Annotated in this window: 47 protein-coding genes; 24 read left to right on the top strand and 23 right to left on the bottom strand. The window is 65.8% G+C overall.

Annotated elements, in window-relative coordinates; translation table 11 throughout:
- Window positions 1-429 (bottom strand): TetR/AcrR family transcriptional regulator (locus KHY18_RS14105; RefSeq protein ID WP_213300848.1); only part of this gene is annotated, 429 nt, incomplete at its 3' end.
- An 89-nt stretch (window positions 430-518) separates the two neighbouring features.
- A complete protein-coding gene (locus KHY18_RS14100) occupies window positions 519-980 on the bottom strand; it encodes a CBS domain-containing protein (RefSeq protein ID WP_213300845.1) in 462 nt (153 codons plus the stop codon).
- Window positions 981-1,283: 303 nt separating this feature from the next.
- Between KHY18_RS14100 and egtD the strand changes: the two genes are divergently transcribed.
- Both egtD and egtB read left to right on the top strand, forming a co-directional pair.
- Window positions 1,284-2,225, top strand: coding sequence for an L-histidine N(alpha)-methyltransferase (egtD, locus tag KHY18_RS14095; protein ID WP_249729130.1), 942 nt, complete (start codon window positions 1,284-1,286; stop codon window positions 2,223-2,225).
- Between the two features lie 116 nt (window positions 2,226-2,341).
- Entirely contained in the window at window positions 2,342-3,589 is a 1,248-nt protein-coding gene (gene egtB / locus KHY18_RS14090; RefSeq protein ID WP_213300838.1) for an ergothioneine biosynthesis protein EgtB, read from the top strand.
- 6 nt (window positions 3,590-3,595) lie between these two features.
- On the opposite strand, the gene KHY18_RS14085 is transcribed toward egtB, so the two are convergent.
- Genes KHY18_RS14085 through KHY18_RS14075 form a run of 3 tightly spaced genes read right to left on the bottom strand, consistent with a single transcriptional unit; the run spans window position 3,596 to window position 7,278 of the window.
- Window positions 3,596-4,600 carry an ABC transporter ATP-binding protein gene (locus KHY18_RS14085; protein WP_213300836.1) on the bottom strand — a complete coding sequence of 335 codons (1,005 nt, stop codon included), beginning with the start codon at window positions 4,598-4,600 and terminating at the stop codon, window positions 3,596-3,598.
- Window positions 4,601-4,602: 2 nt separating this feature from the next.
- A complete protein-coding gene (locus KHY18_RS14080; protein WP_213300833.1) occupies window positions 4,603-6,234 on the bottom strand; it encodes an ABC transporter permease in 1,632 nt (543 codons plus the stop codon).
- A gap of 24 nt (window positions 6,235-6,258) precedes the next feature.
- Window positions 6,259-7,278, bottom strand: a complete 1,020-nt coding sequence (locus KHY18_RS14075) for an extracellular solute-binding protein (protein WP_213300830.1) — start codon at window positions 7,276-7,278, stop codon at window positions 6,259-6,261.
- 438 nt (window positions 7,279-7,716) lie between these two features.
- On the opposite strand from KHY18_RS14075, the gene KHY18_RS14070 reads away from it, so the two are divergent.
- The 3 genes from KHY18_RS14070 to KHY18_RS14060 all read left to right on the top strand — a co-directional run bounded on the left by KHY18_RS14070 (window position 7,717) and on the right by KHY18_RS14060 (window position 12,471).
- Window positions 7,717-9,864, top strand: a complete 2,148-nt coding sequence (locus tag KHY18_RS14070) for a TonB-dependent receptor domain-containing protein (RefSeq protein WP_213300827.1) — start codon at window positions 7,717-7,719, stop codon at window positions 9,862-9,864.
- A gap of 354 nt (window positions 9,865-10,218) precedes the next feature.
- On the top strand, window positions 10,219-11,361 hold the full coding sequence (gene tadA / locus KHY18_RS14065) for a tRNA adenosine(34) deaminase TadA (RefSeq protein ID WP_213300824.1): 1,143 nt from the start codon (window positions 10,219-10,221) through the stop codon (window positions 11,359-11,361).
- An 84-nt stretch (window positions 11,362-11,445) separates the two neighbouring features.
- Window positions 11,446-12,471, top strand: a complete 1,026-nt coding sequence (locus KHY18_RS14060; protein ID WP_213300820.1) for an LD-carboxypeptidase — start codon at window positions 11,446-11,448, stop codon at window positions 12,469-12,471.
- A gap of 52 nt (window positions 12,472-12,523) precedes the next feature.
- On the opposite strand, the gene KHY18_RS14055 is transcribed toward KHY18_RS14060, so the two are convergent.
- Both KHY18_RS14055 and KHY18_RS14050 read right to left on the bottom strand, forming a co-directional pair.
- Window positions 12,524-13,489: an ankyrin repeat domain-containing protein gene (locus KHY18_RS14055; RefSeq protein WP_213300816.1), complete on the bottom strand. Its 966-nt coding sequence runs from the start codon at window positions 13,487-13,489 to the stop codon at window positions 12,524-12,526.
- Window positions 13,490-13,708: 219 nt separating this feature from the next.
- Window positions 13,709-14,089: a hypothetical protein gene (locus tag KHY18_RS14050; protein WP_213300813.1), complete on the bottom strand. Its 381-nt coding sequence runs from the start codon at window positions 14,087-14,089 to the stop codon at window positions 13,709-13,711.
- A gap of 144 nt (window positions 14,090-14,233) precedes the next feature.
- Here KHY18_RS14050 and KHY18_RS14045 point away from each other — a divergent pair, with 144 nt between their 5' ends.
- On the top strand, window positions 14,234-16,771 hold the full coding sequence (locus KHY18_RS14045; RefSeq protein ID WP_213300810.1) for a penicillin acylase family protein: 2,538 nt from the start codon (window positions 14,234-14,236) through the stop codon (window positions 16,769-16,771).
- Between the two features lie 3 nt (window positions 16,772-16,774).
- Here the strand turns inward: KHY18_RS14045 and KHY18_RS14040 are convergent, their stop codons facing one another.
- The 5 genes from KHY18_RS14040 to KHY18_RS14020 form a co-directional block, all read right to left on the bottom strand.
- Complete coding sequence (locus tag KHY18_RS14040) at window positions 16,775-18,124, bottom strand: TolC family outer membrane protein (protein ID WP_213300807.1); 1,350 nt, start codon at window positions 18,122-18,124, stop codon at window positions 16,775-16,777.
- A 4-nt stretch (window positions 18,125-18,128) separates the two neighbouring features.
- The gene (locus KHY18_RS14035; protein ID WP_213300804.1) at window positions 18,129-19,493 is read right to left on the bottom strand and encodes an HlyD family type I secretion periplasmic adaptor subunit; all 1,365 of its coding nucleotides are present in this window, start codon (window positions 19,491-19,493) and stop codon (window positions 18,129-18,131) included.
- Window positions 19,494-19,546: 53 nt separating this feature from the next.
- The gene (locus KHY18_RS14030; RefSeq protein ID WP_213300801.1) at window positions 19,547-21,271 is read right to left on the bottom strand and encodes a type I secretion system permease/ATPase; all 1,725 of its coding nucleotides are present in this window, start codon (window positions 21,269-21,271) and stop codon (window positions 19,547-19,549) included.
- A 37-nt stretch (window positions 21,272-21,308) separates the two neighbouring features.
- Window positions 21,309-23,051 (bottom strand): type I secretion system permease/ATPase, encoded by a 1,743-nt coding sequence (locus KHY18_RS14025; RefSeq protein WP_213300799.1) that lies wholly within the window; start codon window positions 23,049-23,051, stop codon window positions 21,309-21,311.
- A gap of 351 nt (window positions 23,052-23,402) precedes the next feature.
- Window positions 23,403-24,260, bottom strand: coding sequence for an IclR family transcriptional regulator domain-containing protein (locus tag KHY18_RS14020; RefSeq protein WP_213300797.1), 858 nt, complete (start codon window positions 24,258-24,260; stop codon window positions 23,403-23,405).
- A 570-nt stretch (window positions 24,261-24,830) separates the two neighbouring features.
- Here KHY18_RS14020 and KHY18_RS14015 point away from each other — a divergent pair.
- Window positions 24,831-26,231, top strand: coding sequence for a serralysin family metalloprotease (locus KHY18_RS14015; RefSeq protein WP_213300795.1), 1,401 nt, complete (start codon window positions 24,831-24,833; stop codon window positions 26,229-26,231).
- A gap of 113 nt (window positions 26,232-26,344) precedes the next feature.
- Entirely contained in the window at window positions 26,345-26,719 is a 375-nt protein-coding gene (locus KHY18_RS14010) for an AprI/Inh family metalloprotease inhibitor (protein ID WP_213300793.1), read from the top strand.
- A gap of 15 nt (window positions 26,720-26,734) precedes the next feature.
- Here the strand turns inward: KHY18_RS14010 and KHY18_RS14005 are convergent, their stop codons facing one another.
- Entirely contained in the window at window positions 26,735-27,664 is a 930-nt protein-coding gene (locus KHY18_RS14005) for an alpha/beta fold hydrolase (protein WP_213300791.1), read from the bottom strand.
- Between the two features lie 126 nt (window positions 27,665-27,790).
- Between KHY18_RS14005 and KHY18_RS14000 the strand changes: the two genes are divergently transcribed.
- The 3 genes from KHY18_RS14000 (at window position 27,791) to plsY (ending at window position 30,082) form a co-directional block, all read left to right on the top strand.
- Window positions 27,791-28,849: an aldo/keto reductase gene (locus KHY18_RS14000; RefSeq protein WP_213300788.1), complete on the top strand. Its 1,059-nt coding sequence runs from the start codon at window positions 27,791-27,793 to the stop codon at window positions 28,847-28,849.
- Window positions 28,846-29,340: a Cys-tRNA(Pro) deacylase gene (ybaK, locus tag KHY18_RS13995; RefSeq protein ID WP_213300785.1), complete on the top strand. Its 495-nt coding sequence runs from the start codon at window positions 28,846-28,848 to the stop codon at window positions 29,338-29,340. Before KHY18_RS14000 ends, ybaK begins: the two co-directional genes overlap by 4 nt.
- A gap of 79 nt (window positions 29,341-29,419) precedes the next feature.
- The gene (gene plsY / locus KHY18_RS13990) at window positions 29,420-30,082 is read left to right on the top strand and encodes a glycerol-3-phosphate 1-O-acyltransferase PlsY (protein ID WP_213300783.1); all 663 of its coding nucleotides are present in this window, start codon (window positions 29,420-29,422) and stop codon (window positions 30,080-30,082) included.
- Window positions 30,083-30,105: 23 nt separating this feature from the next.
- Here plsY and KHY18_RS13985 read toward each other — a convergent pair whose 3' ends face one another.
- On the bottom strand, window positions 30,106-30,783 hold the full coding sequence (locus tag KHY18_RS13985; protein ID WP_213300781.1) for a retropepsin-like aspartic protease family protein: 678 nt from the start codon (window positions 30,781-30,783) through the stop codon (window positions 30,106-30,108).
- Between the two features lie 10 nt (window positions 30,784-30,793).
- Complete coding sequence (locus tag KHY18_RS13980) at window positions 30,794-31,279, bottom strand: YajQ family cyclic di-GMP-binding protein (RefSeq protein ID WP_213300780.1); 486 nt, start codon at window positions 31,277-31,279, stop codon at window positions 30,794-30,796.
- A gap of 110 nt (window positions 31,280-31,389) precedes the next feature.
- Between KHY18_RS13980 and murB the strand changes: the two genes are divergently transcribed.
- The 3 genes from murB (at window position 31,390) to KHY18_RS13965 (ending at window position 33,856) form a co-directional block, all read left to right on the top strand.
- A complete protein-coding gene (gene murB, locus KHY18_RS13975; RefSeq protein WP_213300778.1) occupies window positions 31,390-32,475 on the top strand; it encodes a UDP-N-acetylmuramate dehydrogenase in 1,086 nt (361 codons plus the stop codon).
- A gap of 173 nt (window positions 32,476-32,648) precedes the next feature.
- Complete coding sequence (locus KHY18_RS13970; protein WP_213300776.1) at window positions 32,649-33,287, top strand: DUF6806 family protein; 639 nt, start codon at window positions 32,649-32,651, stop codon at window positions 33,285-33,287.
- Window positions 33,287-33,856: a M48 metallopeptidase family protein gene (locus KHY18_RS13965; RefSeq protein WP_249729127.1), complete on the top strand. Its 570-nt coding sequence runs from the start codon at window positions 33,287-33,289 to the stop codon at window positions 33,854-33,856. Before KHY18_RS13970 ends, KHY18_RS13965 begins: the two co-directional genes overlap by 1 nt.
- 196 nt (window positions 33,857-34,052) lie before the next feature.
- Here the strand turns inward: KHY18_RS13965 and murI are convergent, their stop codons facing one another.
- Both murI and KHY18_RS13955 read right to left on the bottom strand, forming a co-directional pair.
- Complete coding sequence (gene murI / locus KHY18_RS13960) at window positions 34,053-34,901, bottom strand: glutamate racemase (RefSeq protein ID WP_213300774.1); 849 nt, start codon at window positions 34,899-34,901, stop codon at window positions 34,053-34,055.
- Window positions 34,902-35,017: 116 nt separating this feature from the next.
- A complete protein-coding gene (locus tag KHY18_RS13955) occupies window positions 35,018-36,571 on the bottom strand; it encodes a fumarate hydratase (protein ID WP_213300772.1) in 1,554 nt (517 codons plus the stop codon).
- 225 nt (window positions 36,572-36,796) lie between these two features.
- On the opposite strand from KHY18_RS13955, the gene fumC reads away from it, so the two are divergent.
- Both fumC and KHY18_RS13945 read left to right on the top strand, forming a co-directional pair.
- The gene (fumC, locus tag KHY18_RS13950; protein WP_213300770.1) at window positions 36,797-38,194 is read left to right on the top strand and encodes a class II fumarate hydratase; all 1,398 of its coding nucleotides are present in this window, start codon (window positions 36,797-36,799) and stop codon (window positions 38,192-38,194) included.
- 353 nt (window positions 38,195-38,547) lie between these two features.
- Window positions 38,548-39,018 (top strand): hypothetical protein, encoded by a 471-nt coding sequence (locus KHY18_RS13945; RefSeq protein WP_213300768.1) that lies wholly within the window; start codon window positions 38,548-38,550, stop codon window positions 39,016-39,018.
- A gap of 11 nt (window positions 39,019-39,029) precedes the next feature.
- On the opposite strand, the gene KHY18_RS13940 is transcribed toward KHY18_RS13945, so the two are convergent.
- The 5 genes from KHY18_RS13940 to KHY18_RS13920 form a co-directional block, all read right to left on the bottom strand.
- On the bottom strand, window positions 39,030-40,559 hold the full coding sequence (locus KHY18_RS13940) for an FAD-dependent oxidoreductase (RefSeq protein ID WP_213300766.1): 1,530 nt from the start codon (window positions 40,557-40,559) through the stop codon (window positions 39,030-39,032).
- A gap of 113 nt (window positions 40,560-40,672) precedes the next feature.
- A complete protein-coding gene (gene proX / locus KHY18_RS13935) occupies window positions 40,673-41,686 on the bottom strand; it encodes a glycine betaine/L-proline ABC transporter substrate-binding protein ProX (protein ID WP_213300764.1) in 1,014 nt (337 codons plus the stop codon).
- A gap of 84 nt (window positions 41,687-41,770) precedes the next feature.
- The gene (gene proW / locus KHY18_RS13930) at window positions 41,771-43,063 is read right to left on the bottom strand and encodes a glycine betaine/L-proline ABC transporter permease ProW (protein WP_213300762.1); all 1,293 of its coding nucleotides are present in this window, start codon (window positions 43,061-43,063) and stop codon (window positions 41,771-41,773) included.
- Window positions 43,060-44,313 carry a glycine betaine/L-proline ABC transporter ATP-binding protein ProV gene (gene proV, locus KHY18_RS13925; RefSeq protein ID WP_213300760.1) on the bottom strand — a complete coding sequence of 418 codons (1,254 nt, stop codon included), beginning with the start codon at window positions 44,311-44,313 and terminating at the stop codon, window positions 43,060-43,062. Before proV ends, proW begins: the two co-directional genes overlap by 4 nt.
- Before the next feature lie 576 nt (window positions 44,314-44,889).
- The gene (locus KHY18_RS13920) at window positions 44,890-45,498 is read right to left on the bottom strand and encodes a TIGR00645 family protein (protein ID WP_213300758.1); all 609 of its coding nucleotides are present in this window, start codon (window positions 45,496-45,498) and stop codon (window positions 44,890-44,892) included.
- A 188-nt stretch (window positions 45,499-45,686) separates the two neighbouring features.
- Between KHY18_RS13920 and acs the strand changes: the two genes are divergently transcribed.
- Together acs and KHY18_RS13910 are read left to right on the top strand one after the other, a co-directional pair.
- A complete protein-coding gene (gene acs, locus KHY18_RS13915) occupies window positions 45,687-47,681 on the top strand; it encodes an acetate--CoA ligase (RefSeq protein WP_213300755.1) in 1,995 nt (664 codons plus the stop codon).
- Between the two features lie 164 nt (window positions 47,682-47,845).
- Window positions 47,846-48,340, top strand: coding sequence for a LapA family protein (locus KHY18_RS13910; protein WP_213300752.1), 495 nt, complete (start codon window positions 47,846-47,848; stop codon window positions 48,338-48,340).
- Window positions 48,341-48,402: 62 nt separating this feature from the next.
- Here KHY18_RS13910 and KHY18_RS13905 read toward each other — a convergent pair whose 3' ends face one another.
- A complete protein-coding gene (locus tag KHY18_RS13905; RefSeq protein ID WP_213300749.1) occupies window positions 48,403-48,708 on the bottom strand; it encodes a c-type cytochrome in 306 nt (101 codons plus the stop codon).
- Between the two features lie 96 nt (window positions 48,709-48,804).
- On the opposite strand from KHY18_RS13905, the gene KHY18_RS13900 reads away from it, so the two are divergent.
- The 6 genes from KHY18_RS13900 to KHY18_RS13875 form a co-directional block, all read left to right on the top strand.
- Window positions 48,805-49,044, top strand: coding sequence for a TIGR04438 family Trp-rich protein (locus tag KHY18_RS13900; RefSeq protein ID WP_213300746.1), 240 nt, complete (start codon window positions 48,805-48,807; stop codon window positions 49,042-49,044).
- Between the two features lie 101 nt (window positions 49,045-49,145).
- Window positions 49,146-51,002, top strand: a complete 1,857-nt coding sequence (gene ilvD, locus KHY18_RS13895) for a dihydroxy-acid dehydratase (protein WP_213300743.1) — start codon at window positions 49,146-49,148, stop codon at window positions 51,000-51,002.
- A gap of 272 nt (window positions 51,003-51,274) precedes the next feature.
- On the top strand, window positions 51,275-52,096 hold the full coding sequence (gene lgt, locus KHY18_RS13890) for a prolipoprotein diacylglyceryl transferase (RefSeq protein ID WP_213300740.1): 822 nt from the start codon (window positions 51,275-51,277) through the stop codon (window positions 52,094-52,096).
- Window positions 52,097-52,221: 125 nt separating this feature from the next.
- A complete protein-coding gene (locus tag KHY18_RS13885) occupies window positions 52,222-53,694 on the top strand; it encodes a malonyl-CoA decarboxylase (protein ID WP_213300737.1) in 1,473 nt (490 codons plus the stop codon).
- 80 nt (window positions 53,695-53,774) lie between these two features.
- The gene (locus KHY18_RS13880; protein ID WP_213300734.1) at window positions 53,775-54,767 is read left to right on the top strand and encodes a Bug family tripartite tricarboxylate transporter substrate binding protein; all 993 of its coding nucleotides are present in this window, start codon (window positions 53,775-53,777) and stop codon (window positions 54,765-54,767) included.
- 4 nt (window positions 54,768-54,771) lie between these two features.
- Window positions 54,772-55,391, top strand: a 620-nt coding sequence (locus KHY18_RS13875) for an enoyl-CoA hydratase/isomerase family protein (RefSeq protein ID WP_213300732.1), incomplete at its 3' end; no start/stop codon positions are given.

Raw genomic sequence — 55,391 nt, 5'->3', positions numbered from 1 at the left:
GTCGGCGCGCACCAGACCCTGCGCCTGGGCGCGTTCGAGCGCGGGCGCGAACGCGTCCCAGGCGCGCTGGCGCACGGCCTTGAAGCGTGGATCGTTGAGGCTGGCGCTGCGCCAGTAATCGGACAGCGTGGGCGAGCTCACGATGCGTTCGGACAGATAGGCCATCAGTTCAAAGAAGGCATCGGGGCCGTCCTGCAGCTTGAGCGCCTGGTCGTGCAGACGCTGGGTAGAGCGTTCGAGCAGGCCCAGCAGGATGGCGTCGCGGTCGGGAAACTGGCGGTACAGCGTGGCGCGGCCCACGCCCGCATGTTCGACCACGAGTTCCAGCGGTGCATTGACGCCGTGGACGGTGAAGACGGCGTCGGCCGCGTCCAGCAGTTGCGCGCGGCGCAGCGCCGCATCGGGGCGCTTGGCAATGGGGGAATTCATGGGTTTAATTATCGGACAGTTTTGTCCGTTATGGCGCCGGTGCGACAAATGGCCCTGGTGGCTGCCGGCTTTTGACCCACCGGCTGTTCTCAGGTGCGCTGGGCGCGCTCGCGCTGAATGCCGCGGCCAATGGTCGCGGCGAGCATGCCCAGCTCCTGGGCCAGCACTTCAAGAATGTCGTCGAGCGCGACCAGGCCTATCAACACCTGCTGCGCAGTGACCACGGGAATGCGGCGCACGCCATGCGCGCGCATGCTGCGCAGCACGTCGATCAGCGAAGCGTCTTCGGCCGCGGTCACGGGCTTGGCGGTCATCACTTCGCCTACCGTGAGGTCGTCGGGAGCAAGCTCGGGCGCGATCACGGAAATCACGATGTCGCGGTCGGTCAGCACGCCCGCGACGGTGCGCAGGCCCTGGGTTTCATCGACCACGACCAGCGCTCCCACATGGTGTTCGCGCATCAGCCGGGCCGCGGTCACGAGGTCGGTGTGGCGATAGGCAATGGCGACTTCACGCGTGCAGATTTCGCCGGCAGTCAAACGTTCGCTCATGGCAATCTCCCGTAAGGAATGCGATGTCGGCGCCCGCTGCCAGACGCCGATGCCTGGTGTCGATGATGGCTCCAACACCGCAGCGGGTCAATGCGGCGCGCGGACCCGCGCCTGCGTCACGTGCCTGTTACACGCGTTCCTGTCCTACCCGAGGCGCGCGCGCGCGTGGCTAGGCTGGAGTCAGGGTCTGCGCGCCCGCCTGTGAACGGCGGGCCGTGCAGGCGTTCTTGCCGCTTTTTCGGGAAGGGTCCGCGCACCATGTTGCTTTCCGTTGTTCCCGCCGATGCCCAGGCACCGCCATCCATGTCCACACTGCCTGGCGATGCCGCGGCGCAGCATGCGCGCAAGGTGCTGGCACGTGATTTGATGCGCACGCCGGCGCATATTTCCGCGAAGTATTTCTACGACCAGCGCGGCTGCGAGCTGTTCGAGGCCATCACCCGCCTGCCCGAGTACTACCCGACACGCACCGAGAAAGCGCTGCTGCAGGCGCGCGGCGCCGATATAGCGCGCAGCGTGGGGCCTTGCACCAGTCTGATCGAACTGGGCGCGGGCAACTGCGAGAAAGTGCGTCTGCTGCTGCCTGCCTTGCAGCCCCGGTGCTTTGTCGGCGTCGATGTGGCGGGCGACTTCGTGCAGGCCGCGGTCGAGCGCCTGGCCCAGGATTTTCCCGGTCTTGAAGTCTGTGCCGTGGAGGCCGACATCACCGCGCCCGTGACCCTGCCCGCGCGCATCGGCGAACAGGGACGGCTGGTGTTCTACCCGGGCTCGTCGATAGGCAATTTCGACCCCGACCAGTCGATGACGCTGCTGCGCCAGATGCGCGCGCTTGCAGGCGAAGGCGGCGGGCTGCTGATAGGCATAGACCTGCCCAAGGAGAGGCTGGTGCTCGAAGCCGCGTACAACGATGCGGCCGGTGTCACGGCCGAGTTCAATCGCAATGCGCTGGCGCATGTGAACCAGTGCCTGGGCAGCGACTTCGATCCCGCGCAATGGGAGCATGTGGCGTTCTTCAACGCCGCGCATTCGCGCATCGAGATGCATCTGCAGGCGCGCGAAGCCGTGCAGCTGCGCTGGCCCGGCGGCGCGCGTGCGTTCGCACAGGGCGAGCGCATCCATACCGAAAACAGCTACAAGTACCCGTTGCCGCTGTTTCTGCAGATGCTGACCCAGGCCGGCTTCAAGGCCTGCAAGGCCTGGACCGATGAAAAAGATTGGTTTGCGGTGATCCATGCAAAGACGTGAATCCCCCCTGAGGCGCCTGCGCGCCTTCCCCCCAGGGGGACGGCACCATCGCTGCGGGGCGGCCCTTGCTCGGTGCCCCTGGCCTGGGACATGCCAGGTCTTGCGCAGCGTAATCAATGACCGGAAGGAGCATGATGTCGGCGCCGGGAAATGATTTGGCTGCTGCCTATGTCCGAGTGCGTCAAGCCAGCCACGCGCTGGCCGCGCCGCTGTCGGCCGAAGACTGCTGCGTGCAGTCCATGCCCGATGCGAGTCCCGTCAAATGGCATCTGGCGCACACCACCTGGTTCTTCGAGACTTTTGTGCTCGAACCCCATGAACGCGGCTTTGCGCCGTTCCACCCCGCGTTTCGCGTGCTGTTCAACTCGTACTATCAGGGCGTGGGCGCGCGCCATCCGCGCGCCGAGCGCGGGCTGATCACGCGGCCCGGGCTGGCGCAGGTACTGGCCTACCGCGCCCATGTCGATGCGCGCATGCATGCGCTGCTGGTCGGTGGCGTCGACGCATCGTTGCATGCGCTGATCGAACTGGGACTGCAGCACGAGCAGCAGCACCAGGAACTGCTGCTGACCGATATCAAGCACCTGCTGTCGTGCAACCCGCTGCTGCCGGCCTATGCGAATGCTGAAACCGCGCGCGCGCCAGCAGAGCCCGCGCCGCTGCGCTGGTTGCCGCAGGACGCGGGCCTGCACGAGATCGGCCATGCGGGCCAGGGCTTTGCGTTCGACAATGAATCGCCGCGGCACAGGGTCTACCTGAATGCGTTCGCGCTGGCTTCGCTCCCGGTCAGCAATGCCGAGTACCAGGCCTTTGTCGATGGCGGCGGCTATGCCGATGCGGGCCATTGGCTGTCGGAAGGCTGGGACTGGCTGCAGACCAAGGGCCGCGCGGCGCCGCTGTATTGGCAGTGCCGTGACGACGGCGGCTGGGCCGAGTTCACGTTGCAAGGACTGCAGCCGCTGGCGCCCGCCCAGCCCGTGGTGCATCTGAGCTATTACGAAGCCGATGCCTATGCGCGCTGGGCCGGCGCGCGCCTGCCGACCGAAGCCGAATGGGAATGCGCGGCGCCGCAGATGAGGGGCCAGGCAGCGCCTGCGCCCGCCCAGCGCCTGCATCCCGCGGCGCATGCCGCGCCCGGCGAAGTCTGGGAATGGACCCAGTCGAGCTATGCGCCTTACCCGGGGTTTCGCTGCGCCGAAGGCGCGGTGGGCGAGTACAACGGCAAGTTCATGGTCAACCAGTATGTGCTGCGCGGCGGCTCCTGCGCGTCGCCGCCGGGCCATGTACGGCCCACTTATCGCAACTTCTTTCCGGCCGGCGCCTGCTGGCAGTTCACGGGCCTGCGCCTGGCGCGCGATCTTTGAAAAGGTCTATACGGCCAGCTGCACGAACACCGCTTCGTCAGGCGCATGCACCTGCGTGAGCGGAGACTGCGCCATGAGCTTTTGCCCGCCCTGCAATTGCAGGCTGTAGATCAGATGGCTGCCGCGGAACTTGCATTCGAGCACCGTGGCGGGCAGGCCGGTCGCGCCCAGGCCCAGGTGTTCGGGTCGCAGCAGCACCTGCACGTCGTCGCCCCGCGCGTAGTTCGGCTGTGAGGCCGGCAGGCGGCCCAGCACCGTGTCCCAGCCGCCTTCGGCGCGCGCGGTCGCGGCCAGCCATACGCCTTCGCCGACGAACTGCGCGACTTCGCGCGTCGCGGGCGTGCAGTAGACCTGGGTCGCCGAGCCCCATTGCATCAGCTGGCCTTGCGCCATCACGCCGATATTGTCGGCCATGGCAAATGCTTCGTTCTGGTCGTGCGTGACCATCAGCGCCGTCGCCTGGGCCTGCTTGAGAATCGCGCGCACTTCGCGCGCAATGCTTTCGCGCAGGCTCGCGTCGAGGCTGGAAAAAGGTTCGTCCATGAGCAGCAGGCGCGGGCGCGGCGCGAGCGCGCGCGCCAGCGCCACGCGCTGCTGCTGGCCGCCCGACAGTTCATGCGGCCAGCGGCTTCCCATGCCCTGCAGACCCACGAGTTCGAGCATTTCGGCGATGCGCGCCGGGCGCTGGGCCGCGGGCAGGCGGTGCAGGCCGAAGCCCACGTTGCCCGCGACATCGTGGTGCGGGAACAGCGCGTGCTCCTGGAACACCATGCCGATGTCGCGGCGCTGCGGCGGCAGACAGTGTCCGGGCGTGGACACCTGCTCGCCCTGCAGCGCGATCGCGCCTGCGCGCACCGGCTCGAAGCCCGCTACCGCGCGCAGCAAGGTGGTCTTGCCGCAGCCCGAGGCGCCCAGCAGACAGCCGATTTCGCCCTGGGCGAGTTGCAGGCTCACCTGGTGCACCACGGTGGTGTCGCCATAGCCCAGGGAAACGTTGTTGACTTCAAGCATCACTATTTCTCGGTTTTCTCGGTCTGCCGCATCAGCAGCACCACGGGAATCACGCCCACCAGCACGATGGCCAGCGCGGGCAGCGCGGCCTGGTCCCACAGCGATTCGGAGGTGAGCTGGAATACGCGCACGGCCAGCGTGTCCCAGCCGAACTGGCGCGTCATCAGCGTGATCGGCATTTCCTTCATCACGTCGACCATCACCATCAGGAAAGCCGACAGCAGGCCGGTGCGCAGCAGCGGCAGGTGCAGGCGGCGCAGCGTCTGCCAGGGGCCCAGGCCCAGCGAGGCGCAGGCATCTTCCTGGCTGCGCGTGATGCGCTGCATCGCGCTGTCGGTCGCGTGATAGGCCACGGCCAGAAAGCGCGCGGCCAGCGCCAGCAGCATGGCCGCAAGACTGCCCTTGAGAATGCCCAGCGTCTCTATGCCGAACGGCGCGAGCCAGGCCATCAGCTGCGCGTCCAGCCAGGCAATCGGCACGAACACGCCCACGGCCAGCACCACGCCGGGCAGCGCGTAGCCGAGAACGGCGATGCGCACGGTCCAGCGCGTGAGCGGGTCGGCGTGGCGTCTGCGCACCCAGGCCAGCAGCAGCGCCAGCACCGTGGTCACGGCGGCGGTGACCAGGCCCAGATAAAGCGTGTTCCAGGCATAGCCCCAGTAGTCGGCGTTGAGATCCGTGCGCCAGACCGACAGCGCCCATACAACGATCTGCAGCATGGGCACGGCGAACGCCGCGCCGAACACCAGCAGGCAGGCGGCGCTGGCGAGCCAGCGCGCGCCGCCGTGCAGTGCGATGCGCTGGTGGCGCGAAGGCGAGGCGTGAAAGCGCTGGGCGCTGCGCGAACGCTGCTCGGCGGCGACCAGCAGCAGCACGACCAGCACCAGCAGGCTCGCGAGCTGGGCCGCGGCCGCCATGTTGTGCATGTCGAACCACGACTTGTAGAGTGCGGTGGTGAAGGTGTCGAAGTTGAACACGGCGATCGCGCCGAAGTCGGCCAGCACCTCCATCAGCGCCAGCGCCAGGCCCGCGCCTATCCAGGGCCGGGCCAGCGGCAGCGCGACCTGGAAGAACGCCGCGAGCGGGCTCAGGCCCAGCGCCTGGGCGGCTTCCATGCAGCGCCGGCCCTGGGTCAGAAAGGCGCTGCGCGCGAGCAGATAGACATAGGGATAGAACGCCATGGTCAGCACCATCACCAGCCCCCAGAGGCTGGCGCGGATGTCGGGAAACCAGCGGCTGCTGCCGAACAGTTCGCGCAGCGCCGACTGCACCGGGCCCGCGTACTCGAACAGCCCCATCTGCACGAAGGCCAGCACATAGGCGGGAATCGCCAGCGGCAGCACCAGCGCCCACGAAAAGAAGCGGCGCCCGGGAAAGTCGCACATGGCCGTGAGCCAGGCGAGCGGCACGCCCACGGCCAGCACGGCCAGGGCCACGAGCACCAGCAGCAAGGCGGTGTTGCCGAGCACGCGCGGCAGCACGTACTGCCACAGGTGCTGCCAGATTTCGGCCTGGGGCGCGAGCGCCAGGCCGACGACGGCCAGCAGCGGAATCAGGGTGAGCAGCGCGATAGGCGCTGCCAAAGCGAAACCGCGCCAGCCGGAGGCGGGCGCGGTGCGGTCTACGAAAGACAAGAGACGGTTACCTCAGTGGCGCGATCAGCGGTAGCCCACGCGGTCGAGCAGGCGAATGGCTTCGGCCTGGTGCGAGCCGATGGCGGCGGCGTTGAGCGGGCTGGGCGTGAACTTGCCCCAGGCCTGCACGATGGGGTCGGCCTTGGCCTTGGTGTTGATCGGGCTCTCGAACGTGCCATGGGTGTAGGCGGTCTGCACGCCTTCGGATGCCAGCCACTCGAGCAGCTTGCGCGCACCTTCGGGGTTCTTGGCGTTGGTGGTCACGCCCGCGCCCGACAGGTTCACGTGGGCGCCGCCCTGGTTCGCGCCCTGGTTGGCCCAGAACAGCTTCACGCCGTTGCCGAACTCGGGTTCCTTGGACAGGATGCGGCCGTAGTAGTAGGTGTTGGCGATGCCGACATCGCACGGGCCCGCGGCGATCGCCTTGAGCAGGCTGTTGTCGTTGGTGAACACGTCGCCGGCCAGGTTGTTGACCCAGCCCTTGGTGATGGCCTCGGCCTTTTGCACGCCGTGCTTGGCGATCATCATGGCGACCAGCGACTGGGTGTAGGTCTGCTTGCCGGTGCGCAAGCACAGCTTGCCTTTCCACTTGGGATCGGCCAGATCCTCATAGGTGCTCAGCTGCGCGGGCTGCACGCGGCCGGGCGCGTAGAAGATCGTGCGTTCGCGCTGCGACAGGCCGTACCAGCGGCCTTGCGGGTCGCGGAAGTTGGCGGGCACGTTGGCGTTGAGCATGGGCGAGTCGATCTTGCGCAGCAGGCCGCGTTCGGCCGCATTGTGCAGATTTCCCATGTCGACGGTGATCAGCACGTCGGCCGGCGAGCTCTTGCCTTCGGCCGCCAGGCGCTCGGAGAGCGAGCCGCCGCGGTCGGTCAGCAGATTGATCTTGACGCCGGTCTGCTGGGTGTACTGGTCCAGCGTGGGCTTGAGCAGGTTCTCGATGCGCGACGAGTAGACGGTGACTGCCGCGGGCGCGGGCTGGGCCTGTGCCAGGGTGGCGAAGCCGGCCGCGCCGACGCACAGAACTGTTTTCCAGATTTTCATGGTGTATTTCGAGTCAGGAAGGGTGGAGCCCCGCTGCCAGGGGAGGGCAGCGATCCAATGAAAGTTGGGGGGAGGGCAGGAAGCCGGACGATTTTTGTATTGGTTGTGCGTCCGACTTGGGAATAAGAACAATTCCCGCCGGCAAATTCTAAACAGGTTGCGGAATGGGGGGCGTTCGAATTTCCGCAGTGCGGCGCGGGAGTTCCCTGTGACGCGCTGTGCTGGACGTAGGTTTCCAACAACATTCAACCGGTGCTTCAGGGGTTTGAGAATAAATCTCATTGCTATCGCCTATGATCGGCGCGCAAGCCCTTACATAAAGACACATGACATCGAGGGCTGTCCAAGCCGCGGACCCGTGCTTCACCGGGACCGTTTCGGCACACCCAACCCTTTCCTCGTAAAAAAATCGCCGGCCTGCTCCGGCGAGGAGACGTCATGCCTGTCAAAAACTATTGCACTCTTACCCTTCTGGCCGCGGCCTGCGCGTCGGCGTTCGCCCAGTCCACGCCGGCCCAGGCGATGTCCGAAGTGGTGGTCTCCGCCTCGGGCTTCGAGCAGGAACTCAAGCAGGCGCCGGCGTCGATTTCCGTGGTCACGCGCGAGGAACTCGAGACCAAGAACTTCCGCGATCTCGCCGAAGCGCTGCAAGGCGTCGAAGGCATAGACGTGATGGGCGGCACGGGCAAGACCGGCGGCCTGGACATCAGCATCCGCGGCATGCCCAGCGACTACACGCTGATCCTGATCGACGGCCGGCGCCAGAACGTCGCCGGCGACGTCACGCCCAACGGCTATGGCGCGGCGCTCAACAGCTTCATGCCGCCGGTGTCGGCGATAGAGCGCATCGAAGTCATCCGCGGCCCGATGTCCACGCTCTACGGTTCCGACGCCATGGGCGGTGTGGTCAACATCATCACGCGCAAGGTGGCCAAGGAGTGGGGCGGCGAAGTCAGCGCCTCGGCGGGCCTGCCGCAGGACAGCTCCTGGGGCAACCAGGCGCGCGGTAATTTCTACCTCAGCGGCCCGATCAAGAACGACGTGCTGGGGCTGGCCATTCGCGGCAGCATTTACGACCGCGAAGCCTCCGACTGGGTGCTGCCGCCCGACACCACGCAGCCCACGCAGGCGCGCAACCCCGCGCCCGCCGAAAGCCGCCAGCACAACATCGGCGCGCGCCTGTCGCTGACGCCCACGCGCGGCCATGATCTGTGGCTCGACGTGGAGCAGGGCCGCACGCGCTACGACAACTCGGACGGCCGTCTGGGCAATCGCGATGCGCTGGCGCCGCGCAACCCGCCGGGCTATGCCGACACGCTGCGCTTCAACCGCGACCAGATCGCCATCGGCCACAATGCCGTGCTCGGTTTCGGCCGGCTCGAAACCAGCCTGATGCGCACCGAAACCGAAACCCTGGGCCGCACCATTCCCGGCGCGGCCGTGCCTACCAACGACCCGCGCCGCGGCACGGCGCGCGAACTCAGCACCACCAACGTGGTGCTCGACTCCAAGCTGGTCGCGCCGCTGGGCGAGTCGCATATGCTGACCGTGGGCGGCCAGTGGTGGGATGCGAAGCTGACCGACGGCCTGCTGCCCGATCGCCATGGCCAGACCATGTGGTCTCTGTTCGCCGAAGACGAATGGCGTCTGCGCCAGGACCTCACGGCCACGCTGGGCGCGCGCTATGACCACCACGACGCGTTCGGCGGCCAGGTGAGCCCGCGCGGCTACCTGGTCTGGGATGCGAGCAAGCAGTGGACGTTCAAGGGCGGCGTGAGCCGCGGCTTTCGCGCGCCGCGCCTGAACCAGCTGATCGACGGCGTGAGCGGCGTCTCGGGCCAGGGCGCTATCCTGAACATCGGCAACCCGAATCTCAAGCCCGAAGTCAGCACCAATACCGAGATCTCGGCGCTGTTCGACAGCCTGGGCGGCGTCACGGCGTCGAGCACGCTGTTCTACAACCGCGTCAAGGACAAGATCAGCAGCGGCGGCAACTGCGCCAGCCAGGCCATCTCGAGCTGCAGCTTCAATCCCACGGCCGACTACAGCATCAACGTCGACCAGGCCAAGACCTGGGGCCTGGAGCTGAGCACCCGCGCCCAGCTCGCCAAGGAATGGAGCATGCGCGTGGGCTACACCTGGACCAACAGCGAAGTGCTCGAAGGTGGCGTGAAGACCGGTCAGCTGGCGCTGACGGCCAAGCACATCGCGACCGCACAGGTCGACTGGAACCCCAACGCGCAGTGGCGCCTGTGGGTGCGCGGTGAATACCGCGGCAAGAGCCCGCGTTTCAATGCGCTGCCCGAAACGCTCAGTGCCGCCAACCTCGCGATCTACAACGCGGTCGGCGACCACACCAAGGCCTACGGCATGCTGCACCTGGGCGGCAGCTACGAGCTGTCCAAGAGCGTGACGCTCAGCGCCAACATCTTCAACCTGCTGGACAAGGACTTCCGCAAGTACCGCCAGATCAACGCCAACGGCACGCCCACGCAGATCAACGAGTACTTCCAGGGCGGTTCGTCGATCGCCGGCGCCACGCCGCCCGGTCGCACGCTGTGGGTCACGGCGAATGTGAAGTTCTGATCGCCCAGGCCGCAGGCCTGCCGCGCAAAAGCCAGCCGGCCTCCACCGGCTGGCTTTTTTTGTGGTGCATCGCGGGTACTACCTATACCAATTAGGTATGTGTTTATTTACAGATAAGCACATTTATTTTGCGTGTTCTTATCCCCGGGGCGTGTGGACGGATCTGTGGAAAACTCCCCAGGTAACCCGCGAAACCCGCGCCAGCATTGGCTTGCGACGCAGTGCTTAAAAAATGGGCAGTGTGGGTAAGAGGCGCTGCCGGCCCCGCGCAGCGGCCTGGCTGGCCGGCGCCGGCGTGCATTACGATCGGGTACGCGCCGCCTCCCGTGGCGCGAGCGAGCAAGAGAAAAGTGCATGGAATTGCTGAGCAACGATGAGGCCGGAATGCGCGCCGCGCTGGCGCAGGCGCAAGCCGCGGCCGAGGCCGGCGAAGTGCCCGTGGGCGCGGTCGTGGTCAAGGACGGCGTGCTCGTCGGCCGCGGTCGCAACGCGCCCGTGGCCTCGAACGATCCCACGGCCCATGCCGAAATCCAGGCGCTGCGCGACGCCGCGCAACAGCTGGGCAATTACCGGCTCGACGGCTGCACGCTGTATGTGACGCTCGAGCCCTGCGCCATGTGCAGCGGCGCGGCCCTGCATGCGCGCGTGGCACGCGTGGTCTACGGCGCGGCCGAGCCCAAGACCGGCGCCGCGGGCTCGATACTCGACCTGTTTGCCGAGCCGCGCCTGAACCACCACACGCAGATCGTGCGCGGCGTGCTTGCCCAGGAGTGCAGCGCTCTGCTGTCGCGGTTCTTCCAGCAGCGCCGGCGCCAGAACCAGGCCGCGGCCCGGGCCGCCCATCCGCTGCGCGACGATGCGCTGCGCACGCGCGACGCCGCTTTCGCGGACCTGCTCGACTACGCCTGGGCACCGCGTTACGTGAGCGACTGGCCCAGCCTGCAAGGCTTGCGTCTGCACTATCTCGACGAAGGCCCGCGCGACGCGCCGCTGACCTGGCTGTGCCTGCACGCCGACCCGGGCTGGAGCTACCAGTACCGCCATATGCTGCCGGTGTTTCTGGCCGCGGGCCACCGCGTGGTCGCGCCCGATCTGATCGGTTTCGGCAAGAGCGACAAGCCCAAGAAGCCCGGCTTTCACACGCTGGATGCGCATCGCCAGATTCTGCAGGACCTGCTGCGGCACGCTGATTTGCAGCGCTGCGTGCTGGTGGTGCAGGGCAGCGCGGCGGGGCTGGCCGCTGCGCTGGTCATGGCCGCGCGCGAGCGTTTCGCGGGCGTGCTGTTGCTGGAGAGTGGATCCGACGCGAGCGCTGCGCAAGCCATTGCATTCAGCGCGCCATTTCCCGATCGTGGCCATCGCGCGGCGCTGCAGGCGTTCGCGGCAATGCATGGCGCGCAGGAACTGGCCTTGCCCGAAGGAATGCCGATGTACCGCGGCGCCGCACCCAGCGCCGACATGGCCTTGCAGGCTGTGGAATACTTCAGCCCATCTTAGAGCGGTTTCATTTGAATCCGCCCCAGGGGGCGTCCCCCTGGCCCCTGTCTTACTGGAGCAGGCTGCATCGACAGCCTGAATGCCTTGTCTTCGAAGTCCACCGAACACCACCACCATCACTCCCACGACCACCATGAGCATGACGCCGATGGCGCCTGCTGCGGTCATGCCTCCGGTCCGCGCCGTATCTATGTCTACTCGCCGTCGAGCGCGGTCAACGACAAGCCGGCGTTCAAGCGCGGCATCGCGCGCCTGCGCGCGCTGGGCCATGACGTCGAAATCGATGCCGACGCACTGTCGCGCTCCACGCGCTTCGCGGGCGACGACGCCACGCGGCTGGCCGCCATCCACCGCGCGGCTGCCAGCGGCGCCGACGTGGCGCTGATTTCGCGCGGCGGTTACGGCCTGGGCCGGCTGTTACCGCAAATCGACTACACGGCCGTGGCCAAGGCCGCCGAGGGCGGCACCAAGTTCGTCGGCTTGAGCGACTTCACTGCGTTCCAGAGCGCGCTGCTGGCGCGCGTCGGCGGCGTCAGCTGGGCCGGCCCGTCCCTGGGCGCCGATTTCGGCTCGGCCGAGGAGCCAGACGACATCATGCTCGACTGCTTCGACGACCTGCTCGCGGGCCGGGGCGAAGGCAGCGGCTGGCGCATGAACAAGGAGGCGGCGCGTGCCGATGGCTCGCCGGCCGTGCCCGATATCTATCTGCAGGATGCAACGCTGTGGGGCGGCAACCTTGCGATGCTGGCCTCGCTGGTCGGCACGCCTTTCCTGCCCGATGTGCCGCGCGGCATCCTGTTCATCGAGGATGTGAGCGAACACCCCTACCGCGTCGAGCGCATGCTGAGCCAGTTGCTCTACGCCGGCGTGCTGGCCAAGCAGCAGGCCGTGGTGCTGGGCCAGTTCACGGGCTACAAGCTAGCCGCGCACGACAAGGGCTTCAAGCTGCAAAGCGTGGTCGACTGGCTGCGCACGCAGATCAATGCACCGGTGCTGACCAACCTGCCTTTCGGCCACGTCGAGACCAAGGTGCTGCTGCCCGTGGGCGCGAAAGTTTCACTGTCCGTCGAAGGACGTGACGCGCTGATTTATTGGGGCCATACCCATTGAGTGATTGAGTGCACGGGGCCCGGCGGCAAGGCTTGCGGCCGGGCGAACGGCATCAGCAAAGACCTGCTGCTGGCGCGGGATCCATGTCCTGTGGCGTTCCAACGATTCGGATGCCTTCCCCAGGCTCCCGGCTGGGGTCGCTGGCGGCAGGGCAGCCATGGCTGTCAGGCGCTTCGTCGGCTGAAAAGGAATACTCTTCACTTTTGATGTTGTTCTCGTGAAGGCCGCTTTTGTATTTGTTCAGCAGCCTGAAAATATCTGGGTAGTCCTGTGCGCTCTGGAGTACGAAGGGGTGGATTTTCACCGTGTGGTTTTCGGATTGCGCCACGATTTCATTCAGATTATTTATCAGGATATCCTTATTCCCTTTTTTTACAAGCTGGGATAAACTGAGTGCAAAATCCAGATCCTTCGTGCTTTCTGCTGAAAAAGTTGCAGACTCAGTATTTTCGCGAGTTGTCTGTCCATAAAAAAGCATGGAATATAGCGCGATGTTTTCCTTCTGGAAAGCAAGCTCCAGCGGGCTCAGTTTGTAGGCGTTCTCTATGTGCAAATCTGCGTCGTATGTCAGCAGAATTCGGGTCATTTCCAGGCTTTCTTCTTCTATGGCCTCCAGCAAGGCAGTGGAGTGATTCCTGTTCGCGTGGTTGACGTCAGCGTGGTTCTTCAGGAATTTCACCAGGAATTCCGCCTTGCCGTAGCGAGCGGCAAGTATCAACGGTGTATCGCCCTTAGCGTTCTCCTGGTCGAAGAATTTACGCCGTACTTCTGTCTCCATAGCCTTGCAGGATGGTGAAAGATTCGGTTTTTCGAAATTTTCGTCGAATGTGTCGAATATTGTTCCAATAATTTCGTAATTATCCGACTCGATCAATTCATGGAGAAAAGAAGTGCTGTGTTTTTTGGCATGGCACAGAAGCTCGAAATTATCCGAAATGAGTCGTTTGATCAATTGGATATCGGATGCTTTAGCGGATGTTTTCAGTAAATAATATAAATTGGCAATTTGTGGGTTCATGATGGGCCGCACGGATGAGAGGACAGGACAGTTGGCAGACCGCATGCTGAATCGCCGGGCGCAGGCCTTGCGGCAGTGCCGGGACCGGCCGCTGAAGGCGCCAGCGCGGCGCATGCGCTGAGAGAACTGTCATTATTGACTATCAAGTTCTGTAAATCGATAGTATTTGTCTAATCTCTGTGTAGGATAGCGCGACTGTCCGCTTGCCGTGCCACCGCGCTATTCGAGGTAGCGGCCCTGCTCCTTCTTGCGCGCGCGCATGCCCTTGCGCAGGAACAGGTGGGTGCCGCCTTGCACCGCCAGCGGCTGGTGCGTGTCGCCCGCAAGATGCGCGTCCACGCGCGCTTCGAGGTTGTCGAGCAGCGACTGCAGCGCCGCGCGTTCGGCCTCGGGAAGTTCGGGGTGCTCCTGCAGAAAGCCTTGCAGAAAGCTGCGCGCATCGGCCAGCAGCGCCTCGCGGGTCGGCGCCAGCGAGTGGTAGCTGGCGTCATGCAAACCCGGCGTTTCCGTGCCCAGCAGATAGCAGCCTATATAGTCACCGCGTGTCTCGCCGACCTCGGGGTCGCGGCTGAGTTTTTTGAAGAGATCGAAGGGCCACATACAGCGTGCAATAAGGAAGATCGGGCCGCGCGGGCGCGCGGAAAGCTTCTGATTGTGGCAGGCCGGGGGTAAGCCCGCGCTGCGGCTTGCGCGTACAACAGTTACAAGAGCATTTGCTGCGGCAGACAACAACAGGAGAGCGCAATGGGCACAGGGAGGTTGGCAGGAGTGGCGAAGTGGGGCGCGATCGCCTTGGTCGGGCTGGCCTTGCTCGGGGGCACGGCGCTCGCGGTCTATGCGCTGCGCACGCAGGCGCCGCTCGACGGCCGGCTGGCCGTGGCCGGACTCGCGCAGCCGGTGCAGGTGCGGCGTGATGCCGCCGATGTCACGCATATCGCGGCCCGCTCGCCGCAAGACCTGTGGCGCGCGCTGGGCCATGTGCATGCGCAGGAGCGCAGCTGGCAGCTCGAGTTCAACCGCCGCGTGATGCACGGCACGCTGTCCGAAGTGCTGGGCCCGGCGACGCTGGAAACCGACAAGCTGATGCGCGCGCTCGACATTCGCGGCGCCGCGCAGCGCCAATATGCGGGCCTGCCGCTGCAGGCGCGCGAAGCCTTGCAGGCCTATAGCGAGGGCATTGCGGCCTTCCATGCGGCCAGGCCCCAGGCGCTGACGCCCGAATTCCTGCTGCTGGGCGTGACGCCGGGCCGCGACGGCGGGCAAAACGGCGCGCCCTGGTCGCCCGAAGACAGCGTGGGCTGGGCGCTCATGATGGCGCTCGACCTGGGCGGCAACTGGGGCAACGAGTTCGCGCGGCTGTCGCTGCTGCGCGGCATAGACACCGCACGCCTGTGGCAGCTGATGCCGCCATACCCCGGCGAATCGCCGGCCACGGCCACCGACCTCGCGGCGCTGTACCGCGGCCTGGGCGTGTACGCCAAGGACGAAGCGGCGGCAGCGCCCGTGGCCGCGGGCCTGCCCGGTCTTGGCGGCGCGATCGCCCAGGCGCGCGCCGACTGGGCCCAGGCGCTGGCCCAGGAAGCCGGCAGCAACGACGGCAAGGGCAGCAACAACTGGGTGCTCGCGGGCGCACGCAGCAGCAGCGGCAAGCCGTTGTTGGCCAACGACCCGCACCTGGGCCTGAGCGCGCCCGCCATCTGGTACTACGCGCATCTGCAGGCGCCGGCCGGGAAGTCCGGCGACGGCACGGTCATCGGGGCGATAGACACCATAGGCGCGACGCTGCCCGGCCTGCCTTTCGTGGTGCTGGGCCGCACGGCGCGCGTCGCCTGGGGCTTCACCAACACCAGCCCCGATGTGCAGGACCTGTACCTCGAACAGATCGATGCCGGGGACGCTACGCGCTATCGCACGCCCGAAGGCTGGGCGGCGTTCAGCGTGCGCGAGGAAGTCATTCGCATCAAGGGCCAGGCCGATCTGAAACTGCGGTTGCGCGCCACGCGCCACGGCCCGGTGCTCAGCGATGTGCAGGCCAGCCATGGCCAACTGCTCGACCTGTCGAAATATGTGCTCGCGCTGCGCTGGGCCGCGCTCGATGCCGACAATCACACGGTGCTCGCAGGCCTGCAGGCCAATCAGGCGCAGAACGTCGCCGAGTTGCAGCAGGCGTTTCGCCACTACCACTCGCCCATGCAGAGCATCGTCATGGCCGATGTCGACGGCGCGATCGCGTTCCAGGCCACGGGCAAGGTGCCGGTGCGCCACACCGACAATGACTTGCGCGGCGTCGCGCCCGCGCCGGGATGGGAGGCGCGCTACGACTGGCAGGGCTGGCTGGACCACGACCAGACGCCGCAAGACAGCGGCGCGCAGCAGGGCTGGATAGCGACCGCCAACCAGCGCATCACGGCGCCGGGCTACGCGCATTTCCTGACCCAGGACTGGCACCTGCCTTACCGTTACGACCGCATTGCGCAACTGCTGCAAGCGCGCCCGCTGCACGATCTCGACAGCCTCGCGGCGATACAGACCGATGTGACGTCGCTGGCCACGCAGCGGCTGCTGCCCGCGCTGCGCACCGCGGCCGCCCAGGCCAGTCATCCGCTGGCCGCGCCGGTCGCGCAGCTGCTGCGCGATTTCGATGGAAACATGGATGCGCGCCACAGCGCGCCGCTGGTGTTCGCGGCCTGGGCCGACGAACTCGCGCGCGGCCTGATCGTGCCGCGCATAGGCGCCGCGCGCTTTGCCGCGACCTATGGCAAGCGCGACTTCCGCGCGGGCGTCGAAGGCATTCTGGCGCGCGACGACGCCTGGTGGTGCGCGCCGCGCAGCTGCGCCGAGCAATCCGCGCAGGCGCTGGAACGGGCGCTCGATCGCCTGCAGGCCGCGTATGGCGCCCAGCCCGCGCAATGGCGCTGGGGCCGCGCCCACCCGGCCGTCAGCAGCCACCGGCCGCTGGGCAGCGTGGCCGCGCTGGCGCGTTTTTTCAATGTGCAGGCGCCGTCATCGGGCGACGGCTACACAGTCAATGTGGGCCAGTACAACGCGGGCGATGTCGCGGGCGGCGCGTTCGCCAACCGGCATGCGGCGTCGCTGCGCGGGCTTTACGACCTGGCGGATCTCGAGCAGTCGCGCTTCATCTTCCAGACCGGGCAAAGCGGCAACGTGTTCTCGCCGCGCTATTCAGACATGCGCGACGCCTGGGCCACGGGGCAGTACCGGCCGCTGCAGCGCATGCCGGCGCGGTGGGCGCATCAGCTGGTGCTGATGCCGGGGGGCTGAGGCTTACGGCAGCAGCCACGCATTCGCGCGTTCGATGTTCAGCAGGCGATCCTCGCCCGCGAGGCTGCGCAGATGCAGCTGGGCCAGCAGATAGCGGTAGCGCGCCTGGGCCAGATCGCGCAAGGTGGTGGTGTGCTGCTGCTGCGCCTGGAGCACGTCCAGCGTGGTGCGGCTGCCCGCCTGCAGCGATTTCTGGTTCGACAGCAACGCCTGCTGGGCCGAGCGTTCGGCCTGCTCGAGCGCGCGCACGCGCAGCACGCCTTCGGTCATGGAGCGGAACTCCTGGTGCACGCGCACGCCCAGATCGCGCCTTGCGCTTTCAAGCGCTTCGCGCGCGCGCTCCTCGCTGGCCAGCGCCTGGCGCACCTGAGAATTCACCGCGCCGCCCGCGTACAGCGGAACGTTCAGCTGCAGGCCCACCGACTTCTGCGCATAGCGTGAATTGACGCTGGACACGCTGTCGCTCTGACTGCGCGACCATTGCGCCACGGCGTCCAGCGTAGGCAGATGGCCGGCCTGGGCCTTTTGCACTTCGAGGCGCGCGGCCTCGCCCTGGGCGCGCAGCGCCTGCAGTTCGGGGCTTGCGGCTTCGGCGCGCGCGATCCAGTCGTCCAGGCGCTGCAGTTGCGGCGCGGTGGGCACGAAGCGCGGCACATCGAGGCCGGCCAGCGCCGCGGCGCTCTGTCCCGTGAGCACTTCGAGGCGGCGCTGCGTGAACTCGACGTTCTGCGTGATTTCCAGCTCCTGGGCCAGCGTCATGTCGAGCCGGGCCTGGACTTCATCGACGTCGGTGCGTGCGCCCGTGCCCGCCGCGAAGCTCTTGCGCGCGGCATCGAGCTGCGTGACATTGCTGGCCTTTTGCGCCTGCAGCAGCGCGATCTGGTCGCGCGCCAGCAGTGCGTCGAAATAGGCTTCGCTGACGCGCACCACGAGCGCCTGTTCATCGCGCTCCAGCGAGGCGTTGGCCTCGTCGACCTGGGCGCGCGCCTGCCCGACCTGCGCGCCAAGGTAAGGGCGGTACAGCGGCTGGCGCACGCTCAGCGTCTGGTTGCCGCTGTAGTAGTCGTTGCTCGCGCGCCGCGGCTGGCCGAACGCATCGGAGCTCTTGCTCTCGAGGTCGTTGTAGTTGCGTGTCGCGCTCAGCGTGACCTGCGGGCGCCGCTGGGCCAGGGCCTGGGGCAGGCGTTCGCGCGCGGCGTCGGCACCGGCGCGCGCCGCGCGTATCGAGGCGTCATGGGTGAAGGCGGCGTCGTAGGCCTGGCGCAGATCCAGTGCCTGGGCGGGCGCTGCCAGGCCCGTGGCCAGCAGCGCGCAGGCCTGCAGGTGCCGCAGTGAGAGGGAGGCGAAAAGCATGGCGTCACTCTTCCGTCATCGATGCGGCGATGCGCTTGGTCAGCGGGTGCAGCAGATAGGTCAGCAGGCTGCGCTCGCCGGTCTTGAAGACCACTTCGACGGGCATGCCCGGCTGCATCTGGCGCTTGCCCAGGCGTTGCAGGCCTTCGGTCGTGACTTCGATGCGCGCCAGGTAGTAGCTGACCATGGTCTGCGGATCGGTCAGCAGGTCGGACGAGACCGACTGCACCTTGCCCGGCACCACCAGCTGCGGCGAATGGGCGAACGACGAGAAGCGCACATCGACGGGCAGCTCGGCCTGCACGCGGTCGATCAGGTGGGGCGCGACCTGGGTTTCGAGCAGCAGCGGGGCGTCGCCGGGAACGATGTCCATCAGCTTCTGGCCGGGCTGCACCACGCCGCCCACGGTCTGCGCCGCCAGGCCCACCACCTGGCCCTCGGCGGGCGCCTTGATTTCCATGCGCGCGAGTTCATCGGTCAGGGCCTTGAAGCGCTCCTGCTCGGCCAGCACTTCGCGGTCCACTTCGGCGAGCTGGGTCTGGACTTCCTTGCGCTGCTCCTGCTGGCGCGAGAACGCGCGCTGGCGCAGCTCGGCCATGCTGCGCTGGGCGCGCACGGTGTTGCCTTGCAGGTCGGCGATGGCGCTGCCCGAATCGGCCACCATGCGTTCGAGTTCGAGCTGGCGGTTGCGCGGCGCATAGCCTTCGCTCACCAGGCCGCGCAGGTTGCGCAGTTCTTCGCCCAGCGAGTCCTGCTGCACTTGCCGGTTGCCCAGCATGCGCGTATAGGCCTGCTGCATGCCGCGCTGGCCTTCGATGCTCTCCTCGATCGACTGCAGGTCCGAACGCAACAGGTGATTGCGCGTCGCGAACAGCTGCTCCTGGGTCTGCATGTGCTGGCGGATCAGCGGGTCGGCCGCGGCCGCGTGCAGATCTTCGTGAAACACCAGTTGCGGCGCACCCGCATGTTCGGCCATGAGCCGCGCCTGCATGGCGCGCAGGCCCAGGTAGCGCTGGCGGGTCGACTCGAGGTTGGCGCGCGCTGCGGCGGTGTCGAGGCGCATCAGCAGCTGGCCTTCGCGCACGCGGTCGCCTTCGCGTACCAGCACTTCGGTGACGATGCCGCCCGACAGGTGTTGCACGGTCTTGCGCTTGGTGTCGATGGCCACCATGCCGGCGCTGGGAACGCCTTCGTCGAGCGGCGCGACCGCTGCCCAGAGCAGAAAGCCGCCGAAGCACACGGCCAGGGTGTACAGGCCTATGCGGCCTATGCGGCGCCCATCGCTGGCGTTGTCCGCGGGTGCGGCAGGGCCGGCATCGCGGGCAGCGTTCACCGGGGCGGAATGGGGAGTGGAAAGGGAGTGGGCCATGAAAAGACTCGTTGTATTTGGATAAGGGGGGAGTGCGTCCGCAAGCCGGTACTTCAGAGCGCCAGCAGGCGTGGCGACGGGGTGCCGGCGGGCGCGGTGTTGCGAATCGAGGCGAGCACGGCATCGCGTGCGCCGTCGCGCTCCACCAGGCCGTTGCGCAGCACCACCACGCGATCGGCGGCCGCGAGAATGCCCTGGCGGTGGGTGACGATCACCACCGTGCTGCCTTGGGTGCGCAGCTCCTGGAGCACATGTACCAGCGCGGCTTCGCCAGCGTCGTCGAGATTGGCGTTGGGCTCGTCGAGCACCACCAGGCGCGGGCGGCCATAGATGGCGCGCGCGAGTGCAATGCGCTGGCGCTGCCCGCCAGACAGCAGGTTGCCGGCCTCGCCCATGGGCGTGTCGTAGCCCTTGGGGAAGCGCAGGACCATCTCGTGCAGTCCGGCGCTGCGCGTCGCGGCGATCACCTTGTCGGGATCGATGTCGCCGAAGCGCGCGATGTTCTCGGCAATCGAGCCTTCGAACAGTTCGATGTCCTGTGGCAGGTAGCCGAGATACGGGCCGAGTTCGCGCCGGTCCCAGCCGGCCAGCGGCCGTTCGTCGAGCAGCACTTCGCCGCTCACCTGCGGCCACACGCCGATGATGCAGCGCGCCAGCGTCGACTTGCCCGAGCCCGAAGGCCCCAGGATGGCCGTGATCGAGCCGGGCTCGAGCTGCAGCGTCACGCCTTGCAGGATGGGTGTCGCGCGCGCCTGTGCATGGGCCACGACATCGCGCAGCACCACGCTGCCTACAGGCGCCGTGCGCTGCAGGCGCGGATCGCGCTGCGGATGCGCCTGCAGCAGGCTTTCGAGGCGGCCAAATGCGGCGCGCGCCGCGATGAAGCCGCGCCAGGTGCCGACCAGCTGATCGATGGGCGCGAGGGTGCGTGTCATCAGCACATTGGCGGCGATCATTTCGCCGGGCGACAGCTGGTTGTTGATGACCAGCAACGCGCCCGCGCCCAGGCCCAGCGATTGCTGGGCGTAGCGAATGAACTTGCTCCAGGCGGTGATGCGGTGGGTCAGCGACTGCGCCTTGCCGTGCAGGCCCTGGGAGCGGCAGTAGCGCTGCGTCCAGTGCGGCAGCAGATGGTGGACCATGCCCATGGGTTCTAGCACTTCGACATTGCGCAGCTTGCTTTGCAGGTAGCTGCGCGCTTCGGTCGACGCTTCGGTCGCGGCCTGGGCCGGCGCGACCGACTTGCGGTGGCCGAACCAGACCAGCCCGGCCTGGGCCAGCGCAAAGCACAGCGCAATGCCGGCCAGCACGGGGTGCAGCAGATACAGCACGCCCAGATAGATAGGCGTCCAGGGCGCATCGAACAGCGCGAAGATGCCGTTGCCCGTGAGGAACTGTCGCACCTGCAGCAGATCGCCGAACGCGCGCTGCGCGGCGTCGCCCTGGCGGCTCAGGCGGGCCTCGAAACTGGCCTCGAAGATGCGCGCGCCCAGCAGGTTGTCGAGCCGCACGCCGCTGCGCACCAGCACCTTGGAGCGCATCCATTCGGAAAACGCCATCACCATGAACAGAAACAGGGTGATCAGCGACATCATCAGCAGCGTCAGCTCGTTCTGGCTCGCCATGACGCGGTCGAAGACCTGCAGCATGTACATCGTGGGCGACAGCAGCAGCAGGTTGGCCAGCATGCTGAACAGGCCGACCATCGCGAATTCGCGGCGAAAGGACCACAGTGCCTGCGTCAGTTCGCTGCGTTGGAAAAAAGCGGGGGATTTCATGCGAGAAATTCCTGGAGATAGGAGGGGAAGCACCGCATCAGGCCGGCGTGGCTTGCATCGCGGCGGGCGCGGGCTGCGCCGGCGCCGGGCGTGCGGCCTGGGCGAGCGCGGCCAGCACTTCGGCGCGCGGGCCGAATGCCTGCTGGCGGCCGTCGCGCAGCACCAGCAGCTTGTTGGCGAGCTGCAGCGCGCTGCCCAGGTGGGTGATGACCACGAAGGTCGTGCCCAGGGCGCTGGCGCTATGGATGGCATGGGCCAGCGCCGCATTGCCTTCGTCGTCGAGGCTGGAGTTGGGCTCGTCGAGCACCACCAGCACCGGCTGGCCGTAGAGCGCGCGCGCCAGGGCCAGGCGCTGGCGCTGGCCGCCCGAAAGCCGTGCGCCGCCATCGCCGATCGGGCTGTCGTAGCCGCCCGGCAGTTCCAGGATGAATTCGTGCATTCCGACGGCGCGCGCCGCGGCTTCGACCTGGGCCGGCTGCACCGGGCCGAAGCGCGCGATGTTCTCGGCCACCGTGCCGTCGAACAGCTCCACGCCCTGGGGCAGGTAGCCCAGATGGGGGCCGAGTTCCTTCTTGTTCCAGCCGTGGATGTCGGCGTCGTCGAGCCGCACCTTGCCGCTTTGCGCCGGCCACAGGCCCACGAGCATGCGCGCCAACGATGTCTTGCCGCTGGCCGAGGGGCCGATCACGGCGAGCACATCGCCCGGGTTCAGCGCGAAAGAGATGCCGCGCAGCAGCGACGCCTGGCCGCCGCCGGGCGCGCCCGCCACCAGTTGCTCCACCTGCAAGCGACCGCGCGGCGCGGGCAAGGCCATGCCCTGGGCGCGCTGCGGCACGGCCTGCAGCAGCTGCTCCAGCCGGCCCCAGGCGTCACGCACATTGACCACCGCCTGCCACTGCGCGACGGCCTGCACCAGCGGGGCGAGCATGCGACCGCCGAGGATGGAGCCGATCATCATCATGCCGCCGCCCCCGTTGAGCTGGTTGTGCAGCAGCAGCCAGCAACCCAGGCCCAGCAGCAGCGAGCCCAGCGTGTTCTGCAGCAGCTTGCCCAGCGCCTGGAAACCTCCCGCGCTTTCCGAGGCCTGGGCCTGCAGCGCGAGGAAACGGCGCTGCTTTTCCAGCCAGCGGCCCTGCAGGTTCTGCAGCATGCCCATGGACTCGATGACTTCGGCGTTGCGCAGGCTCGAATCGGCATATTGCTGCGCCGCGAACGAGGTGCGATTGGCCTCCATCAGGCGCGGCTTGGTGCGCCGTTCGTTGCACCACGCGACCGTGACTTGCAGCAGCGCGAACACCACCGCCGACCAGCCCAGCACCGGGCTGATCATGAACAGCAGCACCATCATCAGCAGCGCGATCGGCGCTTCCATCAAGGCCAGCAGCGCGGGCGAAAACAGGAAATCGCAGACCAGCTTCAAGTCGCTCAGCGGCTGTGTGCTGCCGCCGCCCGCGCGCTGCAGCCGGGCCGCGAAGATGGCGTTGAAAATGCGTTCGCGCAGCTGGGAGTCGAGCTCGACGCTGGCGGTGCGCATGATTTCGCTGCGCGCCCATTCCAGCACTTCCATCAGCGCATAGGCGACGAGCACGGCGATGGTCAGCATCAGCAGCGTCAAGTGGCTGCGGCTGTTCACGACGCGGTCGTAGACCTCGAGCATGTAGACCGATGGCGCGAGCACCAGCAGGCCGGCCAGCAGGCTGAATCCGCCGGCACGCACGAAATAGGGTTTGAGCGCGGCCAGGGCCGCACGCAATTCAGTGGAAGAAGAAGTGGTTTTCATGTACTTGTAGTCAGGTTTGCGGGCCCGGCCGCATGCCAGGCGGTGTCGTGCACCGGTGTTGCCATTGCCCGACCACGCCTTGGAGCGGGCGGGAGCAGGGATGGCGAACAGAACATCGACATGATGGATATATTATAGTTTTTAACTATCAATACAAGTAGGACAATAGTGCATTCGTGTTTTGGGAACGAAAAACCTCGTCTGTGCGGTCGCTGGGCGCTGGCCTGACATGAGTGGTCACAGCCCGGGCGAAGTTCCGTGGCTTGTGCCTGGCGTGTCGCAAGCCGCGCGGGCGCATGGCGCCAGTCGCGCAAACGCGCAGGCGATTTGGCGCGCAGCGCCTTGCCGCATTCAGGCAGGCGTTGCGGGCCGCAGCGCCAGTGGCGCATATTCAGGCGGATGGGCGAACCAGGGCTCGCTGTCGCGGCCTATGCGCTCGGCCAGTTCTTTCAGGACCGGAAGGTATTTGTCTTCGATCGCACGCTGGTCGACGGAGGCGTTGGGATAGACCATGTTGATGGCCGCAATCAGTTGCCCCGCGCTTTTGACGGCCAGGCCTATCGCCGAGAAATCCGGTTGGTCCTGCCACTCTCCGCGGTTGATCGAATAGCCCGTCTGCCGGGTGATCTTGAGCATGCGATCGATTTTTTTTCGCTCCCTGGCCATTTCGCCGATTTCGTCCTGGCGCAGGCTCAGCAGCTTGAGGATGTTTTCGAGCTGCTCCTCGTCGCAGGCGGCCAGATAGGCGCGGCCCACGGCGGTATCGAGCACCGGCAGCCGCGTACCGATCATGGAGTGGTGCTGCGAAAGCATGCTGAAGCGGTGGGTGCTTTCGCGTATCACCATGAATTCCGACTCCAGCGTCGCCAGGTCGCAAGGCCACATCAGCGGTTTGACGTAGGCGCGCAGCAGGGGCGCGGCCACGCGCGCAATCCATTCTTCCTCGATGAAGCCTTCGCTCAGGCTGCGCACTTCAAAGGTGAGGCAGTACTGTCCTTCCCTGTCGGTGGGGCGCACCAGGCCGCATAGCCGCAAGGTCTCCAATATGCGTTTGACTGAAGGTCGGGGGATGCCGCTCATGCGGCTGAGTTCGCTGGTCGTGCAGATTCCCCCATGGGCCTGATTCATGCACCGGAGCAATTCAATGCCGCGCTGCAGACTCCGAATCTCCTTGTAGGCCGTATTGGGCTGATCTGTTGGGCTGGGCATGGCGGCATCCCTAGGCGTTTTCCCGGACGATTTTGTTCACCTGATGGACGCAATTTACGGCCGATTGTCCTTTCACGACAATCGGTCATCACCGATTGGAAATGTCGGTGAATCGGTTGAATGCGCTGACGACATTGGACCGCACGCGGATGGGCTTCGAAGGAATTTCGACTGTGCTTCATCTTTTTTGAAATGACCTCTGTGGCGTGATTCGCCATATCACGCAATTTTGCATCGGCAAGTCTGTGTATTTTTCCGCATCAGTCGATGCGGCTGGCAAAGTACTTCCGAAAAATCAAGGAGTCGCAATTTTTGAGAAAAGCATAAATTTTCATTTCACGCGTATCTTGGGGAAAGATATATCGACGAATCAGTCATGAGTGCTTTGTGTTGGTGATTCAGGTCTATGTCGCAATGATGTCCTTCTGTGAATTCACGTCGAATCTCGGTTCGCGATATTTTTGGTCACACGTATTGCATGGAATAAGAGAACTGAAAAGCAATTTTTTTATATTTAAAAGGTAAGTAATGAGTGTCAATAAAGTTTACTCTTCGGCATCTTTGAATTCCGTGAACAGTGTTCTGAACAACTCGAATCGTGGTGGCGATGCGGGGCGAAATTACAAGCCCTCTTACGATGTGGATGCGGCCGGCAAGCAGATCACGCGCGACAACAAATCGTGGAACGGCCCGGGCGTGCTGGGCAAGGAAGCCGATTTGACCTATTCGTTCCCCGATTGGCAGTACAACCAATACAACGTGGGACGCAATACCAAGCTCAGCGCGTTCACGCTCCAGCAGCAGGAGCAGGCCGAGCTCGCGCTGCAATCCTGGTCCGACCTCGCCAACATCACGTTCACCAAGAACAGCCCGACGGAAAAATCCAACATCACGTTTGGCAACTACGTGGGCCAGGGCCAGGCCTACGCCATGATGCCGTACTCGTATGCGCCCAAGGACTACCGAGGCCACAGCACCGACGGGCAAAGCTGGTTCAACATCAACTATTCGCAGGCCAGCCAGCGCGACGGCCTGTATTCGAACCTGCACCCCGAGCTGGGCAACTACGGACGATTGACCATCACCCATGAAATCGGTCATACGCTGGGTCTGAACCACCCGGGAAATTACAACGCCGGCCAGGGCAATCCTACCTATCGAAATGCCTCGTATGCGGAAGATACTCGGCAGTACAGCAGCATGAGCTACTGGAACGAGACCAACACCGGCGGCGACAACAAGGGCCACTATGCGTCGGCGCCGCTGATGGACGATATCGCCGCCATTCAACGGCTTTATGGCGCCAACATGGAGACACGCACCGGTGATACGGTCTATGGCTTCCATTCGAATTCCGACCGGGATTTCTTCACGATAAAGAGTGCCGAACAAAAGCTGGTGTTTTCCGTGTGGGATGCGGGCGGCAACGATACTTTCGATTTTTCCGGCTATCGAGAAAATCAGAACATCAACTTGAACGAAGCTTCATTCTCCGATGTGGGCGGCTTGAAGAAAAATGTCTCGATTGCAAAGGGAGTGACGATAGAAAATGCCATAGGTGGATCGGGCAACGACGTCATCGTGGGCAACGACTCCGGGAATTTCATCGATGGCGGCGATGGAAACGATGTGATCTACGGCGGTGCCGGCCAAGACATCCTGAAGGGCGGCAAGGGGTTGGATATTTTTGTGTACAAGAACGCATCCGACTCAACGCTGGATTCTCCCGACAAAATAATGGATTTCGAGACGGGCATCGATAAGATCAACTTGTCTTTCTTCAATGCGGGCAAGCCAGGGTTTATCCACTTTGTGGATCAATTCACAGGCGCCGCGGGAGAGGTGGTATTGTCCTACGATGCGCAAACCAACACCAGTGATATCTTGCTGAATGTCAATAATGACACTGTTCCTGATTTGAAGATTCAATTGGTCGGGCAGGTCGATGCAGTGCAGGATTTCATCCTCTAACTGATTGGATGAAAGCCCGTCGAAATACGGGTTTTCATCCTTTTGCGATTTGTCGCCCGGTTCAATGGCTGCAAGAGGCAAGGAGCTTTGTCATATTTTGAAAGTCCGAGGCCATGAAACTCATTTCTCCTTTTTTATTTTCAATTATGGTTACAACCACCGCGCTGGGCAGCTCGCTGCCCTTGCCCCATCCCAAAGATCTGGTGGGTGATTGGATCGTGTCCGATGCCCGGCAGTTTTGCGCCATCCATCTCTGGATAGACGAAATCCCGCAGGCCAATGGCTACCGCTTGACCATAGACGCGCGCGCCGGCGCCTGCACTTTCCCGCTGGATGCCGTGGCTTGGCGTCCTGCTCCGGATGGAATTTCCCTTCTCGACCACGAGGGAACCACGCTGATCTTCTTTTCGCAGGAAGCGGGCGGCTATCGCAGCCACATCGCCAGCGAGCACGGCATGCGGCTGCAAAGGAAAAAAGCCGCCGAATGACGGCCGGGCCCGCGGCTACGGGGTGCGCAGAAAATCCTCGATCAGCCGCGCCACGGCCTGGGGCTGGTCGTGGTGCAGCATATGGCCCGCATCATCGACGCGCGCCGTGCGGCAGTCGCGCACCTGGGTCAGCCGCGCGTGGTACTCGGCCAGCGAGTAGCGGCCCTGGTTCCATTGCGCCAGGCTGTCGTCGCTGGCCTCGATGGCCAGCGTGGGCGCGGTGATGGCGGCATACAGCGCGAGCACTTCGTCGACGCGAAACAGATGCGGGTTGACGACCTTGTGCGCGGCGTCGCCCAGGATGTGCCAGCGGCCGTCGGCGTCGGGCGCGGCCCAGTGCCGGGCCAGCCACATTGCCTTGTCCTGGTCTATGCGGCGATTGGTCTTGCGCAGCCGCTGGGCCACGCCTTCGAGGCTGTCATAGCTCTTGAGATCGAGATCGCCGCGCGCCAGTGCGCGCGTTTCATCGAGCCATTGCGCATAGCGCGCGGGCGCCTCGCCGGCCTGCGTAGGCGCCAGGCCAAAGCCCTCGAGGTTCACCAGGCGCCGGATACGCGCTGGCCGCGCGCCCGCATAGAGCATGGCCACGTTGCCGCCCATGCTGTGGCCGACCAGATCGACGGCCTGGCCGGGCGCGTAATGTTCGAGCAGCAGGTCCAGGTCGGCGAGGTAGTCGACAAACTGGTAGTGGTCGACGCGCGCGGCCGGCTTCGTGAGGCCGAAACCGCGCCAGTCGGCGGCGATGATCGTGCGCCCCGCGAAGAAGTCTTGCGAGAACGCGTCGACGACAAATTGATAGGACGCAGCGACATCCATCCAGCCGTGGGCAAGCACCAGCGGCGCCAGCGCGCTGTCTGCATTTTCCGGCTCCCATAGTCGCACGTGGTAGTCGATGCCGCGCAGGGGCAGGTATTCGGAACGGCTGGGGCGTTGAACGGTGTACATGGACGCAATTATTTCCCCGCGCCGCAGCATCCGCAGTCGTCGCAGGGACAGCCGCGGTTTCTTCGCGGCAAGGGCCGCAGTATTCCGTAAACTGGCGGGTCCCATTCCAAGCCCCCCGGAGATTGCATGCACAAGGTTCAGTTAGGAAAAAGCGATTTGCAGGTCACGCCCATTTGCCTGGGAACGATGACGTTCGGCGAGCAGGTAGCGCAAGCCCAGGCCCATGCAATCCTCGACCGTTCGCTCGAGCTGGGCGTCAATTTCCTCGACACGGCCGAGATGTATTCCGTGCCCACGCGCGCCGCGACCTTTGGCTCGACCGAAACCATTCTGGGCAACTGGTTCGCCAGCCGCCCCGGCGTGCGCGACAAATTGGTGCTCGCGAGCAAGGTCGCGGGCCCGTCGCGCGGCATGCCCTGGGTGCGTGACGGCGCGGGCATGACCGCCGCCGACATCGTCGCCTCGTGCGATGCCAGCCTGCGCCGGCTGCAGACCGATGTCATCGACCTCTACCAGATCCACTGGCCCGAGCGCCATGTGCCGGCGTTCGGCGCCATGTACTACGACCCCGCCAAGGAAACTTCGCAGACGCCTATCCACGAACAGCTCCAAGCGCTGGCCGGCCTGGTGCGCGCGGGCAAGATCCGCCATGTGGGCCTGTCGAACGAAACGCCCTATGGCGTGCATGAATTCGTGCGCCTGGCCGAGGCCCATGGCCTGCCGCGCGTGGCGAGCATCCAGAACCCGTACTGCCTGCTCAACCGCGGCTATGAGAACGCGCTCGACGAAACCTGCGACCGGCTCGATGTGTCGCTGCTCGCCTATTCGCCGCTGGGCGTGGGCCTGCTCACCGGCAAGTACGATGCCAGCGGCATCGAGGGCCCCGAGGCGCCCCAGGGCACGCGGCTGTCGTACGAATCGGTGCGCAAGCAGCGCTGGGGCCGCCCCGATGCGCTGGTCGCCGCGCGCCGCTACAACCAGCTGGCGCGCGACAACGGTCTGAGCCCCACGCAGATGGCGCTGGCGTTCTGCTACACGCAGCGCTGCGTGGCCAGCACCATCATCGGCGTGACTTCGCTGGCCCAGCTCGAGGAAGACTGCGCGGTCTGGGGCACGCAGCTGCCCGCGGCGCTACTCGCCGACATCAACCAGTTGCGCTGGGAAATGCGCGACCCCGCGGTATGAGCAAGAAGTCGGCCCATGTGAGCGAGACTCCGGCCACGCAGCTGCTGCGCGCGAACCGGGTCGAGTTCACCGAGCATCCCTACGAATACCAGGAGCATGGCGGCACCTCGCACAGCGCGGCCAGCCTGGGCTTCGAGGAGCACAGCGTGGTCAAGACGCTGATCATGCAGGACCAGGACGCCAAGCCGCTGATCGTGCTGATGCACGGCGACTGCAAGGTGTCGACCAAGAATCTTGCGCGCCAGATCGGCGCCAAGTCGGTCGAGCCCTGCAAGCCCGACGTCGCCAACCGGCACAGCGGCTATCTGATCGGCGGCACCTCGCCGTTCGGCACGCGCCGCGCGATGCCGGTCTACATAGAGCAAAGCATTCTGGAGCTGCCGCGCATCGCGATCAACGGCGGGCGCCGCGGTTTTCTCGTGCAGATCGATCCGCGGGTATGTCTGGATCTGTTGAAAGCCCAGCCGGTGCAGTGCGCGCTGGCAGAATAGCAGTCCCGCGCGGCGGGCGTGCGCACGCCTGCGCGACTGTTTTTTGGCATACCGGCCCGATGCGGGCCAAGGACTTGAATTGAACGCGTTTTATCCTTTCCTCGCGACGCTGGCCGCGTACCTCATCGGCTCGCTGTCGTTCGCCGTGATCGTCAGCCGCGTGATGGGCCTGCACGACCCGCGCACCTACGGCAGCGGCAACCCCGGCGCGACCAATGTGCTGCGCTCGGGCAGCAAACCCGCGGCGATCGCCACGCTGCTGCTCGACGCGCTCAAGGGCTGGCTGCCGGTGATGCTGGTGCAGTGGTTCGGCAAGCCTTATGGCCTGGGCGACGGCACGCTGGCCGCGGTCGCGCTCGCGGCCTTCCTGGGTCATCTCTACCCGGTGTTCTTCCGCTTCAAGGGCGGCAAGGGCGTGGCCACGGCGCTGGGCGTGCTGCTGGGCATCAGCGGCTGGCTGGGCCTGGCGACGGCGCTGACCTGGCTGATCATCGCGGTCTTCTTCCGCTATTCGTCGCTGGCCTCGCTGGTGGCGGCGGTGTTCGCGCCGGTCTATTACGTGCTGTTCGGCGGCGTGCTGTGGTACACCGAAGGCCCGGTCACGGCGGCCATCGTCGCCATGGGCCTGCTGCTCATCTGGCGCCACCGCGAAAACATCCAGCGTCTGATCGCGGGCAAGGAGTCGCGCCTGGGCAAGAAGTCGGACCCCGCCAAGGCCGCGGGCAAGAACAAGCGCGGCTGAAGCAGCCCAGCGCCGCTGTCGTTTCAGCGGCGCTTTTCGAGCACCATCTGGTCGCCCTGGCGCGTCATGTGGAAGTCGGCCAGAAAGCTGTTGCCCAGCAGCACGAATGGCATGGCCTGGGGCGTGACCACGGCGTCTACGCCGCGCGCTTCGAGGCCGCCTATGCGCACCGAGTCGAGCCGCAGGCGCCAGCCGCGCACCGCGCCGTTGGCCGTGCCCATCTGCACGCTCTGGCCCTGCAAATAGGGCAGGCCCAGGCGGTCGGCTTCAGCCCGGCCTATTGCCACGGCGCTGGCGCCGGTATCGACCAGATAGCGCATGGGCTGGCCGTTGATCTGGCCCTGTTCGATGAAATGGCCCTGGCTGTCTGCGTACAGCACCAGCCGCGCCGGCCCGCCGGCCGCAGGGCGTGCGCCCAGCTGCACCGGCGCTTCGCCCAGGCGCAGCCGCTGCTGGCGGCCCGCGATATCGACCAGCGCTTCGTCAGGCCCGACCTTGAGCACGCGCACCGCGCCCAGGCTTTCGCCCGCGGCCAGCGTGCGCGGCGCGCCGCCATCGATCACCAGCAGCGCCTTGCTGCCCAGAACCCCGGTCAGTGCGACCGACTGGGCGCCGGCTGCGCCGGGCAGACTCAATGCAAGGACCAGGCCGGCCGAGAACAGGCCGGCAGACCGCTGACGCAGGCCACGGGGCGCGGGCATGGGGGGAAGCTCAGTCGCGGAAGTTGTTGAAGGACAGAGGCACGTCGTCGATTTCCTTGCGGATCAGCGCCATGGCGGCCTGCAGGTCGTCGCGCTTGGCGCCGGTGATGCGCACTTTCTCTTCCTGGATCGCGGCCTGCACCTTGAGCTTGCTTTCCTTGATCAGCTTTTGCAGCTTCTTGGCCAGCTCGGACTCGATGCCGTTGCGCACCTTGACGACCTGCTTGAGCTTGTCGCCGCCGATCTTCTGCGCTTTCTGGATGTCGAGAAAGCGCACGTCGACGCTGCGCTTGGTCAGCTTGTTGCGCAGCAGGTCTTCGACCTGGGTCAGCTGGAAGTCGGCATCACCGTACATGGTGATTTCCTTGTCCTTGAGTTCGACGGCGGCCGACGAGCCCTTGAAGTCGAAACGCGTGGCGATTTCCTTGGCGGCGTTCTCGACCGCGTTCTTGACTTCCACGAAGTCGGCTTCGCAAACGGTGTCAAAAGATGGCATGTGAATTTCTCTTTCCTGAAAGGGGCGGTGTAGCGCACGGCGGGCAGGCGGGCGACGGCGGCAAAGCCGGTGGCCAGCGGGCCTCTGGTCGGGGTGCGACAATCCAGCCGATGTTAGTCGAGAAAAATGTACCCTTGCAGCACAGCAATACCTTTGGCATCGCGGCCCGCGCCCATGCCCTGGTGCGCGTGCATTCCGAAGACGATGTGCGCGCCGTGCTCGCCGACCCGTTCTGGGGCCGGCGCCCGCTGCTGGTGCTGGGCGGCGGCAGCAATATCGTGCTGACCGGCGATGTAGAACCCCTGGTGCTGAAGATGGAAATCCAGGGCATGCGCGTGGCCGATGAAACGCCCACGGCCTGGATCGTCGAAGCCGGCGCGGGCGAGCGCTGGCACGATCTGGTGGCCTGGACGCTGGACCAGGGCCTGCCGGGCCTCGAAAACCTGGCGCTGATTCCCGGCACCGTGGGCGCGTCGCCGGTGCAGAACATCGGCGCCTATGGCGTCGAGTTGCAGGACCGTTTCGATTCGCTCGATGCGATCGATCTGGTCACGGGCCAGGGCTTCACGCTCGACGCCGCGCAATGCGCGTTCAGCTACCGCGACTCGGTGTTCAAGCATGTTCCGGCCGAGCCCCTGGGCCCACGCTCGGCCGCGCCGCGCGGCATGGGCCTGGCGGGCCGCGCCGTGATCACGCGCGTGCGCTTTGCGTTGCCCAAGGCCTGGAAGCCCGAAATCGGCTATCTGGACATAGAACGCAAGCGCGCCGAAGCCGGCATCGAGCGGCCCACGGCGCGGCAGGTCTTCGACTGGGTCTGCGAAATTCGCCGCGCCAAGCTGCCCGACCCCGAAGTGCTGGGCAATGCCGGCAGCTTCTTCAAGAACCCCACGGTGACGGCCGAGCAGTGCGCCGACATCATCGCGCGCGAACCGCGCATCGTGCATTACCCGCTGGCCGACGGCAGCATCAAGCTGGCCGCGGGCTGGCTGATCGACGCCTGCGGCTGGAAAGGCAAGACCATGGGCAAGGCCGGCGTCTACGAGCGCCAGGCGCTGGTGCTGGTCAACCGCGGCGACCGCCATTCCGATGACGCCAGCGTCACGGGCGGCGAAGTGATGACGCTGGCGCGGGCGATACAGACCAGCGTCTACGAACGCTTCGGCATACGCCTGGAGCCCGAGCCCGTCGTCGTCTGAGCCTGCTGTACGCGCAGCGGCGCGGGCGTTACGATACATGCGAAAATAGGCCGTCTCGGCACGGCGGGATGTCCGGGCTGCATGGTGCCCCCGGACAGCGCTTGAAAATTGCCTCCATAACGACACGTCATAAACAGCGGTTTTCCCCGACAAGTGCCCCAGCGAGATTCGATATGTCAAGTTACAACCCTCCTTTTGAAATCCACGTTCACGGCCAAGTGGTGTTGACGGCCCAGACCAGCTTCGAACAGCTGCAGGAAGCGCTCAAGCCGCTGTGGACCTACGCCGGCGCGCGGTCGCTGGCCGATGGCGCGACCAGCGTCTACGAAGAAGAGCCGGGTATCCAGTTCGACGCGCGCGAGCACCGCCTGCAGATTTGCTGGACCGTGCGCGGCGACGAAGATTTCCGCCAGACGCTCGACGAGATGTGCATGAGCCTCAACGAGCTGTCGGAGCAGGGCGCGGCGATCGAAGTCACGTTCTACGACACCGAATTCGATGACGACGAAGAGGCCGACGAAGCCGAATCGCGCGACGACTTCCTGATGCTGTTCGTGGGCCCCACGCCCGCGGCCATCATGCAGGTGCAGCGCGACCTGCTGGTGCAGGACGTGGTCAACATGATGGAGCGCCACTTCGACGGCGCCGAACTCGGCGGCGTGGTCGCTGAAATCGACAAGCTGTTCTCGCTGCGCTTCGACGCGCTGGTGAATTCGCTCGAAATCGGCAAGCCGCCGCGCGGCCCCGGCGGCTCGGGCGGCGGCTCCGGCCACGGCAGCGGCGGCAATCGCCGCCCGCGCCACCTGCACTGATGCCTGCAGGCGCGGCGCGAGCGCCGCATCTGGGCAGCACGGCGATGGACCTGCCTTATCTGCGCTCCTATCCCGCTCACCTGCAGGAACAGGTGCGCGCGCTGCTGGCCAACGACGGCACGGCAGCGCTGCTGCGCCGCAAATACCCGCAGGCGCATGCGCTGCGCACCGACAAGGCGCTGTACGAGTACACCGCCGAGCTCAAGTCGCGCCACCTGCGCAATGGCGGCACGGTGCACAAGGTGATGTACGACAGCAAGATCCATGTGGTGCGCAATGCGCTGGGCCTGCACACCAGCCGCGCGCTGGTGCAGGGCGGCAAGCTGTCGGCGCGCCACGAGATTCGCGTGGCGTCCATGTTCAAGAACACGCCCGAGGAATTCCTGCGCATGATCGTGGTCCACGAACTCGCCCACCTGCGCGAGAAAGACCACGACAAGGCTTTCTACCAGCTGTGCGCGCACATGGAGCCGTCATACCACCAGTATGAGTTCGATGTGCGGCTGTATCTGACCCACCTCGATGCGGGGGGCGGGCGGCTGTGGGGTGAGGTGCCAGCGGCGGCTTGAGGCTTGGCATGCCGGCCCTTCGACAGGCTCAGGGCGAACGGTTTTTGTCGTTCATGCCTCTGTCCTTCGGCAGGCCCGGGGCGGACGGTTTTTTTCGTTCCCGCCTTGGTTCTTCGACAGGCTCAGGGCTAGGCACCCACGGTTTTCCGTTCGCCCTGAGTTGATCGAAGGGTGAACGGCCCAGCCTCGAATTGCGTCACGCAATCTCTATATGCGCACAATGCCCCGCAGGCAAATCGAGCCAGCGCTGGGCTGCGGCCTGCAGGCTGCTCAGGCCCCCCGTGGCGAACAGCTGGATCTGCGGCGCTGACTGGTCTTCGGGCGCGAGCATGTCGGTCTGGGCCAGCAGGCGGCGCACCTGGCGCGCGACGGGCGCGCCGGTGTCTATCAGCTGAACGTCGGGGCCCAGCAGCGCGCGCAGCTCGTCCTTGACGAACAGGTAGTGGGTGCAGCCCAGCACCAGCGTGTCGATCTCGCCGGTCTTGAGGCCGAAGCTGCCCAGGGCCTGCGTGTGTTTCGCGCAGCGCTCCCAGAGGTCGGTGGCCTGCATGTCGGCCGCGGGCGGCAACTCGGTCGCGAGTTCGATCGCGCGCGCCAGACCGTCGCAGGCCTGCACCTCGAATTTCGTGTTTTGTGAGTGCTCACTCAGCAGGCGTGCGAAGCGCGCGCTGCTCACCGTGCCGCGCGTGGCCATCACGCCCACATGGTGGGTCTGGCTGCTGAGCGAGGCCGGCTTGAGCGCGGGCTCCACGCCGATCAGCGTGAGATCGGGCATTTCGCGGCGCAGTTGCTCCACGGCCGCGGCGGTCGCGGTATTGCAGGCGATGACCAGGGCCTTGATGCCGTATTGCGCGCGCAGATGATGGGCGATGGCGCTGGTGCGCTGCTGCACGAACGCTTCGTCGCGCTCGCCGTAGGGCGCATGGCCGCTGTCGGCGACATAGACCAGATGTTCCCGGGGCAGTTCATGGCGCAGCGCCTGCAGGACGCTGAGGCCGCCGATGCCGCTGTCGAAAATGCCGATGGGAGAGGCTGCGTGGTGCATGGGAAAAGGCGGGGAGTGCGGGACGAAAAATGCGGGCCGAAACGGCCCGCATTCAAGTATGCCTTGTCCAGCGCAGGCATGCAGGATGCCGCTGCGCTCGCACAGGCCCCCGTGGCTCAGACCGCGCCGACGGAAATTCCCTTGAATTCGCCGGTCGCGATACGTTCCTTCCAGATCGCGGGGCCGGTGATGTGGGCGCTGGTGCCGCCCGCATCGACGGCCACGGTCACGGGCATGTCGACCACGTCGAACTCATAGATGGCTTCCATGCCCAGATCGGCAAAGCCCACGACCTTGGCGTTCTTGATCGCCTTGGAGACCAGGTAGGCGGCGCCGCCCACGGCCATCAGGTAGGCACTCTTGTGCTGCTTGATCGCCTCGATGGCGACCGGGCCGCGCTCGGCCTTGCCGATCATGGCGATCAGGCCCGTCTGCTCGAGCATCATGTTGGTGAACGAGTCCATGCGCGTGGCCGTGGTCGGGCCGGCGGGGCCCACAGCTTCGTCGCCCACGGGGTCCACGGGGCCGACGTAATAGATCACGCGGTTGGTGAAGTCGACGGGCAGCGTCTCACCCTTGGACAGCATGTCCTGGATGCGCTTGTGCGCGGCGTCGCGGCCGGTGAGCATCTTGCCGTTGAGCAGCAGCGTGTCGCCGGGCTTCCAGCTCGCGACTTCCTGCTTGGTCAGGTTGTTCAGGTCCACACGCTTGCTCTTTTGCGTGTCGGGGGCCCATTCGACCTTGGGCCACAGGTCCAGCGAAGGCGCGTCGAGGTAGACCGGGCCCGAGCCGTCCATCACGAAGTGGGCGTGGCGCGTGGCCGCGCAGTTGGGGATCATCGCCACGGGCTTGGAAGCCGCGTGCGTCGCGTACATCTTGATCTTGACGTCGAGCACGGTCGACAGGCCGCCCAGGCCCTGGGCGCCTATGCCCAGTGCGTTGACCTTTTCGTACAGTTCGAGGCGCATTTCCTCGACCTGGTCGAGCTTCTCGCCGCGCTGCGACTTGGCCTGGAGTTCATACATGTCCAGGTCTTCCATCAGGCTTTCCTTGGCCAGCAGCACGGCCTTCTCGGCGGTGCCGCCGATGCCGATGCCGATCATGCCCGGCGGGCACCAGCCCGCACCCATCGTCGGAATGGTCTTGAGCACCCAGTCGACAATGCTGTCGCCGGGGTTCATCATGATCATCTTCGACTTGTTTTCCGAGCCGCCGCCCTTGGCCGCGACCGTGATGTCGACCTTGTCGCCGGGCACGATCTGCGTGAAGATCACGGCCGGCGTGTTGTCCTTGGTGTTCTTGCGCGCGAAGTGGGGGTCGGCCACCACGGAAGCCCGCAGCGTGTTGTCGGGGTGGTTGTAGCCCTGGCGCACGCCTTCATTGATTGCATCCTCGATGCCGCCGGTGAAGCCTTCCCAGCGCACGTCCATGCCGATCTTGAGGAACACGTTGACGATGCCGGTGTCCTGGCAGATGGGGCGGTGACCGATGGCCGACATCTTGGAGTTCGTCAGGATCTGGGCCATCGCGTCCTTGGCCGCCGGGCTCTGTTCGCGTTCGTAGGCGCGCGCCAGGTGGGCAATGTAGTCGGCCGGGTGGTAATAGCTGATGTACTGCAGGGCGCCTGCGATCGAATCGATCAGGTCCTGCTGGCGGATCGTGGTGGTCATCGTGGGTTTTTTCTAGAAGGGAACATCGACAGCAACCCGGGATTATCCCGTGCTTCACCGCAAAGCGTGCCCATGGCCCAGCAGTCTTCTATAACACTTGCAGCCCGAATTGCGGCTCGTTCGCGTCTATGGGGCTTGTGTCAGAGTGGACGAAAAACGGAACGTTGAGAATAGGTATCATTCATTGATGGATTTTTTCCATTCAACCCTTATGGAGACTTGTGGATGACGCAACCGGCTACGCGACAGGAACGTGACACTTTCGGCCCCATCGAGGTCCAGGCCGACAGGCTCTGGGGAGCGCAAACCCAGCGTTCGCTGCAGAATTTCGACATTTCGGGCGAGCGCCAGCCGCTCGAACTGATCCGGGCGCTGGCCCTGGTCAAGCGCGCTTCGGCCGTGGTCAATCAGCAGCTGGGTCTGCTCGATGCCAAGAAGGCCGACGCCATCGTCGCCGCCGCCGATGAGGTGGTCGCGGGCCAGCACGACGCGGAATTCCCGCTGGTTGTCTGGCAGACCGGCTCGGGCACGCAGAGCAACATGAACGTCAACGAGGTGCTGGCCAATCGCGCCAGCGAACTGCTGGGCGGCGAGCGCGGCGAAGGCCGGCTGGTCCACCCCAACGACGATGTGAACAAGAGCCAGTCGAGCAACGACGTGTTCCCCACGGCCATGCATGTGGCCGCGGTGCAGGCGCTGGTCGAGCGGCTGCTGCCGTCGGCGGCGAAGCTGCAGGCCACGCTGGCCGAGAAGTCCGAAGCGTTTGCCGACATCATCAAGATCGGCCGCACGCATCTGCAGGACGCCACGCCGCTCACGCTGGGCCAGGAATTCTCGGGCTATGTCGCCCAGCTCAGGCATGGCCAGGCCCATGTGCAGGCCGCGCTGCCCCACCTGTGCGAACTCGCGCTCGGCGGCACGGCCGTGGGCACGGGCCTGAACGCGCCCGCGGGCTACGCCGTCGCGGTCGCGGCCGAACTCGCGCGCCTCACGGGCCTGCCGTTCGTCACCGCGCCCAACAAGTTCGAGGCGCTGGCCAGCGTCGACGCGCTGGTGCACGGGCACGGCGCGCTCAAGACCCTGGCGGCAAGCCTCACCAAGATCGCCAACGACGTGCGCTGGCTGGCCAGCGGCCCGCGCAGCGGCATTGGCGAGTTGAGCATTCCCGAGAACGAGCCAGGCTCGTCCATCATGCCGGGCAAGGTCAACCCCACGCAGAGCGAAGCGCTGACCATGCTCGCGGCCCAGGTCATGGGCAACGACGTGGCGATCAACATCGGCGGCGCCTCGGGCAACTTCGAACTCAATGTGTTCCGCCCCATGGTCGCGCACAACTTCCTGCAGAGCGTGCGCCTGCTGGCCGACGGCATGCGCAGCTTCAACGACCATTGCGCCGTGGGCATCACGCCCAATGAAGACCGCATCGCCGAACTGGTGCAGCGCTCGCTGATGCTGGTGACCGCGCTGAACCCGCACATCGGCTACGACAAGGCCGCTTACATCGCCAAGAAGGCCCACCGCGAAGGTTCCAGCCTGCGCGAAGCCGCGGTGGCCAGCGGTCACCTCACGGGCGAGCAGTTCGACGCCTGGGTCGTGCCCAGCCAGATGGTGGGCACGCTCTGAGCCTGGCGGCGGCGGTCGTTCTAGGGCGTGTCACCTGGGGCGAGCGGGCAATACGCTCGTTCTGGGCTGGCCTGGCCGACCGCGTCCAAGGATGAACTGCCTGCGCTCAAGGCATGAGGATGGGCCGTTCATGGTTCGACAGGCTCACCACCAACGATTGGGTCGGGGTGAGCTGCTGTTGGCTCAAATCAAGTGTCATTCAAGCCTTTGATTTGATTTGCAAAAATCTGTTTCTTGATCGTCCCGCGGCTGTCGATGAATTGACGGATAACGCTCTGTTTCGAGCCAAGACGCTGGTCCTGGGTCTGCTAAGGTGCAGCCCTTGTTCCCGCTCCCCAGCGAAAGAATTTTTCATGGATTTTCTATCCTTGCGCACGGCTGCAATGCTGTCTGCCGTCGTGACCCTATCTGGCTGCTCCTATGTCGGCAACCTGCGCATGCCGTCCATGCCCTCGATGCCCAGCTGGATTTCCGCGCCCAAGGCAGCGCCCGCGCCGGCCGTCGCGCCGGCCGCGCTGCAGGCCACCGAGCGCACTGAAACCTGGCAGGGCATCTACCGCCAGAATGCCGAAACCGGACGCTTCACCGAATGCCGCACGGGCGCTGAAATGCCGGTAGCTCAGTCGGGCGACAGCGCGCTGCTCGAATCCGCCTATCTGGCGAGCCGGTCCGCGCCGGGCGCGCCGCTGTGGGTCGAAGTGCAGGGCCGCTGGGTGCAGCGCGCGCGCACCGACATGCCGCCCTCGGCGAATGCCAAGGAGCTGGTGTTGCTGGTCGAACGCTTTGTCTCCATGTCCAGCCAGACTTCCTGCGCGGCCTGGTAATGGCGAGGGGGTCAGTGCCGGCGCGCAATGCGCCCCAGCCCCGGCAGCCCCATGTCGAAGCGCTGGTTGAGATAATGGATCGATGACTTGTAGGCGGCGTCGGCCCAGCCCGAGCGCTGCGGGTTGTAGCCGTCGCTGACCAGCGCGATGTCTTCGCCGGGCAGCGGCTGCACGGCCCACTGGTAGATGTCGTGGTTGGTGAACTGGTTGCCGGCGCGCAGGTAATACCAGGCATCGGGCCATTCGCGGAACACGGTCTTGCTCGGCGGCCCTATGGTCACGGGGCGCGTCACGCCGTTGTCGGCGAACAGGTGGTTCAGGCCTATGGCCACTTCCTTTTCGAGCGCTTCGATAGGCCCCTGGGCCAGCTTTGCCCAGAGGTTGGCGCAGTCGGACTGGTCGTTGTAGACCACGCGTATCGCGTTCTGCGGCGCGGCGTAGGCTTCGAGCGGAATTTCGACCGAGTTGATGCAATGTCCCGTGGTCCAGGCGCGCCAGACATGGCGGCCGGCCGGCGTGACAATGCCGCGCCACCAGGGCTCGGCGTACCACTGGGTGATGGTGGTCACGCGCACGCCGACCAGCGCCTGGAACTCGGGCTGGGTACAGATTTTTTCCATCAGGTCGCCGCGCACCTGCTGCAGCGCGACCGGCGGCAAGGCCAGCACCAGCGTGCGTGCGGTGAGCGCGCGGCGCGCGGTCTTGAGCAGGTAGCCGGTCGGGGATTTCTCGATCGACAGCACGGGCTCGGACAGGTTGATCTGCACGCCCAGGTCGCGCGCGCGCTGCTCCATGGCGCGCGTATAGGCCGACATGCCGCCCACGGGGTACAGGCTCTGGCAATGACCGCTGGGGCAGATGGCGCCGGCGTCGTTCTCTTCGTCGAGGTAGTCGAGGTAGGCCTTGGCGTTGAGGTCGTATTCGTGATCGGCGCGAAAACGGTAGGTATCGTGCAGGAAAGCGCAGCCTTCGGTACCTATGACTTTCTCGGCATAGGCGCGCAGATTGGGGTAGCGGTCGACATGGGCGCGCTCGGGGCCGTTGAGCAGCCGGTCGTAGAGCTGGACTTCATAGCCGCCGCGGCCGCGGTCTACATCGAGGCCGGGAAACACGCGGATGAAGTCGTCGTTGCTGGTCGCGTACATGCCGCGCGTGAAACCCAGCTCTTCGAGCATTTCAGGTTTCTGCAGCGCGATGCCCAGTTCCCTGGCCAGTTCCACCAGAACGCTCTGGCCTTCCATGATGCGCCGCGCGCCGAGCTGGATGAACGGGCCTTCGCTGTGTTCTTCCGACGCGGGGATGTCGGAGACGCGCCCGCCCAGGCGTTCGTCCTGCTCGAACAGGCAGATGCGCGGGCCGTGGCGCGTGGCCAGGCGCAAGGCCGTGTGCAGGCCCGCGACGCCGCCGCCGACGATGGCGATCTCGCAATGGGCGGTGGTGTCGTCCGCGGCCAGCACGGGCTGCGTCTGGGGGGAATCCTCCGCGCTCGCGGGCGCGGCTTCGGGGCTGGCGACTTCGCCGCCCAACAAAAGATTGCGCATGCCGAACATCCTTTCCCGGGAATGCCAGCGCGTGCAGGCGCATGGCAATCGTTACGGGTCAGTGTAGGGCTGCGTCCGGCACACCGCCGCGCAAGGCAATGCGCCAGGCGTGGTTATCGCGCCGCTGCGCGTGCCTGGTCGAGCCAGCCGTTGAAGGTGGTCCGGTGCGCGTCTATCCAGCCCGCGACATGGCGCTCGATATCGGCCGGCTTGTTCTCGCCGAGGAACATGCGGTTGTTTTCCGCGTTGATGTCGTTGATCGGCAGTTGCATGATCTCGAACAGCTTGCCCGCGGCCGGGTTCTTCAGCGCCCACTGCTTGTTGGCCAGGATGTGCTGGGTGTTGGGCGCGAAACCGTAGTTCTTGCCATTGGGCAGCTTGGTGTCTTCGCCGCCTTGCGCGCCAGGCGTGGCACTGAACGGCACTTCGAGCCACATCACGTCGGTGCCGGGCTTGAGCTGGGCGCTGACCCAGAACGGGGTCCAGGTGTAGTACAGCACGGGCTTGCCGGCCTTGTAGCGCGAGATGGTGTCGGCGATCAGCGCCGAGTAGGTGCCCTGCTGGTGCGTGACCGTGCCGCGCAGCTTGAAGGCATCGAGCTGGTGCTCGATCGCGGCTTCGCAGCCCCAGCCCGGCGTGCAGCCCGTGAGGTCGGCCTTGCCATCGCCATTGGCGTCGAACAGCGCGGCGAGCTTCGGGTCCTCGAGCTGGCTGAGCTGGGTGATGCCGTACTGGTCGGCCGTCTTCTTGTCGATCAGGTAGCCCTGGATGGCGCCGTCGGCGTATGTGCCCTTGCGCGTGAGCTTGTCATCGCCGCCGGCGTTCTTGTAGAAGCCTTCATGCAGCGGTACCCAATGGCTGGCCATGAACGTCGCATCGCCGTTGGCGATCGCCAGATGGGCCGTGGGGTACTCGACTTCCTGCACGGGCTGCACGTCGTAGCCCAGCTGCTGCAAGGCCTTGACGACCAGCTGGGTCTGGAAGTTTTCCTCGGCGATCGAGCTCTTGAGCGGGAAGACCTTGACGCCCTTGCCGGGAGTCAGGTTCTGCGCGCCGGCCATCAGGCTGAAGCCGGCAAGGCAGGCGGCCAGCAGCGCGCGGCGCAGGTGGGAGGGGGAATGGGACATGTGGATTTCCTGTATTCGGTGAAGGGCCCGGGCAGGGCCGGGCCGCCATGGCGCGCAGGCCATGGGCTGGCGGCGCGCCGGATTTCAGGCGCTGGCGGTGGTGGCCACGGGAGCGGTCGGCGCGCTGGCCGACGTCGCGGGCGCAGGGGCAGGAGCCTCCACGGGGCGCGCACGGCGGCTGCGCAGCAGCCAGCCCAGCGGGCCGCGCTGCGACCAGCGCACGCCGCCGCGCTGGGGCTTGCCCATGGCCTGGGTGATGCGGTCCAGCGCAATCGCCAGCAGCACGATGCCCAGGCCGCCCACGGTGGCCAGGCCCATGTCGAGGCGACCGATGCCGCGCAGCACCATCTGACCCAGGCCGCCGACGGCGATCATAGAAGCGATCACCACCATTGACAGCGACAGCATCAGCGCCTGGTTGATGCCGGCCATGATGGACGGCATGGCCAGCGGCAGCTGCACCTTGAACAGCATCTGCATGGGCGAGGCGCCATAGGCGCGGCTGGCTTCGATCAGGTCGGGACGCACCTGGCGTATGCCCAGGTTGGTCAGGCGGATCAGCGGCGGCAGCGCGAACACGATGGTCACGATCACGCCGGGCACGTTGCCGATGCCGAACAGCATCACCACGGGCACGAGGTAGACGAAGGCCGGCGTGGTCTGCATCGCGTCGAGGAACGGCCGCGTCCAGCGCTGGGCGCGGTCGCTTGCGGCCAAGGCAATGCCCACGGGCAGGCCGATGAGAATACAGAAGGCCAGCGAAGTAAGCACCAGCGACAGCGTGACCATGGCTTCGGGCCAGATGCCCAGCAGCGCGACGACGGCCAGCGAGACCAGCGTGCCGATGGCAATCGCCCGGCCCGCGAACTGCCAGGCCAGCAGCACCATGAGGGCGATCATCACCATCGACGGCACGCTGGTCAGCAGGCTTTCCACGCCGGTCAGCGTGGCATCGATGGGCGCGCGCACCGTCTGGAAGAACGGCCGGAAATGCGTGACCACCCATTCGAGGCCGTGGTTGATGCTGTCCTGGATCTGGGCCGAGTCGGCCACCCAGTGCTGTACGTCAAGCAGCTGCGACAGGCTCGCGGAAGGCGCGTCGGCGCCGGTCTGGGCCAAATTGGCCGCGGCATCGGTTGCGAGGCGCGGGCCGTCGAGCCAGCTGGTATCGCCGGCTTCGAGCAGGCCGCTGTTGCCCATGGTCCAGGGGTCGGATGAGACCGATGGGACGGCTGCATCCGGGGCGCTGAGGGTGCTTTCCCACGGCACGTCTGGCAGGGCGGAGCTGTCCATGGTGGTGGCATCGAGGGCATCGGTGCTGACCTGGGCCAGCTGCACGCTGGGGGTGGAGGTGGGGTTCATTGCGGTGCTGTTCATGCGGCGCTCCCGGTCAGTGTTTCAGGCGGCGTGGGCGGGCTGGGCGGCACGGGCGGCGTATCGCGGTCGAGGAACTTGAGCAGCATGGTCTTGCTGATCACGCCCGCGAAGCGGCCGTCGCTCTGGACCACGGGCAGCGCGCAGGGCGCGGACGCGACCTGGCCGAACAGGTTGGCGACAGGCGCGTCGACCGCGATCGACGACACGTTGTCGAGATAGGCATGCTGCAGGCCCAGCGTGCCCACATGGCCTTGCAGCGCGCTGCGCAGCGAGTCGGCCGACACCGTGCCCAGATAGCGCTGGCGCGGGCTCAGCACATAGGCGAAGTCGCGGTCCGATTCCTCGATGGCGCGCAGCGCCGGACGGCAGCCGCGGTCGCTGTGCTCGTTGACGATGGTCAGCGCGCGGCGCGCGATGTCGCCGGCCTTGAACACCGCCGCCGCATCGACGCCGCGGATGAAGTGGCGCACGTAGTCGTTGGCGGGGTTGCGCAGGATTTCATCGGGCGTGCCCACCTGTATCACCTGGCCGTCCTTCATGATCGCGATGCGGTCGCCGATGCGCATGGCTTCGTCGAGGTCGTGCGAAATGAAGATGATGGTGCGGCGCTTGACTTCCTGCAGGCGCAGCAGCTCCGATTGCATCTCGGTGCGGATGATGGGGTCCAGCGCCGAAAAGGCTTCGTCCATCAGCAGGATGGACGGATCGGACGCCAGCGCCCGGGCCAGGCCCACGCGCTGCTGCATGCCGCCCGACAGCTCGTCGGGGTAGCTTGCGCCCCAGCCTGCGAGGCCCACCTGCTCGAGCGCGGCCTGGGCCAGCGCCTGGCGTTCGGCGCGGTCCACGCCGGCCAGCTCCAGCCCGAAGGCCGTGTTGTCGAGCACGTTCACATGCGGCAGCAGCGCGAACGACTGGAACACCATGGAGATGTCCTTGCGGCGCAGCGCGCGCAATTCCTTGGGGCTCAGCGTGCCGATGTCGGTGCCGTCGACCAGGATGCGCCCGGACGTGGGCTCGATCAGCCGGTTGAGCATGCGCACCAGCGTGGATTTGCCCGAGCCCGACAGGCCCATGATGACGAAGATCTCGCCGGCTTCGATCTGGAAATCGGCATCGAAGACGCCGATCGACTGGCCGGTGCGCGCCAGGATTTCCGATTTGCTCAGACCCTGCTGGACGAGCGCCAGCGCGTCCTGCGGCGCATCGCCGAAGACCTTGAAAATATGCTCGATGGTGATCTGTTTGGCCACTGTTGCTCTCTCCCTTGTGTTGGATTGAATACAGTCCAGCCCTTTGCGAAAAAGGCTGGCGTGCAAGGGGTTCTCTGCGCAAATCCCAGAAGGTCTGTGCGGAGAATCCCAAAGCCGAATGCGAAACCTGATGCAGCGGCCACAGCAGTCCCGCGAAGGGACCGGTGAAGGCCGGGAATGCATGTGCGCAGCACATGCAAAGGGCTCGAATGGTGCCGCGAAGAGCACGCAAGAGCCAGGCAAGACGCCGGAGCGCGACACGGTGTGAAACCTGTCTGCCTGCCGGCGATCCAGGGCGCGGCGAAAGCCGCGCAACTGGGCATCAGGACCGCGATCGGCCCGATGACGGGGCTGCCAAGGCAACGCCGCCTGAAGTGGATCGAAACGCTGAAAACGCTTCGATTACCTGCATGGCAGGTTGTAAATAAGCGTTCTATTCTATGAATTGAGTGCTTTTGTGTCAATAAATGGTTATTTTTGCCTGTGTTATCACGCACGCGTGTTTCACGCGCAAGGCGAAAAAAACCCGCGCCGCGGATTGCGGGGCGGGTTTCGACGGGGCGCGCGGCGCGGCTTTCAGTGGCTGCGTGCGGGGCTGCGCAGCAGGCGGTCGGTGTAGGCTATGGCCAGTGCGCTCAGCAGGAAGGCGATGTGGATCGCCGTCTGCGCGATCAGCACCTTGGGGTCGTAGTTGGCGGCGTTGATGAAGGTCTTGAGCAGATGGATCGAGCTGATGCCGATGATCGACAGGCCCAGCTTGACCTTCAGCACGGTCGCGTCGACATGGCTGAGCCATTCGGGCTGGTCGGGGTGGCCTTCGATGTTCAACCGGCTGACGAAGGTCTCGTAGCCGCCGATGATCACCATGATCAGCAGGTTGGAGATCATCACCACGTCGATCAGCGCGAGCACGACCAGCATGATGACCGTTTCGTTGAGGCTGGTGAGCGGCGCTTCGGGCTTGTAGCCTATGCTGGTGACCAGCGCCTGCAGCGCGGTCTGGCTGCCGAACGCGGCCTCCACGAGGTGCATCAGCTCGAGCAGGAAATGCCAGACATAGACGCCTTGCGCGAGGATCAGGCCGAGGTACAGCGGAACCTGCAGCCAGCGGCTCGCGAAGATGAAGGAGGCCAGCGGGTTCATCTTGGCAGCCGCTGGCTTGCCGGAGGGTGTGGGGGTGTCCATGGGGTGTGGGGGGAGGCGAGGAATAGGGTGCGCGATTGTATCGGTGCGCGATGACGGCGGCGTTGCCAAGGGTTGAAGGTTATGTCCGAGCGGATTGCGCGGTTTTGCGGCGACCAGTCAGTGACGTGTAAGACCCGCGGGCGACAGTCACGGCACAATGCAAAAGTAGCCAAGGAGACAGAAATATCATGAGTGCGTCGTCATCTGCGATCGAATCCGTGCTGGTCGAAAACCGCGTCTTTCCCCCGCCTGCGGCCTTTGCCCAGGCAGCCCGCATCTCGGGCATGCCCGCCTACGAGGCGCTGTGCTCCGAAGCCCAAGCCGATTACGAGGGCTTCTGGGCGCGGCTGGCGCGCGAGAACCTCGAATGGAGCCGGCCGTTCAGCCAGACGCTGGACAGCTCCAATGCGCCGTTCTACCAGTGGTTTGCCGACGGCGAACTCAATGCCAGCGCCAACTGCCTGGACCGCCACATGGGCACGGACGTCGAGCACAAGACGGCCATCATTTTCGAAGCCGACGATGGCGCGGTGACCCGCGTCAGCTACCGTGAACTGCTCGAGCGCGTGAGCCAGTTCGCCAATGCGCTCAAGGCGCAGGGCGTGCAAAAGGGCGATCGCGTCCTGATCTACATGCCGATGACCATCGAAGGCGTGGTCGCCATGCAGGCCTGCGCGCGCATAGGCGCGACGCACAGCGTGGTGTTCGGCGGCTTCTCGGCCAAGGCCGTGCAGGAGCGCATCATCGACGCCGGCGCGGTCGTTGTGATCACCGCCAACTACCAGCTGCGCGGCGGCAAGGAATTGCCGCTCAAGGCCATCGTCGACGACGCGCTGGCCTCGGGCGAATGCACCAGCGTGCGCCAGGTGCTGGTCTATGAACGCACGGCCACGCCCTGCGCCATGCAGGAAGGTCGCGACAAGACGTTTGCCCAGGCGCTCGCGGGCCAGTCCAAGGAATGCGCGCCGGTCGCGGTCGGCGCCGAGCACCCGCTGTTCATCCTCTACACCAGCGGCTCCACGGGCAAGCCCAAGGGCGTGCAGCACAGCACCGGCGGCTATCTGCTGTGGGCCAAGACGACCATGGACTGGACTTTCGATCTGCGCGCCGACGATGTGTTCTGGTGCACGGCCGACATCGGCTGGATCACGGGCCACACCTATGTGGCCTACGGCCCGCTCGCGGCCGGCGCCACGCAGATCGTGTTCGAAGGCGTGCCCACGTACCCCGACGCCGGCCGCTTCTGGCAGATGATCGAGCGCCACCGCTGCTCGATCTTCTACACCGCGCCCACGGCGATCCGCTCGCTGATCAAGGCCGCCGAAGCCGACGCCGCGGTACACCCCGACCGCAGCGATCTGTCGAGCCTGCGCCTGCTGGGCAGCGTGGGCGAGCCCATCAACCCCGAAGCCTGGATGTGGTACCACCGCCATGTGGGCGGCGAGCGCTGCCCCATCGTCGACACCTTCTGGCAGACCGAGACCGGCGGCCATGTGATCACGCCGCTGCCCGGCGCCACGGCGCTGGTGCCGGGCTCGTGCACGCTGGCGCTGCCGGGCATCACCGCGGCCATCGTCGATGAACTGGGCAACGACATTCCCGACGGCACGGGCGGCATCCTGGTCATCAAGCGCCCCTGGCCCAGCATGATCCGCAACATCTGGAACGACCCCGAGCGCTTCAAGAAGAGCTACTTCCCCGAAGAGCTCAAAGGCTACTACCTCGCGGGCGACGGCGCGGTGCGCAGCAGCGATCGCGGCTACTTCCGCATCACGGGCCGCATCGACGACGTGCTCAATGTCTCGGGCCACCGCATGGGCACGATGGAAATCGAGTCGGCCCTGGTCTCCAAGACCGATCTGGTGGCCGAGGCGGCCGTGGTGGGGCGGCCCGACGATGTGACCGGCGAAGCCATCTGCGCTTTCGTCGTGCTCAAGCGCGGCCGGCCCACGGGCGAGGAAGCCAAGCAGATCGCCAAGGAGCTGCGCGACTGGGTGGCCAAGGAAATCGGTCCCATCGCCAAGCCCAAGGAAATCCGCTTCGGCGACAACCTGCCCAAGACGCGCAGCGGCAAGATCATGCGCCGCCTGCTGCGCGCGCTGGCCAAGGGCGAGGCGATCACGCAAGACACCAGCACGCTCGAAAACCCCGCGATTCTCGAGCAGCTGTCCAAACCCAACTGAGTGCCAGCCGGGCGCGCGAACGCCGCGCCCGATGTACTCCAGCTTGTGTAGGACAGCTTCGTTCTTGTAACGGCAGGTACGCATCGCGGCCCCGCATGGGGTAAAAACGCGATGTACCAGCCGCTCAGTCCTTGGCGGCGTGCGGACCGAGGAGAAAAACACGCATGCATTTTCGAACCATTTTTCTGGCCATCATTGTCCTGGCCATCGCCGCGCTCGCGGCGCTCAACTGGCCCGCACTGGCGGCCATTTCCACTGTCGAGCTGGGCGTCACCACGGTGCAGGCACCGCTGGGCGTGATCATGCTGGGCCTGACGGTGCTGCTGGCGATCTTCTTCATCGCCTATGTGCTGTCGCTGCAGACTTCGGTGCTGCTCGAAACGCGCCGCCACACCAAGGAGCTGCAGGCCCAGCGCGAACTCGCCGACAAGGCCGAAGCTTCGCGTTTCACCGAACTGCGCGCCGTGCTCGAAGCCCAGCATCTGCATGGCCAGACCGCGGTGCTCGAGCGCCTCGAAACGCTCGATGCGCGTGCTGACGCGCGTTCGCGCGAACTGGAGAACAGCACGGCGGCCTATCTGGGTCAGCTCGAGCAACAGCTGCGCGACCGCCCGCCGGTGGACCGCGGCTTTGTGCCCGCGGCGCGCGAATTCCCGTAAGCGCATTCACCCCGCAAAAAAGCCGCCTTGAAGGCGGCTTTTTGCATTGCGGACAACCGCGCTTACTTCTGCTGCAGCACCCAGGCGGCCAGCGCCTTGGACTCGGCGTCATTGACCGAAGGGTTGGCGGGCATGGGCAGCGGGCCCCAGACGCCGCCGCCGCCCTTGAGGATCTTGGCCGCGAGTTTGTCGGTCGCATCCTTCTGGCTGGCGTACTTGGCGGCCACGTCCTTGAACGAAGGGCCGACCAGCTTCTTGTCGACTGCATGGCAGGCCATGCAGTTCTTGGCCTTGGCCAGGGCCAGGTCGGCCATCGCCGGGGCAGCGGCGCTCAAGGCCAGGGCAAGAGTGATCAGTGTGCGCTTCATCGTAAACTTTCGGCTGGTGTTTTATTCTGCAGGAAATTGTAGTGGTGCGTGCGCTGGCATGCGGACCGCGGGTTTCTCCGACGAGGAGTCTTATATATGTGGATGCTGTTGATTGCCTTGTTGCTGACCTTGCTGAAATACCTGGAGGTCGGGCCGCTGGCCGAATTGTCCTGGTGGTGGATTCTTGTGCCTTACGGGCTCACGGTGGCCTGGTGGAGCTATGCCGATGCGTCGGGCCTGACCAAGCGCCGCGCGGTCGATCAGGAAGAAGCGCGCCGGCTCAAACGCATAGACCGGCAAAAGCAGGCGCTGGGCACGCGCCGACCGCCGCGCTGAGGGCTGCGGGCCGGGGGCAGACCCTGTGGGCAGCAGCAGGGGGTCAGGTGCGACATAATTGACCCCATCCCACGTACCCGCAACCCTTTCTCATAATCACCATGCCCGCATACCGTTCCAAGACTTCCACTGCCGGCCGCAACATGGCTGGTGCGCGCTCCCTGTGGCGTGCCACCGGCATGAAGGACGAAGATTTCAGCAAGCCGATCATCGCCATTGCCAATTCCTTCACCCAGTTCGTGCCCGGCCACGTTCACCTGAAGGACCTGGGCCAGCTGGTGGCGCGCGAGATCGAAAAAGCGGGCGGTGTCGCCAAGGAATTCAACACCATCGCCGTCGATGACGGCATTGCGATGGGCCACGACGGCATGCTGTACTCGCTGCCCAGCCGCGACATCATTGCCGACTCGGTCGAATACATGGTGAATGCGCATTGTGCCGATGCGCTGGTCTGCATCTCCAACTGCGACAAGATCACGCCCGGCATGCTGATGGCCGCGATGCGCCTGAACATTCCCGTGATCTTCGTGTCGGGCGGCCCGATGGAAGCCGGCAAGGTCAAGCTGGCCAACCCCACGACGCACAAGATCGAATTCAAGAAGCTCGACCTGGTCGACGCCATGGTGATGGCCGCCGACGACCGCTACACCGATGCAGAAGTGGCCGAAGTCGAACGCTCGGCCTGCCCCACCTGCGGTTCGTGTTCGGGCATGTTCACCGCCAACTCGATGAACTGCCTGACCGAAGCGCTGGGCCTGTCGCTGCCGGGCAACGGCACCGTGCTGGCCACGCACTCCGACCGCGAGCAACTGTTCCTGCGCGCCGGCCGCACCATCGTCGAACTGGCCAAGCGCTATTACGAAGGCGACGACGAATCGGCGCTGCCGCGCTCGGTCGGCAAGAAGGCTTTCGAGAACGCGATCACGCTCGACATCGCCATGGGCGGCTCGACCAACACCATCCTGCATCTGCTGGCGATTGCGCGCGAAGCCGAAATCGACTTCGGCATGGCCGATATCGACCGCATGTCGCGCACCGTGCCCCAGCTGTGCAAGGTCGCGCCCAACACCAACAAGTACCACATCGAAGACGTGCACCGCGCGGGCGGCATCATGGCCATCCTGGGTGAACTTGACCGTGCGGGCCGTCTGCACACCGATGTGCCCACGGTCTATGGTGGCTCGCTGAAAGATGCGCTCGACGAGTGGGATATCGCGCGCGCGCCCAGCGAAGCCGTGCAGACTTTCTACAAGGCCGGCCCTGCGGGCATTCCCACGCAGACGGCGTTCAGCCAGAGCACGCGCTGGCCCAGCCTGGACACCGACCGTGCCGAAGGCTGCATCCGTTCGGTGGAACACGCTTTCTCGCTCGAAGGCGGCCTGGCCGTGCTCACGGGCAACATCGCCCTCGACGGCTGCGTGGTGAAGACCGCGGGTGTCGACGACGCGCTGCTGGTGTTCGAAGGCCGCGCCCATGTGACCGAGTCGCAAGATGAGGCCGTGGAAAACATCCTGGCCGACAAGGTCGTGGCCGGCGACATCGTGATCGTGCGCTACGAAGGCCCCAAGGGCGGCCCGGGAATGCAGGAAATGCTGTACCCGACCAGCTACATCAAGTCCAAGGGCCTGGGCAAGGCCTGCGCGCTGCTGACGGACGGCCGCTTCTCGGGCGGCACTTCGGGCCTGTCCATAGGCCACTGCTCGCCCGAAGCCGCCGCCGGCGGCGCGATCGGCCTGGTGCAGGACGGCGACCGCATCCTGATCGACATCCCCAACCGCACGATCAACGTGCTGGTCAGCGATGAAGAGCTGGCGCTGCGCCGCGAAGCCCAGAACGCCAAGGGCTGGAAGCCCGCCAAGCCGCGCCCGCGCAAGGTCTCGGCCGCGCTCAAGGCCTATGCCTTGCTGGTGATGTCGGCGGACAAGGGTGCGGTGCGGGATCTTTCGCTGCTGGATTGACAACACCCCCTGAGCCGCTCACGCGGCTTCCCCCTCTCATCCTTCGGTGGAGGGGGACGGCAGCCTCGGTGCGGGGCGGCCCTTCCTCGCTGCCCCCACGCTGGGCCGCGCCAGTATCGGAGACTACGCCCAGAACCGTTCGTGGTGAGCTTGTCGAACCATGAACGGCCTGTGCTCGAGGCAAGGGGTACTCGGCGAGCACGGCCCTCCGACACGCACCCCGTTCACGCCATTTTCACAGGCTCTGCCCGGGTCTGCGGCACAATCAGCGAATGCTGACCTATCCCCAAATCGATCCCATCGCGCTGCAGCTCGGCCCCATTGCCGTGCACTGGTACGGACTGACCTATCTCGCCGCTTTCGGCCTGTTCATGTTGCTGGGCATCAGGCGCCTGCGCCATCCGCCGTTCGTGCGGCTCACGGGCGATCAGGCCTGGACGCGCAAGGATGTCGAAGACATCCTGTTCCTGGGCGTGGTCGGTGTCGTGATCGGCGGCCGACTGGGCTACTGCCTGTTCTACAAGCCTGCCTATTACCTGTCGCATCCGCTCGAAGTATTCGCGGTCTGGCAGGGCGGAATGGCCTTCCATGGCGGCCTGCTGGGCGTGATCGGCGCAATGCTGTGGTTTGCGCACTCGCGCCGCCGCCACTGGCTGCAGGTCGCCGACTTCGTCGCGCCCTGCGTGCCCACGGGCCTTGCGGCCGGGCGCATAGGCAACTTCATCAACGGCGAGCTTTGGGGCCGGTTCTCGAGCCCCGATCTGCCCTGGGGCATGGTGTTCGCGCACAGCGGCTCGATGCAGCCGCGCCACCCGTCGCAGATCTACCAGTTCCTGCTCGAAGGCCTGCTGCTGTTCGTGCTGCTGTGGCTCTACGCGCGCAAGGAACACCGCCAGGGCCAGGTGGCCGCGGCCTTCCTTTTCGGCTACGGCCTGCTGCGTTTCATCGCCGAATATTTCCGCGAGCCCGATGACTATCTGGGTCTGTTGTCCATGGGTCTGAGCATGGGCCAGTGGCTGTGCCTGCCGATGATGGCCGCGGGCGTGGGCCTGTGGCTCTGGGCGCAACGCCAGCCCCAGCGCAGCGTTGCCTGATCAGGTGTCGCGAATGCGACACACGCGAAGTCGGCGCAGCTGAAGACACGAGGGCAGGGCAACCCATAATGGTGTCAAGGGCATGAGGATGGCATCCTGCCCTTGTTGTCATAAGGACCTGCTGCATGAATCTGGCTTCGGAATGGATTACGCGCGGCGTGTCTAAGCTGCGTACGACGGAAGCGGCCGAAAAGGCGCAAGCGTCGGCCGATGAGGGCAAGCCCGCGGCCAAGGCGCCGCCGCCGGTGCGCTCCACCCACGAGCGCCTCAAGGCGACGCTGCGCCGCGGCGCGGAAGCGCTGGCGCCGCGCGTGCTGCGCCGGCTGATGGAAGACCTGCAGGCCGCATCGGCCGAACAGGTCAGCGAAGTCGAGGGCGGGCGCCGCGCCAAGGATGTGATCGACTGGTACGCGAGCGCCGCGCCCGGCGAGCGCCAGGACCTGTGGCTGCTCGTCTGCGAGCAGTTCGGCCCCGACGCCGAGCGCCTGCAGCGCGCACGCCAGCACTATGACGAAGCCGATTCCGAACTGGAGCGCGGCCAGGCCGAAATCGCGCTGCGCCGCGCGCTGTCGTCGGCGCGCACGCGGCTGTTGCAACGATTTGCCGTGCCCGCGGGCGGAATGCGCTTTCTGTTAGACCTGCGTTCAGAACTGCTGGCCCTGCCCAAGTCCGACAAGCGCTTCGCGGCGCTCGACGCCGAACTCGAACACCTGTTCTCGACCTGGTTCGATGTCGCATTCCTTGAATTGAAACGGCTCAGCTGGGACTCGCCCGCATCGCTGCTCGAGAAGCTGATCCAGTACGAAGCGGTGCACGACATCCGCAGCTGGACCGATCTGAAGAACCGCCTCGACAGCGACCGCCGCTGCTATGGCTTCTTTCACCCGCGCCTGCCGGGCGAGCCGCTGATCTTCGTCGAAGTCGCGCTGGTCGACGATATTTCGGACAGCATCGTGCCGCTGCTCGACGAAAGCGCGGCCACGGCCGACATCAGCCGCGCGAGCACGGCGATCTTCTATTCGATCAGCAACACCCAGACCGGCCTGCGCGGCGTGAGCTTCGGCGACTCGCTGATCAAGCATGTCGCGCAGACGCTCAGCGCCGAGTTTCCGCGGCTGCGCACTTTCGCCACGCTGTCGCCCATCCCGGGCTTTCGCAGCTGGCTCACGAAGAACGGCACGCCGCTGCTGGCGCGCATGAGCGACAAGCCGCGCGGCGAACTCGCGCGCGCGCTGGGCCTGGCGCCCAAGGCGGAGCTTGACGCCGCCGTACTGCTCGAAGCCGCGGAAAAGGCCGCGCAGCTGCCGCAGAACTCGCCCGTGCGCCGCGCGCTGCTGTGGTGCGCCGCGCATTACCTGGGCAAGGAAAGCAACAACGGCAAGCCGCTCGATCCCGTGGCGCGCTTTCACCTGGGCAATGGCGCGCGTGTGGAGCGCCTGAACTGGGGCGGCGATCCGTCGGCCAAGGGCGCCAAGCAGTCGTTCGGCCTCATGGTCAACTACCTCTACGACCTCAAGAAGATCGACAAACATCGAGGCCTGCTGGCGCAGGGCCGGATGCCGGTGTCTCGCGACATCGAAAGCCTGATCAAGGGCTGAGCAAGGCCTGCGCGCTGCGCAGGCCTTGCAGGTTCCGGGCAGGAGCGCGCTGAAACCAAAAAAATCACAGGAGACAAGCGATGCCGGATATCTCTTTGCAACGCCGCGACGCACTGCGCGCGGCGGCCGCGGCCATGGTCACGCTCACGGGCAGCAGTTGGGCGCAGAGCCCGGGCTGGCCGACCAAGCCCGTCAACATGGTCGTGCCGTTTCCCGCGGGCGGCGGCACCGATGCGTTCGCGCGCCCGCTGGCCGCGCAGTTCTCCAAGAGCACGGGCAAAACCCTGGTCATCGACAACCGCGGCGGCGCGGGCGGCACCGTGGGCGCGAGTTTCGCGGCCAAGGCGCCGGCCGACGGCTACAACTATTTCATGGGCGGCACCCACCATGTGATCGCGCCGTCGGTCTATGCGCGGCTCGACTACGACCTCGAGCGCGACTTTGTTCCGCTGGCGTTGCTGGCGACCGTACCGCAGGTGATCGTCGTCAACCCGCGCACCATCCCGGCCAAGACCATCCAGGAACTGATTGCCGAACTGCGGCGCAAGCCCGGCAGCTTCAACTACGCGTCGGCGGGCGCGGGCTCGTCGCACCACCTTGCGGGCGAGCTGTTCAAGATGCAGACCAATACCTTCGTGACGCACATTCCCTACCGCGGCGCGGGCCCGGCGCTGCAGGATCTGATCGCCGGCAATGTCGACATGATGTTCGACGGCCTGGGCTCGTCGGCGGCGCACATCAAGGGCGGGCGCATCAAGGCCTTGATGGTCTCGGGCAGCAAGCGCAATCCTTCGCTGCCCGACGTGCCCTGCGCGGCCGAAGTGGGCCTGCCCGACTACACCGTGACCACCTGGTACGGCCTGTGGGCGCCCAAGAACACGCCGCTGGAGCAGCAAAACCATATGCTCGAAGAGGTGCGTCGCCTGGGCCAGACGCCCGAAATCAAGGCCATCTGGGCGCAAAATGGCGCCGATTACGGCAGCCTGACCAAGGAGCAGTTCGCGGCCATGGTGTCGGGTGAAGTCAAGCGCTGGGCGCAGGTGGTCAAGGCCTCGGGTGCAAAGGTGGAGTGAACGAATGTCGGGTGAAGTGAAAGTCCTGCCGGGCTATGGTGCCGGCATCGTCCGCGTGCAACTGTTGCACGCGGGCAAACGCAATGCGATGTCGGTGGCGATGTGGCACGCCTTGCGCGCGGCCTTTGTGTCCTTTCAGGCCGATGCCGGCCTGCGCTGCGTGCTGATCGAAGGCAGCGGCGACGCGGGCGAAGCCGCGTTCTGCGCCGGCGGCGATATTTCGGAATACCCGGGCTTTCGTTTCGATGCCGCGGCGCTGCGCGATTTCCATGAGAACGCGGTCTGGGGCGGCCTGTCGGCCATGCTGGCCTGCGATGTGCCCATCGTTGCCTCGATTGCGGGCGCCTGCATGGGCGCGGGCGTGGAGATCGCGGCCTGCGCCGATCTGCGCCTGGCGGCGGCGTCGGCGCGCTTTGGCGCACCGATTGCGCGGCTGGGCTTTCCCATGGCGCCGCGCGAAGCCGCGCTCGTGGCCACGGCCGTGGGCGTGCTGACCGCGCGCCAGATGCTGCTCGAAGCCGCGACGTTCAGCGCCCATGAAATGGCGGCGCGCGGCTTTGTCGGCACGGTCGTCGAAGACAATCAACTGCCGGCCGTGGCGCGGGGCCGCGCCGGCCGCAGAGA

Source organism: Acidovorax sp. CCYZU-2555 (genome assembly GCF_018413525.1).
Taxonomy (GTDB): Bacteria; Pseudomonadota; Gammaproteobacteria; order Burkholderiales; family Burkholderiaceae_C; genus Comamonas.
Note: the sequence above shows the minus strand (reverse complement) of the source record. Positions and strands in the feature narration are given on the sequence as shown.

What these genes read in the sequence shown, in the direction of transcription:
- KHY18_RS14100 (WP_213300845.1), bottom strand. Translation starts at nt 980, where the DNA reads ATGAGCGAACGTTTGACTGCCGGCGAAATCTGCACGCGTGAAGTCGCC.
- egtD (WP_249729130.1), top strand. Translation starts at nt 1,284, where the DNA reads ATGTCCACACTGCCTGGCGATGCCGCGGCGCAGCATGCGCGCAAGGTG.
- egtB (WP_213300838.1), top strand. Translation starts at nt 2,342, where the DNA reads ATGACCGGAAGGAGCATGATGTCGGCGCCGGGAAATGATTTGGCTGCT.
- KHY18_RS14085 (WP_213300836.1), bottom strand. Translation starts at nt 4,600, where the DNA reads ATGCTTGAAGTCAACAACGTTTCCCTGGGCTATGGCGACACCACCGTG.
- KHY18_RS14075 (WP_213300830.1), bottom strand. Translation starts at nt 7,278, where the DNA reads ATGAAAATCTGGAAAACAGTTCTGTGCGTCGGCGCGGCCGGCTTCGCC.
- KHY18_RS14070 (WP_213300827.1), top strand. Translation starts at nt 7,717, where the DNA reads ATGCCTGTCAAAAACTATTGCACTCTTACCCTTCTGGCCGCGGCCTGC.
- tadA (WP_213300824.1), top strand. Translation starts at nt 10,219, where the DNA reads ATGGAATTGCTGAGCAACGATGAGGCCGGAATGCGCGCCGCGCTGGCG.
- KHY18_RS14055 (WP_213300816.1), bottom strand. Translation starts at nt 13,489, where the DNA reads ATGAACCCACAAATTGCCAATTTATATTATTTACTGAAAACATCCGCT.
- KHY18_RS14050 (WP_213300813.1), bottom strand. Translation starts at nt 14,089, where the DNA reads ATGTGGCCCTTCGATCTCTTCAAAAAACTCAGCCGCGACCCCGAGGTC.
- KHY18_RS14045 (WP_213300810.1), top strand. Translation starts at nt 14,234, where the DNA reads ATGGGCACAGGGAGGTTGGCAGGAGTGGCGAAGTGGGGCGCGATCGCC.
- KHY18_RS14040 (WP_213300807.1), bottom strand. Translation starts at nt 18,124, where the DNA reads ATGCTTTTCGCCTCCCTCTCACTGCGGCACCTGCAGGCCTGCGCGCTG.
- KHY18_RS14035 (WP_213300804.1), bottom strand. Translation starts at nt 19,493, where the DNA reads ATGGCCCACTCCCTTTCCACTCCCCATTCCGCCCCGGTGAACGCTGCC.
- KHY18_RS14030 (WP_213300801.1), bottom strand. Translation starts at nt 21,271, where the DNA reads ATGAAATCCCCCGCTTTTTTCCAACGCAGCGAACTGACGCAGGCACTG.
- KHY18_RS14025 (WP_213300799.1), bottom strand. Translation starts at nt 23,051, where the DNA reads ATGAAAACCACTTCTTCTTCCACTGAATTGCGTGCGGCCCTGGCCGCG.
- KHY18_RS14020 (WP_213300797.1), bottom strand. Translation starts at nt 24,260, where the DNA reads ATGCCCAGCCCAACAGATCAGCCCAATACGGCCTACAAGGAGATTCGG.
- KHY18_RS14010 (WP_213300793.1), top strand. Translation starts at nt 26,345, where the DNA reads ATGAAACTCATTTCTCCTTTTTTATTTTCAATTATGGTTACAACCACC.
- KHY18_RS14005 (WP_213300791.1), bottom strand. Translation starts at nt 27,664, where the DNA reads ATGTACACCGTTCAACGCCCCAGCCGTTCCGAATACCTGCCCCTGCGC.
- KHY18_RS14000 (WP_213300788.1), top strand. Translation starts at nt 27,791, where the DNA reads ATGCACAAGGTTCAGTTAGGAAAAAGCGATTTGCAGGTCACGCCCATT.
- ybaK (WP_213300785.1), top strand. Translation starts at nt 28,846, where the DNA reads ATGAGCAAGAAGTCGGCCCATGTGAGCGAGACTCCGGCCACGCAGCTG.
- KHY18_RS13985 (WP_213300781.1), bottom strand. Translation starts at nt 30,783, where the DNA reads ATGCCCGCGCCCCGTGGCCTGCGTCAGCGGTCTGCCGGCCTGTTCTCG.
- KHY18_RS13980 (WP_213300780.1), bottom strand. Translation starts at nt 31,279, where the DNA reads ATGCCATCTTTTGACACCGTTTGCGAAGCCGACTTCGTGGAAGTCAAG.
- murB (WP_213300778.1), top strand. Translation starts at nt 31,390, where the DNA reads ATGTTAGTCGAGAAAAATGTACCCTTGCAGCACAGCAATACCTTTGGC.
- KHY18_RS13970 (WP_213300776.1), top strand. Translation starts at nt 32,649, where the DNA reads ATGTCAAGTTACAACCCTCCTTTTGAAATCCACGTTCACGGCCAAGTG.
- KHY18_RS13965 (WP_249729127.1), top strand. Translation starts at nt 33,287, where the DNA reads ATGCCTGCAGGCGCGGCGCGAGCGCCGCATCTGGGCAGCACGGCGATG.
- murI (WP_213300774.1), bottom strand. Translation starts at nt 34,901, where the DNA reads ATGCACCACGCAGCCTCTCCCATCGGCATTTTCGACAGCGGCATCGGC.
- KHY18_RS13955 (WP_213300772.1), bottom strand. Translation starts at nt 36,571, where the DNA reads ATGACCACCACGATCCGCCAGCAGGACCTGATCGATTCGATCGCAGGC.
- fumC (WP_213300770.1), top strand. Translation starts at nt 36,797, where the DNA reads ATGACGCAACCGGCTACGCGACAGGAACGTGACACTTTCGGCCCCATC.
- KHY18_RS13945 (WP_213300768.1), top strand. Translation starts at nt 38,548, where the DNA reads ATGGATTTTCTATCCTTGCGCACGGCTGCAATGCTGTCTGCCGTCGTG.
- KHY18_RS13940 (WP_213300766.1), bottom strand. Translation starts at nt 40,559, where the DNA reads ATGCGCAATCTTTTGTTGGGCGGCGAAGTCGCCAGCCCCGAAGCCGCG.
- proX (WP_213300764.1), bottom strand. Translation starts at nt 41,686, where the DNA reads ATGTCCCATTCCCCCTCCCACCTGCGCCGCGCGCTGCTGGCCGCCTGC.
- proW (WP_213300762.1), bottom strand. Translation starts at nt 43,063, where the DNA reads ATGAACAGCACCGCAATGAACCCCACCTCCACCCCCAGCGTGCAGCTG.
- KHY18_RS13920 (WP_213300758.1), bottom strand. Translation starts at nt 45,498, where the DNA reads ATGGACACCCCCACACCCTCCGGCAAGCCAGCGGCTGCCAAGATGAAC.
- acs (WP_213300755.1), top strand. Translation starts at nt 45,687, where the DNA reads ATGAGTGCGTCGTCATCTGCGATCGAATCCGTGCTGGTCGAAAACCGC.
- KHY18_RS13910 (WP_213300752.1), top strand. Translation starts at nt 47,846, where the DNA reads ATGCATTTTCGAACCATTTTTCTGGCCATCATTGTCCTGGCCATCGCC.
- KHY18_RS13905 (WP_213300749.1), bottom strand. Translation starts at nt 48,708, where the DNA reads ATGAAGCGCACACTGATCACTCTTGCCCTGGCCTTGAGCGCCGCTGCC.
- KHY18_RS13900 (WP_213300746.1), top strand. Translation starts at nt 48,805, where the DNA reads ATGTGGATGCTGTTGATTGCCTTGTTGCTGACCTTGCTGAAATACCTG.
- ilvD (WP_213300743.1), top strand. Translation starts at nt 49,146, where the DNA reads ATGCCCGCATACCGTTCCAAGACTTCCACTGCCGGCCGCAACATGGCT.
- lgt (WP_213300740.1), top strand. Translation starts at nt 51,275, where the DNA reads ATGCTGACCTATCCCCAAATCGATCCCATCGCGCTGCAGCTCGGCCCC.
- KHY18_RS13885 (WP_213300737.1), top strand. Translation starts at nt 52,222, where the DNA reads ATGAATCTGGCTTCGGAATGGATTACGCGCGGCGTGTCTAAGCTGCGT.
- KHY18_RS13880 (WP_213300734.1), top strand. Translation starts at nt 53,775, where the DNA reads ATGCCGGATATCTCTTTGCAACGCCGCGACGCACTGCGCGCGGCGGCC.